A 57,671-nucleotide genomic window follows, 5' to 3' on the forward strand; every position below is an offset into this window, starting at 1 on the left:
TACCGGGAAGGAGGGAGTGACCATCTCATTAAATATTATGTCTGAAAACTCCACCTTTTCTCCGGCGCTGACGCGTCGGGAGCGTACCGCTGTACCCGCTAAATCGTTGAGCTTTGTTGAGGGCGTGTCGATGATCGTCGGCACCAACATCGGCGCAGGGGTATTATCCATCGCTTACGCCTCCAGCAAAGCGGGTTTCCTGCCGCTGTTGTTCTGGCTGGTGCTGGTTGGCAGCCTGACCACCATCACCATGTTGTACGTTGCAGAATCCACCCTTCGCACCCGCAAGCATCTACAGCTCAGCGGTTTGTCGCACCGTTACGTCGGACGGTTTGGGGCGCTGATGATGTTTATGTCCGTCTGCGTCAACAGCGTCGGCGCGCTCATTGCCTACATGACCGGTAGCGGCAAACTGTTGCACTCGTTATTAGGGATTTCGCCCGCGCTCGGCAGCGCGCTGTTTTTTATTCCGGCGGCCGGCGTGCTTTATCTTGGCCTGAAGGCAATTGGTCGCGGGGAGAAATTTATCAGCATCGGGATGGTCGTCATGATCGCTGTGCTGATCGTCGCCACGATGCTGAAAGAAACTACCCAGGTACGCTATCTGCTGGACGGCAACTGGCTGTACATGGTGCCGGTGTTTAACGTGGTAGCATTTTGCTTCTCCGCGCAGTACATCGTGCCGGAAATGGCGCGCGGCTTTGTCGATAAGCCGGAAAAACTGCCAAAAGCGATTATGGTCGGAATGGCGATTACTTTCAGCCTGCTGGCGCTGGTGCCGATGTCGGTCATCATGTTAAACGGCCTCGATAACATTACCGATGTGGCGACCATCTCATGGGGACGCGCGTTGGGAGAGTGGGCTTTCTTCTCGGCGAACCTGTTTGCGCTGTGCGCCATGTTGACTTCGTACTGGGGGCTGGGCGGCAGCTTTCTGACCAATATTTTCGATCAGTTTCGCCTGGGCGATGATGCGCAGCCGTTGAAGCGCTTTCTGGTGCTGGTGGTGGTGGCCGTGCCGCCGTTTATCCTTGCCTACAGCGGTATGGTGTCGTTTGTAAATGCGCTCTATTTCGCCGGGGTGTTCAGCGGCGTGATTCTGTCGATTATGCCCATTCTCATGTTGAAAGGCGCGCGTCAGCGCGGCGATGTAACGCCTGGCTGGACCTGCCCGGCATGGATTACTCATCCTGTTATTCAGGGATTCATCGTATTGCTTTACCTGTGCAGCGCCGTGTATGCCATTGCTTCTGCGCTGGGTTACCTTCCGGCTGGCTGGTGATCCGGTATTTTACTCCCCCGCGTCTTCCGGAAGGACGCGGTTTTTTTTGTCACTCATTTGTTACATTCGCCGCAATTTAGTCTTTTCAAACGCCAGTAAATAACGGTATGTTTAGCATAGTGTGCTGCAAAAGCGCGAAAGGCAGCCCTTGAGATAGCTATCATATGCTTTTCTTATTTCATATAACAGAATAATGCGCTGACAAACAACATCATAACAAATGCAAAAACCACAATAATGGGGAGCTTCAGGATGAATATGAAGGGTAAAACGTTACTGGCAGGATGTATTGCCTTAATGATGAGCAGCCCGGCGCTGGCGGAAGATATCAAAGTCGCCGTTGTCGGCGCGATGTCAGGTCCGGTCGCGCAGTACGGCGACCAGGAATTTACCGGTGCGGAGCAGGCCATCGCCGATATCAATGCCAAGGGCGGCATCAAGGGAAATAAGCTGGTTGCGGTAAAGTATGACGACGCCTGTGACCCGAAACAGGCTGTCGCGGTGGCGAACAAGGTTATCAATGACGGCATTAAATATGTCATCGGTCACCTGTGCTCCTCATCGACTCAACCCGCGTCTGATATCTACGAAGATGAAGGCATCCTGATGATCACCCCGGCTGCCACCGCGCCGGAGCTGACCGCGCGTGGCTATCAGTTGGTGCTGCGCACCACCGGTCTGGATTCCGATCAGGGACCGACCGCCGCGAAATACATTCTGGAAAAAGTGAAGCCGCAGCGCATCGCCATCGTCCACGACAAACAGCAGTACGGTGAAGGGCTGGCGCGCGCGGTGCAGGATGGCCTGAAAAAAGGCAACGCGAACGTGGTGTTCTTTGACGGCATTACCGCCGGAGAGAAAGACTTCTCCACGCTGGTGGCGCGTCTGAAGAAAGAGAATATCGATTTTGTGTATTACGGGGGCTATCACCCGGAAATGGGCCAGATCCTACGCCAGGCGCGTGCCGCCGGTCTGAAAACCCAGTTTATGGGGCCGGAAGGGGTGGCGAACGTCTCGCTGTCTAACATCGCCGGTGAGTCTGCGGAAGGTCTGCTGGTGACCAAGCCGAAGAACTACGATCAGGTTCCGGCGAACAAACCCATCGTGGACGCGATCAAAGCGAAGAAACAGGATCCAAGCGGCGCGTTTGTGTGGACCACCTACGCCGCGTTGCAGTCTCTGCAGGCGGGCCTGAACCAGTCCGATGATCCGGCGGAAATCGCGAAATACCTGAAAGGGAATACCGTCGAAACCGTTATGGGGCCGCTGTCATGGGATGAGAAGGGCGATCTGAAGGGTTTCGAGTTCGGGGTCTTTAACTGGCACGCTAACGGTACGGCGACCGACGCCAAATAATTTTCCCGTCGTTTTTCTACAGTATGGAACGTCCGGGAAAACGCCGAAAACCTCAATGCCGGATGACGCTTACGCTTAACCGGCCTTAGTGAACAGCGATATGCAGGCCGGGTATGGCGACGCCACCCGGCTTTTTAACGTTTCTCCCAGCCATCCTGCTGCGCGGTAAAACCCGACGCCTGCATAAACGCCGCCATCACGCCGCGGTCTTCCACGCCGACGTCAGCCATCCACCAGGAGGAGACGTTAGGGTTATCGCGTATGACCTCTTCCACAAGATACTGCCCTACGCCGCGACGACGCGTGATCTCACGCACCCGCAGTGAATCCAGCGCGCCCTGCGCTCCGCTTAGCGTCACGCGTACCGCGCCCAGCAGACGCTCATTGAAACGCGCGGCGTAAATCCGGTGCGTTTCATCTACGCTTAACGAGGCGGCGGAATATTCCGGCCAGATTTTGCCCAGATCTATCAGATCCTGATCGCTAAAGTGTTCTATTCGAATGATGGTCAGCTTCATCGACAGCATGTCCAAATCACAAAAGAGAGCGTCAGTGTACCGAAAATTTTTAGCTGGATGCTTTCACTTTTTTAATTCATTTGGCAGGTGATTAGTTTTTTGTCAGTCGCAACCTTAGCGCGAAACGTCAGAGAATGAAAAACAGGCAGGATATTCCCCTGGAAGGTAGTGATTTATTCGGCTCTTTGTCCCGTTATTTTATGCTGACATACGCGCTTTTTTTTGTTTATCTATGATGAAAAGCAGAATATTATTTGTTCTTAATAGACTGAAAAATAGGGGTTTTACTCTATTTTTGTCAAAAACACTGCGCTAAACCATTAATCAGACTGGTAAAAAACAGTGTAGTACAAAAAAAACACAGTCTTCTTTTTACGCATACAAATAAAAAATAAGTACACTTCGTCACGAATGGGGATTCAGTATGAAACGGAATGCGAAAACAGTTATCGCAGGCGTCATTGCATTAGCGATGTCGCAGACGGCAATGGCAGATGAGATCAAGGTTGCCGTTGTGGGCGCGATGTCCGGGCCGGTCGCCCAGTGGGGCGATATGGAATTTAACGGCGCGCGTCAGGCCATTAAAGACATCAACGCCAAAGGCGGTATCAAGGGCGACAAACTGGTGGGCGTAGAGTACGACGACGCCTGCGATCCGAAACAGGCCGTTGCGGTCGCCAACAAAATTGTCAATGACGGCATTCAGTACGTGATTGGCCATCTGTGTTCTTCTTCTACCCAACCTGCATCGGATATTTACGAGGATGAAGGCATCCTGATGATCTCCCCGGGGGCGACGAATCCGGAACTGACCCAGCGCGGTTATGCGCACATCATGCGTACCGCCGGGCTGGACTCCTCTCAAGGGCCGACCGCGGCAAAATACATTCTGGAGAAGGTGAAGCCGCAGCGCATCGCCATCATTCACGACAAACAGCAGTACGGTGAAGGGCTGGCGCGCTCCGTACAAGACGGCCTGAAAGCGGCGAACGCCAATATTGTCTTCTTCGACGGTATTACCGCCGGTGAAAAAGATTTCTCCGCGCTGCTTGCCCGTCTGCAAAAAGAGAACATCGACTTTGTTTATTACGGCGGGTACTACCCGGAAATGGGACAAATGCTGCGACAGGCGCGTTCGGTTGGCCTGAAAACCCAGTTTATGGGGCCGGAAGGGGTCGGTAATGCGTCGCTGTCGAACATCGCCGGTGATGCCGCAGAAGGCATGCTGGTGACGATGCCGAAACGTTATGACCAGGATCCAGCCAACAAAGCGATTGTCGATGCGTTGAAAGCAGACAAAAAAGATCCAAGCGGTCCTTATGTGTGGATCACCTATGCGGCGGTGCAGTCGCTGGCAACCGCAATGGACCGTTCCGGCAGCAAAGCGCCGCTGGATCTGGTGAAAGATTTAAAAGCGAACGGTGCTGACACCGTGATTGGGCCGCTGAAATGGGATGAAAAAGGCGATCTGAAGGGATTTGAATTTGGTGTCTTTCAGTGGCACGCCGACGGTTCGTCTACCGCCGCGAAGTAATTCCTGAAGACAAGTTATCCCACCGCCCGCGCAAAACGGGCGGGTTGAGAAAGGTTACCTTATGTCCGAGCAGTTCCTCTATTTTCTGCAGCAGATGTTTAACGGCGTCACGCTGGGAAGTACCTACGCGCTGATCGCTATTGGTTACACCATGGTGTACGGCATTATTGGCATGATCAACTTCGCCCACGGCGAGGTTTACATGATCGGCAGCTATGTCTCATTCATGATCATCGCCGCGCTAATGATGATGGGTATTGATACCAGTTGGCTGCTGGTGGCGGCCGGGTTTGTCGGGGCGATCGTCATCGCCAGCGCCTACGGCTGGAGTATTGAGCGGGTGGCCTACCGGCCGGTGCGCAACTCCAAGCGCCTGATTGCGCTGATTTCCGCGATTGGGATGTCCATCTTTCTGCAAAACTACGTCAGCCTGACCCAGGGCTCGCGTGATGTCGCGCTGCCAAGCCTGTTTAACGGCCAGTGGATTGTGGGGGCCAGCGAACACTTTTCGGCCAGCATTACCACCATGCAACTGGTGATCTGGATCGTCACCTTCCTCGCCATGCTGGCATTGACCCTTTTCATCCGTTATTCCCGCATGGGACGTGCCTGCCGCGCCTGCGCCGAAGATCTGAAAATGGCCAGCCTGCTGGGGATCAACACCGACCGCGTGATTGCGCTGACCTTCGTGATCGGCGCGGCGATGGCGGCGGTGGCGGGTGTTCTGCTCGGTCAGTTCTACGGGGTGATCAACCCCTACATCGGTTTTATGGCCGGGATGAAAGCCTTCACCGCCGCAGTGCTTGGCGGGATCGGCAGTATTCCGGGGGCGATGATTGGCGGCCTGATTCTCGGCGTCGCCGAAGCGCTTTCTTCTGCTTATCTCAGTACGGAATATAAAGACGTGGTGTCGTTCGCGCTGCTGATTCTGGTGCTGCTGGTGATGCCGACCGGTATTCTGGGTCGTCCGGAGGTAGAGAAAGTATGAAACCGATGCATTTTGCAATGGCGCTGCTCTCTGCCGCCATGTTCTTTGTGCTGGCTGGCGTCTTTATGGGCGTTCAGCTGGAGCTTGACGGCACGAAGCTGGTGGTGGATATCGCTGCCGACATCCGCTGGCAGTGGGTGTTTATTGGCACCGCAGTGGTTTTTTTCTTCCAGCTTCTGCGTCCGGCGTTCCAGAAAGGGCTGAAAAGCATTTCCGGGCCTAAGTTCATTCTGCCGGCCATTGATGGCTCAACGGTTAAACAGAAGCTGTTTCTGATTGCGCTGTTGGTGGTGGCCGTCGCGTGGCCGTTTATGGTGTCGCGCGGTACGGTGGATATCGCCACCCTGACGATGATTTACATCATCCTCGGTCTGGGACTGAACGTGGTGGTGGGATTGTCCGGGCTTTTGGTGCTGGGCTACGGCGGTTTCTACGCAATTGGCGCTTACACCTTTGCGTTGCTGAACCACTATTACGGCCTCGGTTTCTGGACCTGCCTGCCGCTGGCGGGGCTGGTGGCCGCTGCCGCCGGCTTCCTGCTCGGCTTTCCGGTGCTGCGCCTGCGCGGCGACTATCTGGCGATTGTGACCTTAGGGTTTGGCGAAATCGTCCGCATCCTGTTACTCAATAATACCGAAGTGACCGGCGGGCCGAACGGCATCAGCCAGATCCCGAAACCGACGCTGTTTGGTCTCGAGTTCAGCCGTAGCGCCCGTGAAGGCGGCTGGGATACCTTCAGCAATTTCTTCGGTGTGAAGTATGACCCGTCCGATCGCGTTATCTTCCTGTATCTGGTGGCGTTACTGCTGGTGGTGCTGAGCCTGTTTGTTATCAATCGTCTGCTGCGTATGCCGCTGGGTCGCGCGTGGGAAGCTTTGCGTGAAGATGAGATCGCCTGCCGCTCGCTGGGTCTGAGCCCGACGCGTATTAAACTGACCGCATTTACCATCAGCGCCGCGTTCGCCGGTTTCGCCGGGACGCTTTTCGCCGCGCGCCAGGGCTTTGTCAGCCCGGAATCATTCACTTTTGCCGAATCGGCGTTTGTGCTGGCAATTGTGGTATTGGGGGGGATGGGCTCGCAGTTTGCGGTGATCCTTGCGGCGGTATTGTTGGTGGTTTCGCGCGAGCTGATGCGTGATTTCAATGAATACAGCATGTTGATGCTGGGTGGTTTGATGGTGCTGATGATGATCTGGCGTCCGCAGGGCTTGCTGCCGATGACCCGTCCACAGTTGAAGCTGAAAAACGGGGAAGCGAAAGGAGAGCAGGCATGAGTCAGCCATTATTATCGGTTAACGGCCTGATGATGCGCTTCGGTGGCCTCTTGGCGGTCAACAACGTTGATCTGGAACTGCATCCCCAGGAGATTGTTTCGCTGATTGGGCCGAACGGCGCCGGGAAAACCACGGTCTTTAACTGCCTGACCGGGTTTTACAAACCGACCGGCGGTACGATCATGCTGCGCGATCAGCACCTTGAAGGGCTGCCGGGCCAGCAGATTGCCCGTATGGGCGTAGTTCGCACTTTCCAGCACGTACGTCTGTTTCGTGAAATGACGGTGATCGAGAATCTGCTGGTGGCGCAGCACCAACAGCTGAAAACCGGCGTGTTTTCCGGTCTGCTGAAGACACCCTCGTTTCGCCGGGCCCAGAGTGAAGCGCTGGACCGCGCCGCCACCTGGCTTGAGCGTATCGGTTTGTTAGAGCACGCCAACCGACAGGCCAGCAACCTGGCTTACGGCGATCAGCGTCGTCTGGAAATCGCGCGTTGCATGGTGACCCAACCGGACATTCTGATGCTCGACGAACCGGCTGCGGGGTTGAACCCGAAAGAGACGAAAGAGCTGGACGAACTGATCGCTGAGCTGCGCAATCATCACAACACCACCATCTTGCTGATTGAGCACGATATGAAGTTGGTGATGGGGATTTCTGACCGGATTTACGTGGTGAATCAGGGCACGCCGCTGGCGAACGGGACGCCGGAGCAGATTCGTAATAACCCGGACGTGATCCGCGCATACCTTGGTGAGGCCTAAGATGGAAAAAGTCATGTTGTCCTTTGACAAAGTCAGTGCCCACTACGGAAAAATCCAGGCGCTGCATGAGGTGAGCTTGCATATCAATCAGGGGGAGATCGTGACTCTGATTGGCGCTAACGGCGCAGGGAAAACCACGCTGCTCGGTACGCTGTGCGGCGACCCGCGCGCAACCAGCGGTCGGATTGTTTTTGATGACAAAGACATTACCGACTGGCAAACCGCCAAAATCATGCGTGAAGCGGTGGCGATTGTCCCGGAAGGGCGCCGCGTTTTTTCCCGTATGACGGTAGAAGAGAACCTGGCGATGGGCGGTTTTTTTGCCGAGCGCGACCAATTCCAGGAGCGCATCAAATGGGTCTATGAACTGTTTCCGCGTCTGCACGAACGCCGTATTCAGCGAGCGGGAACCATGTCTGGCGGCGAGCAGCAAATGCTGGCGATTGGTCGCGCGCTGATGAGCCAGCCGCGCCTGCTGCTGCTGGACGAACCGTCGCTGGGACTTGCGCCTATTATCATCCAGCAGATTTTCGACACCATCGAGCAACTGCGCGAGCAGGGAATGACCATCTTCCTCGTCGAACAGAACGCCAACCAGGCGCTAAAGCTCGCTGACCGTGGATACGTGTTGGAAAACGGTCACGTCGTGCTCTCCGATACGGGCGACGCCCTGTTGGCGAATGAGGCGGTGCGCAGCGCTTACCTCGGCGGGTAACCGCCTGTCGTGCCCGTATGCGTGCAGCATCCGGGCAGACAACACCGTGCTCCCCAGGTCGGGTAAGGCGAAGCCGCCCCCCGGCCTTTTTGTTTCTTGTACGTTTTAGTTGTACAATTATTTTGTACTTAAAAGGGGGGATTATGCGTACGATGAATTATAGCGAAGCACGGCAGAATCTGGCCTCAGCGCTGGATTCCGCAGCGACCGGAACGCCAGTAACTATCACGCGTCGGGGGCATAAGCCCGCGGTTATCATCAGCGCTGAAGAATTTGAGCGCTATCAGGCAGCGAAGCTGGATGCCGAATTTGATGCCATCATGGGGATTCACGGCAGTGAAATAAGGGAACTGGCTGATAAATGACTCTGCAATTTATCTCAGCGGAAGAGATCGTTTTGTTTCATGACAAACTGCTGAGCATCACACCCGGCGTGGCGGGAATGGCGGATCCCGGTCGGGCGGAAGCCCTTCTGTACCGGGTGTTGAATAAATATGAGTACGAAGGCGTAACCGATATCTGGATCCTTGCGGCAATGCATTTGTTGGCAATCTCACGCGGTCATATCTTCAATGATGGTAATAAGCGTACGGCGCTCTTTATTACGCTACTGTTTCTCAAACGTAACGGCATATCGTTGAAGGCTAATCCAGATTTTGTGGCGATGACGGTGGAGGCGGCAGCAGGCCGTTTGTCGCTTGAACAGATTGTTCAGCGTCTCCGTTGTTAACATATAGCCCGTATGCGTGCAGCATCCGGGCTGACAACACCGTGCTCCCCAGGCAGGGTAAGGCGAAGCCGCCCCCCGGTTTTTATTCATAACACTTTTCATATTTCCATCATCCCATTGACGCCTGGCTGTCATCTTTTTGTAAATAAACGGTTATTTTTCTGTCATTCGCGCATGGCATGTTAACTCGCGAACAAAAAACGCGTGATATCGCGCATCCGGCACAACAAGAGAGATAACCGAATGACATCGTTACGACATACAGCGTTAGGCGTGGCGTTAAGCCTGGCATTCGTGGGAAATGCTATGGCCGTGACCACCATTCCGTTCTGGCATTCTATGGAAGGCGAGCTGGGGAAAGAGGTGGATTCTCTGGCGCAACGTTTTAATGCCGCCAATCCAGATTACAAAATTGTGCCGGTGTACAAAGGCAACTACGAACAGAGTCTGAGCGCGGGCATCGCCGCCTTCCGTACCGGCAACGCGCCGGCGTTGCTTCAGGTGTACGAAGTAGGCACGGCGACGATGATGGCGTCGAAGGCTATCAAGCCCGTTTATGAGGTGTTCAAAGACGCGGGTATTCATTTTGATGAGTCACAGTTCGTGCCGACCGTCTCTGGTTACTACACCGATTCCAAAACCGGTCACCTGTTGTCTCAGCCGTTTAACAGCTCCACTCCGGTGTTGTATTACAACAAAGACGCCTTCAAAAAAGCCGGGTTAGACCCCGAACAACCACCAAAAACCTGGCAGGATCTGGCCGACTACACCGCGAAGCTGAAAGCGGCAGGGATGAAGTGCGGCTACGCCAGCGGCTGGCAGGGCTGGATCCAGATCGAAAACTTCAGCGCCTGGCATGGTCTGCCGGTGGCGACCAAAAACAACGGCTTTGACGGTACTGACGCGGTGCTGGAATTTAACAAGCCGGAGCAGGTGAAACACATCACCCTGTTGCAGGAACTCAATAAGAAGGGCGATTTCAGCTACTTCGGACGTAAAGACGAATCCACCGAGAAGTTCTACAACGGTGACTGCGCCATTACCACCGCTTCCTCTGGTTCGCTGGCAGACATTCGTCACTACGCCAAATTTAACTACGGCGTGGGCATGATGCCGTACGATGCCGACGTAAAAGGCGCGCCGCAGAACGCCATTATCGGCGGGGCGAGCCTGTGGGTGATGCAGGGGAAAGACAAAGAGACCTACAAAGGCGTGGCGACGTTCCTCGACTTCCTGGCGAAACCGGAAAACGCTGCTGAATGGCATCAGAAAACCGGCTATCTGCCGATCACCAAAGCTGCCTACGATCTGACCCGCGAACAGGGTTTTTATGACAAAAATCCGGGCGCGGATATCGCTACGCGTCAGATGCTGAACAAACCGCCGTTACCGTTCACCAAAGGCCTGCGTCTGGGCAATATGCCGCAAATCCGTACCATTGTGGACGAAGAGCTGGAAAGCGTATGGACCGGCAAGAAAACCCCGCAACAGGCACTGGATTCTGCGGTAGAGCGCGGAAATCAACTGCTACGCCGCTTCGAGCAGTCGACCAAATCGTAATGTGACTTGCCCGGTGGCTTCAGCTTACCGGGCCGACAAGAGTGTAAGCCGGGTAAGCCGAAGCCGCCGCCCGGCGCTGTTCAGGAAAGCCAATTTTCATGTCATCTTCTCGTCCGGTATTCCGCTCGCGCTGGCTGCCTTATCTTCTGGTCGCGCCGCAGCTGGCAATTACCCTTATTTTCTTTATCTGGCCTGCGGGCGAGGCGCTGTGGTACTCGCTGCAAAGCGTCGATCCGTTTGGGCTGTCCAGCCAGTTTGTCGGGCTGGATAACTTCGTCGCACTGTTCCATGACCGCTACTACCTCGATTCCTTCTGGACGACGGTGAAATTCAGCGCGCTGGTGACCGTCAGCGGCCTTTTGGCCTCGCTGTTTTTCGCCGCGCTGGTCGACTACGTGGTGCGCGGCAGTCGCCTGTACCAGACGCTGATGCTGCTACCTTACGCCGTCGCCCCCGCCGTCGCCGCCGTGCTGTGGATCTTCCTCTTTAACCCGGGGCGCGGGCTGATTACGCATTTTTTGGCCGAATTCGGTTATGACTGGAACCACGCCCAGAATAGCGGTCAGGCCATGTTCCTGGTGGTGTTTGCGTCGGTCTGGAAGCAAATTAGTTACAACTTCCTGTTCTTCTTCGCCGCGCTGCAGTCGATTCCCCGTTCGCTGGTGGAAGCCGCCGCCATTGACGGCGCGGGGCCGGTGCGCCGCTTCTTCAGGCTGTCGTTGCCGCTGATTGCCCCGGTGAGCTTCTTTCTGCTGGTGGTTAACCTGGTGTACGCCTTCTTCGACACCTTCCCGGTGATCGACGCCGCCACCGCCGGTGGGCCTGTGCAGGCGACCACCACGCTAATTTATAAAATTTACCGCGAAGGTTTCGCCGGGCTGGATCTGTCAGCTTCCGCCGCGCAGTCGGTGGTGCTGATGTTCCTCGTCATCATCCTCACGGTGGTGCAGTTTCGCTATGTGGAAAGTAAGGTGCGTTATCAATGATTGAGAACCGTCGCGGGCTGACGATTTTCAGCCATACCATGCTGGTTCTGGGGATTGCCGTCATCCTGTTTCCACTGTACGTGGCGTTTGTCGCGGCGACGCTGGATAACCGGGCGGTATTCGACACGCCGATGACGCTGATCCCAGGATCACACCTGATTGAAAACATGAAAAATATCTGGGTCAACGGCGTGGGCGCCAACAGCGCGCCGTTCTGGCTGATGATGCTCAACAGCTTCATCATGGCATTCGGTATTACGGTGGGCAAAATCACCGTGTCGATGCTTTCGGCCTTCGCCATTGTCTGGTTCCGCTTTCCGCTGCGTAACCTGTTCTTCTGGATGATTTTTATCACCCTGATGCTGCCGGTGGAGGTACGTATCTTTCCCACGGTAGAGGTAATCGCCAACCTGAAGATGCTCGACAGTTACGCAGGTCTGACGTTGCCGCTGATGGCCTCGGCGACGGCCACTTTCCTGTTCCGCCAGTTCTTTATGACCCTGCCGGACGAATTAATTGAAGCCGCGCGTATCGACGGCGCGTCGCCGATGCGTTTTTTCCGCGACATCGTGTTGCCGCTGTCGAAAACCAACCTCGCGGCGCTGTTTGTCATCACCTTTATCTACGGCTGGAACCAGTACCTGTGGCCGCTGCTGATTATCACCGACATTAATCTTGGCACTACCGTGGCGGGTATTAAAGGCATGATCGCCACCGGCGAAGGCTCCACCCTCTGGAATCAGGTGATGGCGGCGATGCTGCTCACCCTTATCCCCCCGGTCGTTATCGTTTTAGCCATGCAGCGTGCGTTTGTGCGTGGTTTAGTGGACAGTGAGAAATAAGATGGCAGGTTTAAAATTACAGGCAGTAACCAAAAGCTGGGATGGCAAAACCCAGGTCATTCAGCCGCTCACGCTCGACGTGGCGGACGGGGAGTTTATCGTGATGGTCGGGCCGTCCGGCTGCGGAAAATCGACGCTGCTGCGCATGGTGGCGGGGCTTGAACGCGTTACCTCTGGCGATATCTGGATCGACCGCCAGCGCGTCACCGAGATGGAGCCCAAAGATCGCGGTATCGCGATGGTGTTCCAGAACTACGCTCTCTATCCGCACATGAGCGTGGAGGAGAACATGGCCTGGGGGCTGAAAATTCGCGGGATGGGCAAAGGCCATATTGAGGCTCGCGTGAAAGAGGCGGCGCGCATTCTGGAACTGGATGGCCTGCTTAAGCGCCGCCCGCGCGAACTCTCCGGCGGCCAGCGCCAGCGCGTGGCGATGGGGCGTGCCATCGTGCGCGATCCGGCGGTGTTTCTGTTTGATGAGCCGCTCTCCAACCTCGACGCCAAACTGCGCGTGCAGATGCGCCTCGAGCTGCAACATCTGCATCGTCGCCTGAACACGACATCCCTGTATGTGACCCACGATCAGGTTGAGGCGATGACGCTTGCCCAGCGGGTGATGGTGATGAACAAAGGCATCGCCGAACAGATTGGCACGCCGGTAGAGGTGTATGAAAAACCCGCCAGCCGCTTTGTGGCGAGCTTTATCGGCAGTCCGGCAATGAACCTGCTGGACGGGCGCATCACCAGATCGGGCACGCATATTGAGCTGGAAAGTGGCATGGCGTTGCCGATTGGGGGAGACTACCGTGGTTACGCCGGGCGTAAGATGACGCTGGGTATTCGTCCGGAGCATATTGCGCTAAGCTCGCAGACGGAAGGCGGCGTGCCGCTGGTGATGGACACCCTCGAGATGCTGGGGGCTGACAATCTGGCCCACGGACGCTGGGGCGAGCAAAAGCTGGTGGTGCGTCTTACCCATCAGCAACGCCCGAAAGCAGGCAGCACGCTGTGGCTGCATCTACCGGGAAATCATTTGCATCTTTTTGACGGTGAAACAGGACAACGTGTATGAGTAACTGGCCGTATCCCCGCATCGTCGCCCACCGTGGCGGCGGTAAACTGGCACCGGAAAACACCCTCGCAGCAATCGACGTGGGCGCCCGTTTCGGACACACCATGATTGAGTTCGACGCTAAGCTGTCAAAAGACGGCGAAATCTTTCTGCTGCACGACGATAATCTCGAGCGAACCAGCAACGGCTGGGGCGTGGCGGGTGAGCTGAACTGGCAGGATTTATTGCGTGTCGATGCGGGAAGTTGGTTCAGCGGGGAGTTTAAAGGCGAACCGCTGCCGCTGCTGGCGGATGTGGCGGACCGCTGTCGTCAACACGGTATGATGGCCAATATCGAAATCAAACCGACCACCGGCACCGGGGCGCTGACGGGAAAAGTGATTGCCCTTGCCGCACGTGAGCTGTGGGCGGGGATGACCGCGCCATTGCTTTCATCGTTTGACATTGATGCGCTGGAGGCTGCGCAGGTTGCGGCACCGGAACTGCCCCGCGGACTGTTGCTGGACGAATGGCGCCAGGACTGGCGCGAGTTAACCACCCGCTTAGGCTGCGTGTCGATCCATCTCAATCATAAATTGCTTGATGAAGCGCGCGTGAGCAGTCTAAAAGACGCCGGGCTGCGCATCCTGGTGTACACCGTCAATAAACCCCAGCGCGCCGCTGAGTTGCTGCGCTGGGGCGTGGACTGCATCTGTACGGATGCCATTGATATCATCGGTCCGGACGTTAATTCTGCTGGTTAAGCATATCGCCGTTCTGCCGCTGGGGCAGCATCTTCTGACTGCTGCTCTGGCCGCCGCTTAGCATCCCGCCGCTGTTGGGGAGCGGCTGTTCACGCATTTGGCCCTGCTGGATCCGTTGCTGATTGCTGTTTATCTGCGTTTGCAGATGCTGCTGTTGTTGTTGAGTCTGGGTTTTGAGCTGTTGGTTCAGCATCCCTTTCTGCTGGATCTGCTGCGACTGCATTTGCGTCTGCATCCGCTGCTGGCTGGGGATCTGATAACCCGGTTGGTTCGGGTTGTTCATGGTATTGATCGGCTGTGCGAAACAGGCAAACGGCAGTAGCGTTGTCAAAATGAAGAGTCGTTTCATCGTCATTCCTCCTGTGTGAGGTATCTCTTAAGTTTACGCCTTTCCCGGCGAAACGATGGTTATTTCAGAGTTATGCACCAGGCTTAGTGGGGCGTTGCCCGTTCAATTCTGGAGAATAACGATGATGAAACCGACGTTTTTGCGCCGGGTAGCCATTGCTGCTCTGCTCTCAGGAAGTTGTTTTAGTGTGGTAGCCGCGCCGCCAGCGCCGCCTCCGGTCTCGTACGGCGTGGAAGAGGATGTATTCCATCCCGTTCGCGCAAAGCAGGGCATGGTGGCCTCGGTGGATGCGATGGCGACAAAGGTGGGGGTGGATATCCTCAGGCAGGGCGGTAATGCCGTCGATGCAGCTGTCGCCGTAGGCTACGCGCTGGCGGTGACCCATCCGCAGGCGGGGAACCTGGGCGGCGGCGGCTTTATGCTGCTGCGCACGAAAGAGGGCACAACCACCGCCATCGATTTTCGCGAAATGGCGCCCGCTAACGCCACCCGCGACATGTTCCTCGACGATCAGGGGAATCCCGACAGTAAAAAATCGCTGACTTCGCATCTCGCGTCCGGGACGCCAGGCACCGTGGCGGGGTTTTCACTGGCGCTGGAAAAATACGGCACGATGCCGCTGAACAAAGTGGTGCGTCCGGCTATTTCATTGGCGCAGGACGGCTTTGTGGTTAACGACGCGCTGGCGGAGGATCTGAAAACGTACGGCAGTGAAGTCATTCCCCATCATGAAAACAGCAAAGCGATTTTCTGGAAGGACGGCGAGCCGCTGAAGAAAGGCGACACGCTGGTTCAGAAGAATCTGGCGAAAAGCCTGGAGATGATCGCCGAAAGCGGTCCGGATGCGTTCTATAAAGGCGCCATTGCCGATCAAATTGCCCAGGAGATGCAGAAGAACGGCGGGCTTATCACCAAAGAGGATTTAGCCAACTACAAAGCGGTGGAGCGTACGCCGATTAGCGGTGATTATCGCGGGTATCAGGTCTTCTCCATGCCGCCGCCTTCATCCGGCGGGATTCATATCGTCCAAATCCTCAACATCCTGGAAAACGTCGATATGAAAAAATATGGCTTTGGCAGCGCAGACGCCATGCAAATTATGGCGGAAGCGGAAAAATACGCTTATGCCGATCGTTCGGAGTATCTGGGTGACCCGGACTTCGTGAAAGTGCCGTGGCAGGCGCTGACCAACAAAGCCTATGCCAAAACGATCGCCGACAAGATCGATATCAACAAAGCGAAACCGTCCAGCGAAATTCGCCCCGGCAAACTCGCGCCTTATGAAAGCAATCAGACCACGCATTTCTCGGTGGTGGATAAAGACGGCAACGCAGTGGCGGTGACCTATACCCTGAATACCACCTTCGGTACCGGCATCGTGGCGGGCAATACCGGCATTCTGATGAACAACGAAATGGATGACTTCTCAGCGAAACCGGGCGTGCCAAACGTCTACGGACTGGTGGGCGGCGATGCCAACGCCGTCGGGCCGAAGAAGCGCCCGTTGTCGTCGATGTCGCCAACCATCGTGGTGAAGGACGGGAAAACCTGGCTGGTGACGGGCAGCCCGGGCGGCAGCCGTATTATCACCACGGTGTTGCAGATGGTGGTCAACAGCATTGATTTTGGGATGAACGTTGCAGAGGCAACCAACGCGCCGCGCTTCCATCACCAGTGGCTACCAGATGAGCTGCGCGTGGAGAAAGGCTTTAGCCCGGATACGTTGAAGCTGCTGGAGCAAAAAGGACAAAAAGTCGTGCTGAAAGAGGCGATGGGCAGCACCCAGAGCATCATGGTTGGGCCTGATGGCGAGCTGTATGGGGCTTCCGACCCACGTTCGGTGGATGATTTAACGGCGGGGTATTAACGTGTTGCCGGGTGGCGGCTTCGCCTTACCCGGCCTGCGTTTCAGTCTTATCAGTCCCGGTAGGCGTAGCGCCACTGGGCGATGTGTCACTTTATTCTTGCCATATAATACGCGTCCACATACTCGCCGTCGCGCAGGGCGTAGCGCTTGCCGGTGCCTTCAATGTCAAAGCCATGCTTTTTATAGACCGCCACCGCTGGCGCATTATCGACAAACACCGTCAGTTCGATGCGATCTACCCGCAGCCAGTTATCGCACATATCGATCATCGTGCGAATCAACGCGCTGGCAACGCCGCGGTTTTGCCAGCGGGCGTCAACGCAGATGCCAAAATCGGCGACATGGCTGCGGCGCGGGCGCTGCGTAACCTCAATGTACAAATGCCCGACAACCTGCTCGTCAATGCAGGCGACAAGCTGTTTAATGCCCGGCTGGTCGGCCAGTCGCGCCTGCCACATTTCCATCGAGGGATGCGGAACCTGTAGCGTGTTGCGATACACCTCAGGCTGGGCGTGGATCTGACGAATCGCGTCATAATCTCTGGTTTCAGCGTGGCGTATCACTATTTCGCTCATTCTTGTCTCTCCGGCGGAGGTAAAGTCCCTTTTAACATCTTTGACTTTCACACCGCAGTCAAATGCATTTATTTGCAAAAAGTGTTGGACAACTGCGAATGAGAATGATTATTATTGCTTTGCGTTCAGGGAGACCCTTGCGGAGAACCTGAAAGCACGACATTGCTCACATTGCTTCCAGTATTACTTTAGCCAGCCTCTGCTGGCTTTTTTTTTGGGGTCTGTTTCAGCCTGGCTTACTTGTCATTTTGTCCCCGGGAAGTGCTCGTGCTCCTCACGTACATTAAGTACGCTCCGGGCCCTGCGCGCTTGCCGTGAACAAACTGACGGCGACGGCGGTGGCTGATTTTTTGGTTTTGCTTTTGTAGGCCGGATAAGCGTCAGCGCCATCCGGCAACGGTTTCTGGCTCTGACGTGTCGTCTTTCCCTGGTTTGCGCTAAGGTGTAGTCAATCACCTTAAAAAGGACACCTTCATGACGTTACATTGCGCATTTATTGGCTTTGGGAAAAGCACGACCCGTTATCATCTTCCTTATGTACTCAACCGTAAAGACACCTGGCACGTCGCCCATATTTACCGCCGCCGCGCGAAGCCGGAAGAACAGGCGCCGATCTATTCTCATATCCATTTCACCAGCGATCTTGATGAAGTGTTAAACGACCCACAGGTAAAACTGGTGATTGTCTGTACCCATGCCGACAGCCATTTTGAATACGCGAAGCGTGCGCTGGAAGCAGGGAAAAACGTGCTGGTCGAAAAGCCCTTCACCCCAACCCTGGCAGAGGCCAGGGTGCTGTTTGAACTGGCGAAAAGCAAAGGACTGACGGTATCGCCGTATCAGAACCGCCGCTTTGACGCCTGCTTCCTGACCGCCAAAAAAGTCATCGAAAGCGGCAAGCTGGGGGAGATTGTCGAAATCGAAAGTCATTTCGACTACTACCGACCGGTGGCGGAAACCAAACCGGGTTTGCCGCAGGACGGCTCGTTCTACGGTCTCGGCGTGCATACCATGGACCAGATTATCTCGCTGTTTGGACGTCCGGATCATGCCGCGTATGACATCCGTAGTCTGCGCAACAAAGCGAACCCGGACGATACCTTTGAGGCGCAGCTGTTTTACGGCGACCTGAAAGCGATCGTTAAAACCAGCCATCTGGTGAAAATCGATTACCCGAAATTTATCGTTCATGGCACCAAAGGCTCGTTTATTAAATACGGCATCGACCAGCAGGAAACCAGCCTGAAGGCCAACATCATGCCGGGTGAACCGGGGTTTGCAGCCGATGAGTCGCTGGGCGTGCTGGAGTACGTCAATGATGACGGTGTGACGGTGCGCGAAGAGATCACGCCGGAGGTGGGGGACTATGGTCGCGTTTATGATGCGCTGTTCAAAACGATTACCCAGGGGGCGCCAAATTACGTCAAGGAATCTGAGGTTTTGACGAATCTCGAACTCCTGGAACGGGCGTTTGAGCAGGCGTCTCCGGCCACCATTACCCTTGCCAGATAAGGTTTACGGCTCCTCTATGCTTGTTCATCTTTTTTGAACAGAGGAGTCAATTTTCACCCTCTATGATCGCAGCGCGTTTGGGTCCACACTGACTCCATCGAAAACATCTGGGGGGTGAACACAATGATCTACTTACGCAAAGCAAATGACCGCGGCCACGCCAATCATGGCTGGCTGGATTCCTGGCACACCTTTTCGTTTGCCGACTATTATGACCCGAACTTTATGGGCTTTTCGGCGCTGCGGGTGATTAACGATGACGTGATTGATGCGGGACAAGGGTTCGGTACCCATCCGCATAAAGACATGGAGATCCTGACCTATGTGCTGGAAGGCGCAGTAGAACACCAGGACAGCATGGGAAACAAAGAGCAGGTGCCAGCCGGTGAATTCCAGATCATGAGCGCGGGAACAGGGGTACGTCACTCTGAGTACAACCCGAGCAAAACGGATCGTCTGCGTCTTTACCAGATCTGGATCATCCCGGAAACAACCGGCATAACGCCGCGTTACGAACAGCGTCGTTTCGATGCCACACAGGGTAAGCAACTGGTGCTGTCGCCGGATGCCCGCGACGGTTCGCTGAAAGTGTATCAGGATATGGAACTGTACCGCTGGGCGCTGGTAAAAGACGAGCAGTCGGTGCATCAGATTGCCGCAGAACGCCGCGTCTGGATCCAGGTGGTGAAAGGCGAGGTGACGATAAACGGCACCAAAGCGACCACCAGCGACGGTCTGGCGATTTGGGATGAACAAGCGATCTCAATTCATGCCGACAGCGATAGTGAAGTGCTGCTGTTTGACTTACCGCCAGTATAAATCGACATCACCCTGCCCGACGAGGGCTTACAGGCCGGATGCGACGTGAAAACGTCGCTATCCGGCTTTTTTCGTGTGTCATTAATTCTTCACGTCCGTGGTAAACTGGGAAAATCTATCCCTTTTATATCTTTCAGGACGATGAAAAAGAAAAGACCCGTACTTCAGGATGTCGCCGACCGCGTAGGCGTGACCAAAATGACGGTCAGCCGCTTTTTGCGTAACCCGGAGCAGGTCTCCGTCGCGCTACGCGGCAAGATCGCCGCTGCACTTGATGAACTGGGTTACATTCCCAATCGCGCCCCTGATATTCTTTCAAACGCCACCAGCCGGGCGATCGGCGTGTTGCTGCCTTCATTAACCAACCAGGTCTTCGCTGAAGTGCTGCGCGGGATTGAGGCGGTAACGGATGCCCACGGCTACCAGACTATGCTCGCGCACTACGGCTATAAGCCGGAAATGGAACAGGAGCGCCTGGAGTCGATGCTTTCCTGGAATATCGACGGTCTGATTCTGACCGAACGTACCCATACTCCGCGCACCCTGAAAATGATAGAAGTGGCAGGCATCCCGGTGGTTGAACTGATGGACAGCCAGTCGCCGTGTCTGGACATCGCCGTCGGCTTTGACAACTTTGAAGCTGCCCGTCAGATGACTGCCGCGATTATTGCCCGCGGGCATCGTCATATCGCCTATCTTGGCGCGCGTCTCGACGAACGTACTATCATCAAACAGAAGGGGTATGAGCAGGCGATGCGGGATGCAGGCCTGGTGCCTTACAGTGTGATGGTTGAGCAGTCTTCATCTTACTCGTCGGGGATCGAACTGATCCGCCAGGCGCGCCGCGAATATCCGCAGCTTGACGGGATCTTCTGTACCAACGATGACCTGGCGGTCGGGGCGGCGTTTGAATGCCAGCGCCTGGGGCTTTCAATCCCGCGTGATATGGCGATTGCCGGGTTCCACGGTCATGATATCGGACAGGTGATGGAACCGCGTCTGGCCAGTGTCCTGACGCCGCGTGAACGGATGGGCAGCATTGGCGCAGAGCGCCTGCTGGCTCGCATCCGTGGTGAAAGCGTGACGCCGAAAATGTTAGATTTAGGTTTCACCTTGTCACCGGGCGGATCTATTTAAGCCGACAAATTTGAAGTAGCTCACACTTATTCACTTCTGGCACGTTTGGACATTGCGTCCAGGTTTGTCCGGTCGGACAATGTTACCGATAACAGTTACCCGTAACAATTCCTGAACTTTGTACTGTGAGGGCACCACTTTGAGCACGACTAACCATGATCACCACGTTTACGTTCTGATGGGCGTATCGGGCAGCGGCAAATCCGCTGTCGCAAGCGAAGTGGCGCATCAACTTCATGCCGCGTTCCTTGACGGCGATTTTCTCCATCCGCGTAGCAACATTGAGAAAATGGCCTCTGGCGAACCCTTAAATGACGACGACCGTAAACCGTGGCTGCAGGCGCTGAACGACGCCGCGTTTGCCATGCAGCGTACCAACAAAGTGTCGCTGATCGTCTGTTCCGCGCTGAAAAAACACTACCGCGACATCCTGCGCGACGGTAATCCAAACCTTTCTTTTATCTACCTGAAAGGCGATTTCGACGTCATTGAAAGCCGTCTGAAGGCGCGTAAAGGCCATTTCTTCAAAACGCAGATGCTGGTGACACAATTCGACACGCTGCAGGAACCGGACGCTGACGAGAAAGACGTGCTGGTGGTGGATATCGATCAGCCGCTGGACGGTGTTGTTGCAAGCACCATCGAGGTCATTACTAAAAGGCAGTAAGTTTTGAGTACATTAACGCTTGTTTTAACAGCAGTAGGCTCCGTTTTACTGCTGTTGTTTTTAGTGATGAAGGCGCGAATGCATGCCTTCGTTGCTTTGATGGTGGTGTCTATTGGCGCAGGGCTCTTTTCCGGTATGCCGCTCGATAAAATTGCAGCGACGATGGAAAAGGGAATGGGCGGTACGCTTGGCTTCCTGGCCATTGTGGTCGCGCTGGGCGCTATGTTCGGTAAGATCCTGCATGAAACGGGCGCGGTCGATCAGATCGCCGTCAAGATGCTGAAATCCTTTGGTCACAGCCGCGCGCACTATGCGATTGGCCTGGCCGGTCTGATCTGCGCGCTGCCGTTGTTCTTTGAAGTGGCGATCGTGTTGCTGATTAGCGTTGCGTTTTCGATGGCGCGTCATACCGGCACCAATCTGGTGAAGCTGGTGATCCCGCTGTTTGCTGGGGTTGCGGCGGCTGCGGCCTTCCTCCTGCCCGGGCCTGCGCCGATGCTGCTGGCTTCACAAATGCACGCCGACTTTGGCTGGATGATCCTGATTGGCCTGTGCGCCGCGATTCCGGGAATGATTATCGCCGGGCCGCTGTGGGGCAACTTCATCAGCCGTTTTGTGGAGCTGCGCATACCCGACGATATTACCGAGCCACACCTCGGCGAAGGCAAGATGCCATCCTTTGGCTTCAGCCTGTCGTTGATCCTGCTGCCGCTGGTGCTGGTGGGGCTGAAAACCATCGCCGCGCGCTTTGTACCGGAAGGGTCAACGGCTTACGAATGGTTTGAATTTATCGGCCATCCGTTCACCGCGATTCTGGTTGCTTGTCTGGTGGCGATCTATGGCCTGGCGATGCGTCAGGGAATGCCAAAAGATAAAGTAATGGAAATTTGCGGTCACGCGCTGCAGCCGGCGGGGATTATTCTGCTGGTGATTGGCGCAGGCGGCGTGTTTAAGCAGGTGCTGGTGGATTCCGGCGTGGGCCCGGCGCTGGGGGAAGCGTTGACCGGCATGGGCTTGCCGATTGCCATTACCTGCTTCGTACTGGCCGCGGCAGTGCGCATCATTCAGGGGTCCGCGACGGTGGCCTGTCTGACGGCGGTGGGGCTGGTAATGCCAGTGATTGAACAACTGAACTTCTCCGGTGCGCAGATGGCGGCATTGTCTATCTGTATCGCGGGCGGTTCGATTGTTGTCAGCCACGTTAACGACGCCGGTTTCTGGCTGTTCGGTAAATTCACCGGCGCGACCGAAGCGCAAACGCTGAAGACCTGGACGATGATGGAAACCATCCTCGGTACTGTCGGCGCGATCGTCGGGATGATTGCCTTTCAGCTATTGAGCTGATTACTGTGCCCGGTGGCGCTTGCGCTTCCCGGGCCTGAGTACTGCACAGGTTGAAACCGTAGCACCCCCGCCGTTTTATCACCCCTTCATCCACATCCGGATACCGTCGAGGAACATCTGGGTCGCCATCATCACCAGAATCAACCCCATCAGGCGCTCCAGCGCGTTTACGCCTTTTTCGCCAAGCAGGCGCAGGAACAGCGATGACTGCATCAGAATGGCAAACGTGCCGCCCCAGGCAAGCAGCAGAGCAATAACCAGATGTCCCATCTGGTTTGGATATTGATGTGACAGCAGCATTAACGTCGCCAGAATGGTCGGACCGGCCACCAGCGGGATGGCCAGCGGCACGATAAAGGGCTCTTCACCCGCCGGTAACCCCGCGCTGTTGCCCGACGCGCTGGGGAAAATCATTTTAATGGCGATCAGGAACAGGATAATCCCTCCGGAGATGGACACTGTTTCGGCGCGTAAATTGAGAAAAGCGAGAATTTTCTCGCCCGCGAAAAGAAAAATCAGCATCAGCAGCAGCGCGATAAACAGCTCGCGAACCATAATCGCGCGACGCCGTTTTGGCTCGGTATGTTTCAGTACGGACATGAAGATAGGCAGATTACCGAGCGGATCCATAATCAGGATCAATAAAACTGCTGCTGAAATGATTTCATTCATAACTCAAATTCCCTGATAATTGCCGCGGACTTTCTGCTTGCTAACGCAGCGGGATAAGTCGCATTACTGATGGCATCGCTATCATTGATTAATTTCACTTGCGACTTTGGCTGCTTTTTGTATGGTGAAGGATAAGCCAGTAGGACACTGGTTAGCATACACAGCACACATCTCTGCAGGAAAAAACGCTATGAAAAATGTTGGTTTTATCGGCTGGCGCGGTATGGTCGGCTCTGTTCTCATGCAACGCATGGTTGAAGAGCGCGACTTCGACGCCATTCGCCCTGTTTTCTTTTCGACTTCTCAGCTGGGGCTGGCTGCGCCGACGTTTGGCGGCACCACCGGCACACTTCAGGACGCATTCGATCTCGAGGCGCTGAAGGCGCTCGACATTATTGTGACCTGCCAGGGCGGCGATTATACCAACGAAATTTATCCAAAGCTGCGTGAAAGCGGGTGGCAGGGCTACTGGATTGACGCCGCCTCCTCGCTGCGTATGAAAGATGACGCCATCATCATTCTCGACCCGGTTAACCAGGATGTCATCAACGACGGCCTGAATAAAGGCATCAAAACGTTTGTCGGCGGTAACTGTACCGTCAGCCTGATGCTGATGTCGCTGGGCGGCCTGTTTGCTAACGACCTGGTGGACTGGGTGTCTGTTGCCACTTACCAGGCGGCTTCCGGCGGCGGCGCGCGGCATATGCGTGAGTTGCTCAACCAGATGGGCCAACTGCATAACCACGTGGCGGATGAACTGGCGACCCCTTCTTCAGCGATTCTCGATATCGAACGTAAAGTCACCCATCTTACCCGCAGCGGCGATCTGCCGGTGGATAACTTTGGCGTACCGCTGGCAGGCAGCCTGATCCCGTGGATCGACAAACAGCTCGATAACGGCCAGAGCCGCGAAGAGTGGAAGGGCCAGGCGGAAACCAACAAAATTCTCAATACCGCTTCCGTGATCCCGGTGGATGGCCTTTGTGTGCGCGTGGGCGCGCTGCGCTGCCATAGCCAGGCTTTCACCATTAAATTGAAAAAAGATGTGTCTATTCCGACCGTGGAAGCACTGCTGGCGGCGCACAATCCGTGGGCCAAAGTCGTGCCAAACGATCGGGATATAACCCTGCGCGAACTGACCCCGGCGGCCGTTACCGGTACGCTGACCACGCCAGTGGGCCGTCTGCGTAAGCTGAATATGGGACCGGAGTTCCTGTCAGCCTTTACCGTGGGCGACCAGCTGCTGTGGGGCGCGGCGGAACCGCTGCGCCGGATGCTGCGCCAACTGGCGTAACCGTGAATTGCCCGATCGCGCTTTGCGTATCGGGCCTGCGGGTAATCCGCAAAAATTTGTCAAAGTGTTATCCAGGGTGCTGAGTCACCCTTTTTTATGCGTTATACAGGAGTAATCGCAGATGTTTCATTTTTTCACAGGAGTTAATTAAAGCGTTGGCTATTCTTTAAAGGTGCCCTGATACCTCCACGGTATTACGGTTTTGCCTGAAGCCAGGACGGCGCAGAGAGGATGCACAATTGTGCTGCGCTGTTAAAGTTAAAAAAGCGTCTCCGCCCGATGCCACAAGCAGCGGGAAAGGGAGGCTGTAAAACAGGATGACAACCATGTCCGTTCGTATCGATAGAGACGTGATTAACGCGCTAATTGCAGGCCATTTTGCGGATCCTTTTTCCGTACTCGGAATGCACCAGACCCCCGCCGGACTTGAAGTCCGCGCTCTGTTACCTGACGCCACCGAAGTGTGGGTCATTGAACCGAAAACCGGACGTAAAGTCGGCAAACTCGAATGCCTTGACTCGCGCGGTTTCTTCAGCGGCGTATTACCGCGTCGTAAAAATCCTTTTCGCTATCAGCTTGCGGTTGTCTGGCACGGCCAGCAGAACCTGATTGACGATCCCTACCGTTTTGGTCCATTGATTCAGGAGATGGATGCCTGGCTGCTGTCGGAAGGCACCCATCTTCGTCCGTATGAAACCCTCGGCGCCCATGCGGATACGATGGATGGCGTGACCGGAACCCGCTTCTCGGTGTGGGCGCCGAACGCCCGACGCGTCTCGGTTGTGGGGCAATTTAACTACTGGGATGGACGTCGTCATCCGATGCGCCTGCGCAAAGAGAGCGGCATTTGGGAGCTGTTTATTCCCGGCGCGCAGAACGGTCAGCTGTATAAATACGAAATGATCGACGCCAACGGCAATCTGCGCGTGAAAGCCGATCCTTACGCGTTTGAAGCGCAGATGCGCCCGGATACCGCCTCGCTGATTTGCGGCCTGCCGGAAAAGGTTGAGCAAACCGAAGAGCGCAAAAAAGCCAATCAATTCGATGCGCCTATTTCCATTTATGAAGTGCACCTTGGGTCGTGGCGTCGTCATACCGACAACAATTTCTGGCTGAGCTACCGTGAGCTGGCGGACCAGCTTGTCCCGTACGTGAAGTGGATGGGCTTTACCCATATTGAGCTGTTGCCCGTTAACGAGCATCCGTTCGACGGCAGTTGGGGCTATCAGCCCACCGGTTTGTATGCGCCGACCCGTCGCTTCGGTACCCGCGATGATTTCCGCTATTTCATCAACGCCGCGCATAACGCCGGGCTGAACGTTATTCTCGACTGGGTGCCGGGTCATTTCCCCTCCGACGACTTTGGCCTGGCGGAATTTGACGGCACGAAGCTGTACGAACACAGCGACCCGCGGGAAGGCTATCACCAGGACTGGAACACGCTGATCTACAACTACGGACGCCGTGAAGTCAGCAACTATCTGGTCGGCAACGCCCTGTACTGGATTGAACGCTTCGGCATTGACGCCCTGCGCGTGGATGCGGTGGCGTCGATGATCTACCGCGACTACAGCCGGAAAGAGGGAGAGTGGATCCCGAACGAGTTCGGCGGACGGGAGAACCTGGAAGCGATCGAATTTTTACGCAATACCAACCGGATCCTTGGCGAACAAGTGCCGGGCGCGGTGAGCATGGCGGAAGAATCCACCGACTTCGCCGGTGTGTCCCGTCCGCAGGACATGGGCGGGTTGGGATTCTGGTACAAATGGAATCTTGGCTGGATGCACGACACCCTCGACTACATGAAGCTGGACCCGGTCTATCGTCAGTATCACCACGATAAACTGACGTTTGGCATGCTCTACAACTACACCGAAAACTTTGTGTTGCCGCTGTCGCATGACGAAGTGGTTCACGGCAAGAAATCGATTCTCGACCGTATGCCGGGCGATGCATGGCAGAAGTTCGCCAACCTGCGCGCCTACTACGGCTGGATGTGGGCCTTCCCTGGCAAAAAACTGCTGTTTATGGGCAACGAATTCGCCCAGGGCCGCGAATGGAACCACGACGCCAGTCTCGACTGGCATCTGCTGGAAGGGGGCGACAACTGGCATCATGGCGTCCAGCGGCTGGTACGCGACCTCAACCACACTTACCGACACCATAAAGCGCTGCACGAACTCGATTTTGACAGCTATGGTTTTGAATGGCTGGTGGTGGATGACAACGCGCGCTCGGTGCTGATTTTTGTGCGCCGCGATAAGGTCGGCAACGAAATTATTGTTGCCAGTAACTTCACCCCGGTGCCGCGCCACGATTATCGCTTTGGCGTAAATCAGCCGGGCAAATGGCGTGAAATCCTCAACACCGACTCGATGCATTACCACGGCAGCAACGCGGGTAACGGCGGTGTCGTGCAAACCGACAACATCGGCAGCCACGGACGTCCGCAGTCATTGAGCCTCACCCTGCCGCCGCTGGCGACCATCTGGCTGGTTCGGGAGGGGGAATGAGCCAACTGGAGACGGGCAATGCGACGCCTCACGGCGCGACGTATGACGGGCACGGCGTGAACTTCACGCTGTTCTCCGCCCATGCCGAGCGCGTCGAGCTGTGCGTGTTTGACCCGCAGGGTAACGAGCAGCGCTACGATCTGCCTGCGCGTACTGGCGATATCTGGCACGGCTATTTGCCCGACGCGCGCCCCGGTCTGCGCTATGGTTATCGCGTGCATGGCCCATGGGCGCCTGCTCAGGGGCACCGCTTTAATCCGGCAAAGTTGCTGATTGACCCCTGCGCGCGGCGCGTTGAAGGAGATTTTAAAGACAACCCGCTGTTTCATGCGGGTTATGACGCACCGGATCATCGCGATAACGTCGCCATCGCAGCGAAGTGTGTGGTAACCGCCGATAACTATGACTGGGAAGGCGATACGCCACCCCGCACGCCGTGGGGCAAGAGCGTGATCTACGAAGCCCATGTCAAAGGCTTAACGTATCTGCATCCACAGATCCCGGCGGCGCTCCGCGGTACTTATCGGGCGCTCGGCCATCCGGTGATGATCGCGCATTTTAAGCGTCTCGGGATCACCGCGCTGGAACTGTTGCCGGTGGCGCATTTCGCCAGCGAGCCGCGCCTGCAACGGTTGGGGCTTTCGAATTACTGGGGCTACAACCCGGTAGCGCTGTTTGCGCTGCATCCGGCTTATGCCTGTTCGCCCGAAACGGCGCTCGACGAGTTTCGCGATGCGGTCAAAGCGCTGCACAACGCCGGTATTGAAGTCATTCTCGACATCGTGCTGAACCACAGCGCCGAGCTGGATCTGGACGGACCTCTCTTCTCCCTGCGCGGAATCGACAACCGTAGCTATTATTGGATAAGGGACGATGGTGATTACCACAACTGGACCGGCTGCGGCAACACGTTGAATCTCAGTCAGCCCAGCGTGGTGGCATATGCTTGCGAATGCCTGCGCTATTGGGTAGAGACCTGCCATGTAGACGGTTTCCGTTTTGATCTGGCGTCGGTCATGGGTCGCACGCCGGCGTTTCGTCAGGATGCGCCATTGTTTACGGCCATCAAAAATTGTCCGGTGCTTTCCCGCGTGAAGCTGATAGCAGAACCGTGGGACATTGGCGAAGGCGGGTATCAGGTGGGCAACTTCCCGCCGCCGTTTGCGGAGTGGAACGACCATTTTCGCGACGCCACGCGCCGCTTTTGGCTACGGCAAAACCTGACGCTCGGCGAATTCGCCGGACGCGTTGCCGCCTCCAGCGACGTGTTTAAACGTGACGGACGTCTGCCCAGCGCGTCGGTCAATCTGGTGACGGCCCATGACGGTTTCACGCTCAGGGACTGCGTTTGTTTCAACCAGAAACACAATGAGGCGAACGGAGAGGAAAATCGGGACGGAACCGACAACAACCAGAGTAATAATCATGGTAAAGAAGGGTTAGGCGGGACGCTGGATGTGGTTGAGCGTCGGCGCGACAGCATTCACGCGCTGTTGACGACGCTGCTGCTGTCACAGGGAACGCCGATGCTGCTGGCGGGCGATGAACAGGGTCACAGCCAGCACGGCAACAATAACGCCTATTGCCAGGACAATGCGCTGACCTGGCTGGACTGGTCGCAGGCAAGCGACGGTTTGATCGACTTTACCGCCGCGTTGATACATCTGCGCCAGCAAATCCCCGCGCTGGTGGACGACCGCTGGTGGGAAGAGGGCGATGGCAATGTGCGCTGGCTTAACCGCTTCGCGCAGCCTTTAAGCGCAAACGAGTGGCAGAACGGCGCCAGACAGATGCAAATCCTGCTGTCGGGCCGTTTTCTCATCACGATCAATGCCACCACTGAAGTGGCTGAAATTGTATTACCTGACGGGGAGTGGCGCGCTGTTCCCCCATTTGCCGGTGAGGATAATCCGGTGATTACGGCTGTCTGGCCGGGACCTGCGCACGGATTGTGTGTGTTCCAGAGAGGATAAAAAGGAGTTAGTCATGGTGAGTTTAGAGAAGAACGACCGTTTAATGTTGGCGCGCCAGTTGCCGTTGAAATCCGTTGCCCTGATTCTGGCGGGCGGGCGGGGCACCCGTCTGAAAGATTTAACGAACAAGCGCGCAAAGCCGGCCGTTCATTTTGGCGGTAAGTTCCGCATTATCGATTTTGCTTTATCCAACTGTATTAACTCCGGGATCCGCCGTATCGGCGTGATCACGCAATATCAGTCTCACACTCTGGTTCAGCATATTCAGCGCGGTTGGTCGTTCTTTAGCGAAGAGATGAACGAGTTTGTCGACCTGTTGCCCGCGCAGCAAAGAATGCAGGGTGAAAACTGGTATCGCGGCACTGCCGATGCCGTGACGCAGAACCTTGATATTATTCGTCGCTACAAAGCGGAATACGTGGTGATCCTTGCCGGAGACCACATCTACAAGCAGGACTACTCGCGTATGCTCATCGACCATGTCGAGAAGGGCGCGCGCTGTACCGTGGCCTGTATGCCGGTACCTATTGAAGAAGCCAGCGCCTTTGGCGTGATGGCAGTGGACGAAAACGACAAGATTATCGATTTCGTTGAAAAACCGGCGAATCCGCCCGCCATGCCAGGGGATGCCACGAAGTCCCTTGCCAGCATGGGGATCTATATTTTCGACGCTGATTACCTTTACGAGCTGCTGGAACAGGACGACGCTAACGACGCCTCCAGCCATGACTTCGGTAAGGACATTATCCCGTCCATCACGAAAGCTGGCATGGCCTATGCCCATCCTTTCCCGTTGTCCTGTGTGCAGTCGGACCCGGAATCGGAACCTTACTGGCGCGATGTCGGAACGCTTGAAGCGTACTGGAAAGCCAATCTTGACTTAGCCTCGGTGACGCCAGAACTGGATATGTACGATCAGAACTGGCCGATTCGCACTCATATGGAATCCCTGCCGCCGGCGAAGTTCGTTCAGGACCGTTCCGGCAGCCACGGCATGACCCTGAACTCGCTGGTGTCCGGCGGCTGTATTATCTCGGGTTCGGTGGTGGTGCAGTCTGTCCTGTTCCCGCGGGTACGGGTGAACTCATTCTGTAATATTGATTCGGCGGTGTTACTGCCGGAAGTCTGGGTAGGGCGCTCGTGTCGCCTGCGTCGGTGCATTATCGATCGCGCGTGCGTTATCCCGGAAGGGATGGTTATTGGCGAAAACGCGGAAGAAGATGCCCGTCGCTTCTACCGATCCGAAGAAGGCATTGTTTTAGTTACGCGCGAAATGCTGCGCAAACTGCACGTCAAACAGGAGCGATAATGCAGGTTTTACATGTATGTTCGGAGATGTTCCCCCTGCTCAAAACAGGTGGTCTGGCAGATGTGTTAGGTGCGTTACCTGCGGCGCAAATTGCGGACGGCGTGGATGCCCGCGTACTGTTACCCGCGTTCCCGGATATTCGGCGCGGTATTACGGATGCGCAGGTGGTATCGCGTCGTGATACCTTCGCAGGCAAGATCAGCCTGCTGTTCGGCCATTACAACGGGGTGGGGATTTACCTGATCGATGCGCCGCATCTTTACGATCGTCCGGGGAGCCCGTATCACGATACGAACCTGTACGCCTATACCGATAACGTGCTGCGTTTCGCGCTGCTCGGGTGGGTGGGCTGTGAGATGGCCTGCGGACTTGACCCGTTCTGGCGCCCGGATGTGGTGCATGCGCACGACTGGCACGCGGGCCTGACGCCCGCCTATCTGGCGGCGCGCGGGCGCCCGGCGAAGTCGGTCTTTACCGTACACAATCTGGCGTATCAGGGCATGTTTTATGCACAGCATATGAATGACATCGAACTGCCATGGTCGTTCTTTAATATGCATGGTCTGGAGTTTAACGGACAGATCTCCTTCCTGAAGGCCGGTCTGTACTACGCCGACCATATTACGGCGGTCAGCCCAACCTATGCGCGGGAAATCACTGAACCGCAGTTCGCCTACGGTATGGAGGGGCTGTTGCAGCAGCGCCACCGTGAAGGCCGACTGTCCGGAGTGCTGAACGGGGTGGATGAAAAAATCTGGAACCCGGAGACGGATCTGCTGCTGGCCTCGCGCTACACCCGGGATTCACTGGAAGAAAAGGCCGAGAACAAACGTCAGTTACAGATTGCGATGGGGCTGAAGGTCAACGACAAAGTACCGCTGTTTGCCGTCGTGAGCCGCCTGACCAGTCAGAAAGGGCTGGACCTGGTGCTGGAAGCGCTGCCGGGTTTACTGGAACAGGGCGGTCAACTGGCGCTGCTTGGCGCGGGCGACCCCGTATTGCAGGAAGGGTTTCTTGCCGCGGCGGCGGAACATCCCGGTCAGGTGGGCGTGCAGATCGGCTACCATGAGGCTTTTTCGCACCGCATCATGGGCGGCGCGGACGTTATCCTTGTACCGAGCCGTTTTGAGCCGTGCGGCTTAACGCAGCTTTATGGTTTGAAATACGGCACGCTGCCGCTGGTGCGGCGTACCGGTGGTCTGGCGGACACGGTGTCCGACAGTTCGCTGGAAAATCTGGCGGACGGCATCGCCAGCGGCTTTGTGTTTGAGGACAGCAACGCCTGGTCTCTGCTACGGGCGATCCGGCGTGCGTTTGTGTTGTGGTCACGACCTTCGCTCTGGCGGTTTGTGCAACGGCAAGCGATGGCGATGGATTTTAGCTGGCAAGTCGCGGCGAAGTCATACCGCGAGCTTTACTATCGCTTGAAATAGTTATTCAGGAATCACCATTATGAATGCTCCATTTACCTATGCATCGCCGACCCTGAGCGTAGAAGCGCTTAAGCACTCTATCGCTTATAAGCTGATGTTCACGATTGGTAAAGATCCGGTCATTGCCAATAAGCATGAATGGTTGAACGCCACGCTGTTTGCGGTGCGCGATCGTCTTGTGGAGCGCTGGCTGCGTTCTAACCGGGCCCAGCTGTCGCAGGAAACTCGCCAGGTTTACTATCTGTCGATGGAGTTTCTGATTGGCCGCACGCTGTCCAACGCGCTGTTATCGCTAGGCATTTATGACGATGTGAAAGGCGCGCTGGAGGCGATGGGGCTCGATCTCGAAGAACTGATCGACGAAGAAAACGACCCGGGGCTGGGTAACGGCGGTCTTGGGCGTCTGGCGGCCTGTTTCCTTGATTCGCTGGCGACGTTAGGGCTGCCGGGACGCGGCTACGGTATTCGTTATGACTACGGCATGTTCAAGCAGAACATCGTCGACGGACGGCAGAAAGAATCCCCCGACTACTGGCTGGAATACGGCAACCCGTGGGAATTTAAACGTCACAACACACGCTATAAGGTGCGTTTCGGCGGGCGTATCCAGCAGGAAGGCAAGAAAACGCGCTGGATTGAAACCGAGGAGATCCTGGCGGTCGCTTACGACCAGATCATCCCCGGCTATGACACCGACGCCACCAACACCCTGCGTCTGTGGAACGCCCAGGCCAGCAGCGAAATTAACCTGGGTAAATTCAACCAGGGCGACTACTTCGCGGCGGTGGAAGATAAAAATCACTCTGAAAACGTCTCGCGCGTGCTGTATCCGGATGACTCTACCTATTCCGGGCGTGAACTGCGTTTGCGGCAGGAATATTTCCTTGTTTCCGCCACGGTGCAGGATATTCTCAGCCGTCATTACCAACTGCATAAAACCTACAAAAACCTGGCGGATAAAATCGCCATCCACCTCAACGACACCCATCCGGTGCTGTCGATCCCGGAGCTGATGCGCCTGTTGATCGACGAGCATAAGTTTAGCTGGGACGACGCGTTTGAAGTCTGCTGTCAGGTCTTCTCTTACACCAACCACACGCTGATGAGTGAAGCGCTGGAAACCTGGCCGGTGGATATGCTTGGTAAAATCCTGCCGCGCCATTTGCAGATTATCTTTGAAATAAACGACTACTTCCTGAAAACCCTGCAGGAGCAGTATCCGAACGATACCGGTCTGCTGGGACGCGCCTCGATTATTGATGAGTCCAACGGTCGCCGCGTGCGTATGGCGTGGCTGGCTGTGGTCGTCAGTCATAAGGTGAACGGCGTGTCTGAACTGCACTCCAACCTGATGGTGCAGTCGCTGTTCGCCGATTTCGCCACTATCTTTCCGACCCGCTTCTGTAATGTGACCAACGGCGTGACGCCGCGTCGCTGGCTGGCGCTGGCGAATCCGTCACTTTCTGAGGTGCTGGATGAAAATATTGGCCGCACCTGGCGTACCGATCTCAGCCAGCTCAGCGAACTGGAGCAGCACTGCGATTTTCCGCTGGTGAATCACGCGGTGCGTCATGCGAAACTGGAAAATAAAAAGCGGCTGGCGGTGTATATCGCGCAGCAACTGAACGTGGTGGTGAACCCGAAATCGCTGTTTGATGTGCAAATCAAACGTATTCACGAGTACAAGCGGCAACTGATGAACGTGCTGCATGTGATCACCCGTTACAACCGGATCAAGGCCGATCCGGATGCGCAGTGGGTGCCGCGGGTGAATATTTTTGCCGGTAAAGCCGCGTCGGCGTACTACATGGCGAAGCATATTATTCATCTGATCAACGACGTGGCGAAGGTGATCAACAACGACCCGCTGATTGGCGACAAGCTGAAGGTAGTGTTTATCCCGAACTACAGCGTCAGCCTCGCGCAGTTGATTATTCCGGCGGCGGATCTCTCTGAGCAGATTTCCCTGGCAGGGACGGAGGCATCAGGCACCAGTAACATGAAGTTCGCCCTCAACGGCGCACTGACCATCGGTACGCTGGACGGCGCGAACGTCGAGATGCAGGAGCACGTCGGTGAAGAGAATATCTTTATTTTTGGTAATACCGCGGAAGAGGTGGAGGAACTGCGCAGGCAGGGCTACAAACCGCGCGAGTACTACGAGAAAGATGAAGAACTGCATCAGGTGCTGACGCAGATTGGCAGCGGGATGTTCAGTCCGGACGAGCCAGGACGCTATCGTGATCTGGTGGATTCGCTGATTAACTTTGGCGACCACTATCAGGTACTGGCTGACTATCGCAGCTACGTGGATTGTCAGGACAAGGTCGATGAGCTGTATGGTCGACCAGAAGAGTGGACCGCAAAAGCGATGCTCAATATCGCGAATATGGGGTATTTCTCTTCTGACCGAACCATCAAAGAGTATGCCGATACCATCTGGCATATCGATCCGGTTCGGCTGTAACAGGCATAGCGCCGGGGGCTTCGCTTACCCGGCCTACAACACGCGTTGTAGGCCGGGTAGGGCGCAGCCGTCATCCGCCAATGCTGGTTTTACGATGCCAGCGACAGCGCCTGTTTTTCCGTATACGCCGCCAGCCACTGGGTTATGCGTGACTGTTGCTCAGCGTTGAGCCACATTCCCTCTTTGGTGCGGCGCCAAAGTGCATCGTCCGCGCGGCGCACCCATTCATGATCCACCAGATACTTCAGCTCCGCCTCGTAGAATTCATGACCGAAATCTTCGCCGAGATCCGCCAGCGACGTCGCTTCGCCGAGGATCAGTCTGGTGTTGCTGCCGTAGGTACGGGAATAATGGCGCGCCAGTGATTCGCTCAGGAACGGATAGCGGCGGCGCAATTTAGCGGCATAATCTTCACGGTCGCCGCCCATCTCACCGCCCGGCAGCACGCAGTCTTTGGTCCACGCCGGACCGATACCCTGATAGTACGACGACAGTTTTTCCATTGCGTGTTCGGCGAGTTTACGGTAGGTGGTCAGCTTACCGCCGAACACCGACAGCAGCGGCGCTTTACCATTTTCATCATGAATATCCAGCGTGTAGTCGCGGGTGATGGCCTGCGGAGAATCGGATTCATCGTCGCACAGCGGACGTACGCCGGAATAGGTCCAGACGATATCGTCGCGGCCCAGCTGTTTTTTAAAGTGGGCGTTATATACCTTCAGCAGGTAATTGATTTCGCTTTCATCGATTTTCACCGCTTTCGGATCGCCTTTGTACTCAACGTCGGTGGTGCCGATGATCGAGAACTCATCCATCCACGGGATCACAAACACGATGCGTTTGTCTTCGTTTTGCAGAATGTAGGCCTGTTTCTGGGTATGAACGCGCGGCACCACGATGTGGCTGCCTTTGATCAAGCGAATACCGTACGGTGAAGGCAGATGCATGCCCTCGTCGAAAAACTCTTTTACCCACGGACCGGTAGCGTTGACCAGACCACGCGCCTGCCAGGTGTATTTTTTGCCGGAATCAATGTCTTCTGCTTCGACAATCCACAGACCGTTTTCGCGGCGCGCTGAGGTAGCCCGGGTGCGGGTTAACACCTCGCCGCCTTTTTGCACCACCATCTGCGCATTCGCCAGCACCAGTCGGGCATCGTCCACCCAGCAGTCAGAATATTCGAAACCGCGCACGATTTCCGGTTTAAGAACGGATTCTGCGCCAAAACGCAAACCGGTCGAACCCGGCAGGCTGGTGCGTTTGCCGAGGTGATCGTACATAAACAGACCGATGCGGATCATCCATGCCGGACGTAAATGGGGGCGATGCGGCAGACGAAAACGCATCGGAAAGGCAATATGCGGCGCCATTTTCAGCAGCACTTCTCGCTCGGCCAGCGCTTCGCTAACCAGGCGGAATTCGTAGTGTTCCAGGTAGCGCAGGCCACCATGAATGAGTTTTGAACTGGCGGAAGAGGTGGCGCACGCGAGATCCTGCGCTTCCAGCATCAGCACGGATAAACCGCGTCCAGCGGCATCTGCCGCGATACCGGCACCGTTAATGCCTCCCCCTATCACAATCAGATCTTTGGTTTCCATGCTGCCCTCTTGCACTTTCGTTATAGCTCATAAATGTTCGTTATCGAACATAATAGCAAAGAAACGCGCTATTGGTAACATCGAATAAACAATTTACAGTGATACATATAACATTATGGCGTTTCACTGCCGCCGGGACGTACACTACGCGGTAACATGCCTGAAAAACGTCACCTGCAATAACCTGTACGATAAAGAAGAGAATGTATGGATCAGTTTGAATGTATCAACGTAGAAGAAGCGCACCAGAAGCTGCATCAGGGCGCGGCGGTGCTGGTGGATATCCGCGATCCGCAAAGTTTCGCAATGGGACATACTCCGCAGGCGTTTCATCTGACCAACGACACGCTGGGCGCGTTTATGCGCGAGCATGATTTTGACACGGCGATCATGGTGATGTGCTATCACGGCAACAGCAGCAAAGGCGCGGCGCAATATTTGTTACAGCAAGGGTATGATGCGGTCTACAGCGTAGACGGCGGCTTTGACGCCTGGCACCGCAACTTTCCCGCCGAAGTGGCGTATGGCGGTTAAGCCAACAAAATGCAGCCTGAAGGAAGAAGGGCCTATATACTGTCCTCTTTTGTGTGGAATAAGCGACAGCAACAATGTTGATGATTACTTCTTTTGCTAACCCCCGCGTGGCCCAGGCTTTTGTCGACTATATGGCGACGCAGGGCGTTATCCTGACCATTCAACAACATCAGCAAAGCGATGTCTGGCTGGCGGATGACTCCCAGGCTGAACGGGTACAGGCAGAGCTGGCGCGTTTTCTGGAGAATCCTGCCGATCCGCGCTATCTTGCGGCCAGCTGGCAGTCGGGGCATACCGGCAGCGGCCTGCACTACCGTAGCTTCCCGTTTCTCGCCACCCTGCGCGAGCGCGCCGGACCGGTCACCTGGTTTATCATGGCGCTCTGCGTTGTGGTATTTATCGTGCAAAATATCGTGGGCGATCAGACGGTAATGGTATGGCTGGCCTGGCCGTTCGATCCGTCACTGAAGTTTGATGTCTGGCGCTACTTCACGCATGCCTTTATGCATTTCTCACTGATGCATATCCTCTTTAACCTGCTGTGGTGGTGGTATCTTGGCGGCGCGGTAGAGAAGCGACTTGGCAGCGGGAAGCTGATAGTCATTACCGTGATCAGCGCGCTACTGAGCGGCTACGTACAGCAGAAATTCAGCGGTCCGTGGTTCGGTGGCCTGTCCGGTGTGGTCTACGCGCTGATGGGCTACGTCTGGCTGCGCGGCGAACGCGATCCGCAAAGCGGTATCTTTTTGCAACGCGGACTGATTATTTTCGCGTTAATCTGGATTGTTGCCGGTTGGCTGGATTTCTTCGGCATGTCGATGGCGAATGGCGCACACATTGCCGGGCTGGCGGTCGGACTGGCGATGGCGCTGGCTGACACGCTGAATGCGCGAAAACGAACATGATTCCAGGGAATAACGATGAAACAAACACAACGACATGACGCGATCATTGAGCTGGTAAAAAAACAGGGATACGTCAGTACCGAAGAGCTGGTGGAGCATTTCTCCGTTAGCCCGCAAACCATTCGCCGCGATCTCAACGATCTGGCCGATCAAAACATGATTCTGCGTCATCACGGCGGCGCCGCGCTGCCGTCCAGTTCGGTGAATACCCCGTGGCACGATCGAAAGGCCACTCAGACGGCGGAAAAAGAGCGCATTGCGCGCAAAGTGGCCACGCAAATCCCCAACGGTTCCACTCTGTTTATTGACATCGGCACCACGCCGGAAGCCGTGGCCCACGCGCTACTCGGTCACAGCAATTTGCGTATTGTGACTAACAACCTGAACGTGGCGAACACGTTGATGACGAAAGACGATTTCCGCATTATCCTCGCGGGCGGCGAATTGCGCAGCCGCGACGGTGGAATTATCGGTGAAGCGACGCTCGATTTTATTTCGCAGTTCCGTCTTGATTTCGGCATTCTGGGGATCAGCGGCATCGACAGCGACGGTTCGCTGCTGGAGTTCGACTATCACGAAGTGCGCACTAAGCGTGCGATCATTGAAAATTCCCGCCATGTGATGCTGGTGGTGGATCATTCGAAGTTTGGCCGTAACGCGATGGTGAATATGGGCAGCATCAGTATGGTGGATGCCGTTTATACCGACATCCTGCCGCCCGCAGGCATTATGCAGGTGATTTCGGACAACCATATTCAACTGGAACTGTGTTAGTCACACCGCCGGGTGGCCACGCAATGCGCCCTGGCCGCCCTGACGGGATAATTACACCCCATAACCCATCATTTTCAGCAACTGCTGCGCATGCTGTACCGCGTCCTGACGGTGCGCCACGCCAAGTTTCTGATACAGGTTGCGGATGTGGGTTTTGATGGTGGTCGCGGCGACGGCCAGCTCGCCGGCGATCTGCTCGTTGCTGTACCCGGAGTAAATCAGCCCCAGCACCTGCCATTCACGTTGGGTCAGCGGGCTGGTGCGGATCAGCTCCGGCACTTCCGGATGGTTCAGCAGACGCTCGACAAAGCCTTCGTCGAAGTGGGCAAACTTGTGGCGGTGATGCTGGTTAATTTCGCGCAAGATCCGCTGGGCGCGATGCTGGTCCAGCTCCGGCAAGGTATTCAGTTGGATCAACTGGCGTAACTGCTGCGCCATCGCTTCGCCTTCAATCACAAAATGGCTGATAAAACCGGTGCGGTTGGCAAGCTGTAAGGCGTCGAGCAGCACGCGCTGGGCGTCGTTTTTCCGCCCTGCCTGCCAGTAAAGCTGGTTCAGGAGCAGCAGGTTACGGTTGAGATCGCTCATCAGCCGTAGGCTGCGCGCGTTCTCATTCAGTTCTTCAAGCACGATTTCCGCGGGTTCGAATTCCCCCAGCAGGATCTGCGCGCGGGCAATGTTGCGCCACTGGCCCTGCAGGAAGTGGTTATTGGCAAACTCCGGTTTCGGTGTGTGGCGCAACCAGTTAGCGGCGGACTTTTTATCGCCAGTCATCTGCCAGTAGATTACCCGTACTTTGTCGGCGTTGGAGATCCAGTCGCTATGGTAGTGACCGTTGCCGAGCAGGTTTTCCAGACGGTTAAGATGGCTGCGGGCATTATCCAGATCGCCGCGCGCCAGCGAGCACTGGATCAGCAGGGCCAGACACTGGAGCTGCTGTTGGGGCTGGAAGGTGGAAAGCACTTCAATGCCGCTGCGGGCAGAGGCTTCCGCTTCGTCCAGACGCGCCCACGCCCACAGTAACTGCGCGCGGATGCGTACCAGGAACTCGTGCATCGGCAACTGTTCCAGATGCTGATCTTTGATCAACTGGAACGCTTTTTCCTGTGTTTCCCAGGCGGCCTGTAAAAAGCCCTGGGCAAACAAGATTTCGCTTTGCTGGATCAGACTCCACAGCGCGTAGTGCCAGACGTCATGTTGACGCGCCATCTGCTCGGTCTGCTGCATCAACGCCAACGAGCGGGAGAGGTCGCCTTTACAGTGCAGCACTTCGCCGTGCACCGAGGTGGCGACAATGCGGCTATAGAACCAGGCAATGGGCAGTTCGTCCAGCGCCAGTTTCGCCAGGCGCTCCGCTTCGTCAGGGTTGCCGTCGTTGATCGCCACCTGCGCCCGCAGCGCGTTAAATTCGGCATGCAGGGTGCTGTCCATCACGCCTTTGATCTCTTGTTCGGCGCGCGCCAGCAGAGTATTCACTTCGCTGTAGCGGTGCTGGCTCTGCATCAGCCAGGCCTGGAGCAGCACCAGACGCGGGTTTTCCAGCAAACTTTCCCACGGCAGCGCTTTGAGTGACTCTTCCAGCAGCGCCAGTTCGCTGTGGTTGAACAGACCCCAGGCGTGGTTCAACAAGATATCGCGCAGCATATGCGCGTCACCTGCCGCCAGCGCGTGGTGGATTGCTTCGCTCGGGAAGCCCTGCGCCATCCAGCTTTCGGCGGCGGCGCGGTGAATCTCCGGCAGTTCTGTCGCCAGTTCCCACTGGCAGCGCTGGCGCAGGAAGCTACCAAACAGTGGGTGGTAGCTGAACCATTCGCCGGTGTCATCCATTCGTTGCAGGAATAAACCCTGACGCTCGATCTCCTCCAGGCGCATTTGACCGTTTTCTTCACCGGTCACCCGGACGATCAGCGCATCGTTCATTGATCGCAGAATGGCGCTTTTCAACAGGAAATGACGGGTGCTGACGTCGACGCTGTCGAGCACTTCATCAACCAGATAATCTGAGAGATGGCTGGCGTTGATGCCTGCCAGTCGGCGTGCGGACTGGTGGGCTGAGTTGTTATTTTGCCGTGCAGAGAGGGCGATCAGCTGCAGGGCTGTCGCCCAACCGGCAACGTCGTCGCACATCCGGCTACTTTCAGCCGCTTCAATGGGGGAGGATAAACGGCGATCGAAAAACTGCTTCGCTTCCTGATGATTAAAGGCCAACTGCTGGCTGCCGATCTCCAGAAGCTGATCGCGTACGCGCAGATTGGCAATGCCTAACTGCGGTAAATTACGCGACAGCACCACCAGGGTAAGATTTTCCGGCTGATGGCGCAGGAAGAAGCGCATAGATTCGTGAATCACCGGATTGGTGATCAGGTGGTAGTCGTCGATAACCAGGTACAGCGGGCGATGCCATTCGGCCAGTTCAATAAACAGCTGCGCAAACAGCGAGGTCAGACTGACGTACTGGCGTTTTTGCACCATCACTTCACTGGTGGCGCAGTGTCCGTTGGTGGCCTGTTGAATTGCCGCAATCAGATAGCTGGCAAACCGTTCCTGCTGGTTGTCACCTTCATCCAGCGAATACCAGCCGAGATCGGTTTTGCCTGCGGCCCATTGTGAAACGAGCGTGGTTTTCCCATATCCCGCAGGACTTGTGATCAGGGCGAGCCTGTAATTGTTCGCGCCGGAAAGTTTAGCCAACAGGCGCTCGCGAACCACCGTATGGTCGAGACGAACCGGACGACTTAGTTTAGACGGAATCAACATAGTTAACACTTCACTGTGGAAAATGGGGGAACTGCGATTTTTTTTGCGCTTCGTAATTAATGGTTATAAGGTCGGCCAGATTAGAAACTTTTGCAAGTTATGTCCGGTAATGGACTGCCTTAATTTGCACTGCATCACAAATTTTTCTGAAGCCTAATCCGCGTCGGGTCTGGTTTGCCCGGCATGACGTTGGTTTTTTTACTCTTGCTGAAGAATAATTACAGTTTGCAAGGGCTTGCATTCATGAAAGTGACCGCGTTAATTGTAACTTACGGTGATAAATTATTATTAAAAATGCCCTGCGGCGAAGCAGCAGAAAACGGTTTGAAATAGCAGCAGTATTTTCCTGGCAACAGACGTTGTTTAAGGATCATCACCAGAAACTACGATTATCGACGAGCGTTTTGCAGAGCGCGATATCGGTTACATGATAATCGCGAAGCGTGTCCTGAGGGCAGGAATGGTAAGACAACGCCATGAATAAAAAAGGGATAATGCAATCAGCAATGAGACCAAGGATAAAAGAAAAGGTAATGGTAAGAAGTACCCATTTTTCATAAGGGTCGGGAAGCGCTTTGTACTTCACGTCTTGACTAAATAAAATACGAATCATAGCTAATGCAACATATATGACTAAAGGAGTCGCGCCAATAAGTATACATGTTTTGTTGTAAGATATAACATCCCCTGCTTTAATTAAAGATAAAAAATCTGTCATTACTAAACCAAATAATAAAAAATCTATAAAAATAATGCAGAAAATCATAAAAATAATGACCATGATTCGTAACCATAAATTATGCATAAGCATCCTCAATATAAGTGGGAGTCAGGGGAGGGGAATTCGTAATTACAACTTTTTATATGATGAAGCGTATAATCCCGAACCTTTCCCTTTAACTCGTTTGATAGCCCTAACTTGTCATCAAGTATGTTTAATCCAATATTGAGACCTATGCCTATGGCAATTATAAAGCCGGTTGTAACAATTATAGGTAAACTCATCAAAGCCAAAACGCCTGCGACTAACCCAATCAAAACTCCCGACACCACAGCTTTTGCCATATCCATTGTGATATCGACCAGAAAATCAGTCAGGTTATAGTCAGACTTAAAAATGAGTTCGATAGCTCGCCAGGCCAGCGAAAAATAGATGCAATATCTGACTCCGTTGCGGATGTTGTGGTAAAGCCCCTGTTTACCGATGGCCATTTCCAGTATTTGCGGGTGATTAGCGCCGTAGCGAGTACCGGTAAGTATGCGCCGTAAGCCGGGGTATCCGGTAATTTTTATATAGGTTTTACCGCCCACTTTGTATTCAATGGCTTTGATTTTCAAAACATCAAAGTTAAACATCAACTCCTTAGCAGGGTTGTACCAGGTGGTGAGCTTTGTCAGACTGCGAAAGGCATCCAGCCCATCCTTTATATTGCCAGGCCCTGCCCGATATGAAAAAAAACGATCGACGCCACCCATCAAATCGTCGATAACTTGCTGCGCTTCTTCCAGGGTCAGCAGGAGAATGTGATGATGTTGGGTAATAAATGAACCATCCATAAAAGCCATATCACGCAGCGCAGGATTCATTGAATGCCAGCGGAAGTCTGATGAATCGCGTAGTGGATCTTCCCTGTAATGATCGGTGTTGTATAACGAAGAGGGTCGGTGACGCATACTATTCCCTTATATAAGCTGTCCAGATTCAGAAAAGACGGTCGTTCCAGAAACTGAAAGCGCTGGTGCTCGCTATACAGTGTTCCCAACTGATGGATTCATACGTAAAACAAACGCGTTCCTGTGCTTCGTTGCCATTTTCAATAATATTATGTGGTACTATCATTTTGATGTTAGAAATATGCGCTTTGAATAATTTTATTTTATAATAAATCTCTTGATGCCCTTTCGGATTAACCCGATAGAGATGGATCTCACACTCAAGCGTTTCGTTATCATTTATAGCTTTGTTGAGCAACGGCGACGAACGGTCAACGGGCTTGATGATTTGCAATTCATGATGGCAAACATTTTGCTGGCGGGATGTTTCATGCTCAAGTGCGTAAATCATTATCTGATCAATATGACTGGCCTGAGATTTATTACCAATCGAATTCCGTGAGCCGCACCGGGCCGAGATATCACCCTGTAACTCTCCCTTTAGCGTAAGCCAGGATAAATGAGCCATATTATTTCCTTATAAAATATTTGCGTAAATAATATATTGAAATAAAGCTATTTAAGTGTGCGCGTGTTATATCGGTAATTCAACTATTTTTATTATGGCATTCCAGTAATAATAAAAGACGTCGTAACACATTCTCATATATACCGGACAGGCGATTCATCCCCATTCACGGAAGTTGGTCTGGCCAGACCAAAATTTGGGTTAAAATAAGCAAGTGACGGTAAGCTGAACCGCAGGGAAGGATGCGCGAAAGTGGCCTCGATCACATTTTTGCGCTCATCCCCACTACTCCTCCCTGTCTAATCCCGGGTGGGATGAGGAAGGTCAACAATGAGCCAGGCAAACTAGCGATAACGTTGTTTTATTACCAAAGGACCCGGAATTCCTATGTCACAGCCTACCTTCAATCAAGAGCAATTTCAGGCTGCCCTGACGCGTCAGTGGCAGCGTTTCGGTTTACTGTCAGCTCACGAGATGACGTCCCGCCAGTGGTGGCAGGCGGTCAGCGGCGCGCTGGCGGAATTACTCAGCGCCCAACCTGTGGCGAAGCCGGTGAAAAACCAGCGCCATGTGAACTACATTTCAATGGAGTTTCTGATTGGACGCCTGACCGGTAATAACCTGTTGAATTTGGGCTGGTATGAAGGGGTGAGCGAGACGCTGAAAGCACACGGTGTTCACCTCACTGACCTGCTAGAAGAAGAGATTGACCCGGCGCTGGGCAACGGGGGGCTGGGCCGTCTGGCGGCCTGCTTCCTTGATTCCATGGCGACCGTCGGACAGTCTGCGACCGGCTATGGCCTCAACTACCAGTACGGGCTGTTCCGCCAGTCGTTTGCCGACGGTAAGCAAATGGAAGCGCCGGACGACTGGCATCGCGGTAGCTACCCGTGGTTCCGCCATAATGAAGCGCTTGACGTGCAGGTGGGGATCGGCGGGAAAGTAACGAAGGAAGGGCGCTGGGAGCCTGGCTTTACGATCACCGGGCAGGCGTGGGATCTGCCGGTACTGGGTTACCGTAACGGCGTAGCGCAACCGCTGCGTCTGTGGCAAGCCACCCATGCGCATCCGTTTAACCTGACCAAATTTAACGACGGCGATTTCCTGCGTGCCGAGCAACAGGGCATCGATGCTGACAAACTGACCAAAGTGCTCTACCCGAACGACAACCATACCGCAGGCAAAAAGCTGCGCCTGATGCAGCAATATTTCCAGTGCGCCTGCTCGGTGGCCGACATTCTGCGTCGCCATCATCTGGCGGGGCGTAAGCTGCACGAGCTGGCGGATTACGAAGTCATTCAATTGAACGACACCCATCCGACCATTGCGATCCCGGAACTGCTGCGTGTGCTGATTGACGAACATCAGATGAGCTGGGATGACGCCTGGGCGATCACCAGCCGCACATTCGCCTACACCAACCACACCCTGATGCCGGAAGCGCTGGAGTGTTGGGATGAGAAGCTGGTAAAAGCGCTGCTGCCGCGTCATATGCAGATTATTAAAGAGATTAACACCCGCTTTAAAACGCTGGTCGATAAAACCTGGCCTGGCGACAAGCAGGTCTGGGCGAAGCTGGCGGTGGTGCATGACAAACAGGTGCGCATGGCGAACCTGTGCGTGGTCAGCGGCTTTGCGGTTAACGGCGTGGCGGCACTGCACTCCGATCTGGTGGTGAAAGATCTGTTCCCCGAATACCACCAGCTGTGGCCGAACAAATTCCACAATGTCACCAACGGCATTACCCCGCGCCGCTGGATCAAACAGTGCAACCCGCAGTTGGCGGCGCTGTTGGATAAGACGCTGAAAAAAGAGTGGGCCAACGATCTCGATCAGTTGATCAACCTTGAGAAGTACGCTGACGACGCGAAATTCCGTCAGACCTGGCGCGACATCAAACAGGCTAACAAAGTACGTCTGGCCGAGTTTGTAAAAGCGCGTACCGGTATTGCGATTAACCCGCAGGCGATTTTTGACATTCAGATTAAGCGCCTGCATGAGTACAAACGCCAGCATCTGAACCTGCTGCATATTGTGGCGCTGTATAAAGAGATCCGCGAAAACCCCCAGACTGACCGTGTGCCGCGCGTATTCCTGTTTGGCGCGAAGGCGGCGCCGGGCTACTACCTGGCGAAAAATATCATCTTCGCTATTAATAAAGTGGCGGACACCATCAACAACGATCCGAAGGTCGGCGATAAGCTGAAAGTGGTGTTCCTGCCGGACTACTGCGTGTCGGCGGCGGAAATGCTGATCCCAGCGGCGGATATCTCGGAGCAAATCTCCACGGCGGGTAAAGAAGCCTCCGGAACCGGCAATATGAAGCTGGCGCTGAACGGCGCGCTGACGGTCGGTACGCTGGACGGGGCGAATGTCGAAATCGCCGAGAAGGTTGGTGATGAAAACATCTTTATTTTCGGCCATACCGTGGAACAAGTGAAAGCCCTGAAGGCGAAAGGCTACGACCCGGTGAAGTGGCGTAAGAAAGATAAGCTGCTGGATGCGGTGCTGAAAGAGCTGGAAAGCGGTAAGTACAGCGACGGCGACAAGCACGCTTTCGACCCGATGCTGCACAGCATCGGCAAGCAGGGCGGCGACCCGTATCTGGTGATGGCCGATTTCGCCGCTTACGTAGAGGCGCAGAAGCAGGTGGATGTGCTGTACCGTGACCCGGAGGGCTGGACTCGCGCGGCGATCCTGAACTCTGCGCGCTGCGGCATGTTCAGCTCGGATCGTTCTATCCGTGATTATCAGACCCGTATCTGGCAGGCCAAACGCTAAGGGAGCGCGATGGAGAGCAAACGTCTTGATAATGCCGCGCTGGCGGCGGGGATCAGCCCCCATTACATCAATGCCCACGGCAAACCGCAGTCAATTGGCGCCGAAACCAAGCGGCGTTTGCTGGACGCAATGCACCGTATCCCCGACGCCGGGAAGGCGACGACGCCTGTGCCGGGCGTCAGGGTGTTTACCGCGGGCAAAAAAATGTCGCTCACCGTCGAAGGCAAAGGCGAGTTTAGCTGGCTGTTGACGACCGAACAGGGCGAGCCGTTTAAAGGCCATGCGACAGGCGGCAAAGCGTTCAACCTGCCGGCGAAGCTGCCGCCCGGTTATCACTCGCTGATGCTGACGCAAGGGGAGCAGCGCAGCCATTGCCGGATCATCGTCGCGCCGAAGCGCTGCTATGAACCGCAGGCATTACTGGACGGTAAAAAATTGTGGGGCGCGTGCGTGCAGCTTTATACGCTGCGCTCAGACAACAACTGGGGAATTGGCGATTTCGGCGATCTGAAAGCCATGCTGGTTGACGTCGCCAAACGCGGCGGGGCGTTTATTGGATTAAATCCGATCCACGCGCTTTATCCTGCCAACCCTGAAAGCGCCAGCCCTTATAGCCCATCGTCACGCCGTTGGCTGAACGTGATTTATATTGACGTGAATGCGGTCGACGATTTCCGTCTGAGTGAAGAGGCGCAGGCATGGTGGCAAATGCCAACCACGCAGCAAACATTGAAGCAGGCGCGGGAGGCCGAATGGGTCGATTATTCGACCGTCACCGCGCTTAAATTGGCGGCTCTGCGCATGGCGTGGAAACGCTTTGCCGTGCGTGATGATGAGCAGATGGCGGCGTTCCGCCATTTTGTGGCGCAGGAAGGTGAAAGCCTCTACTGGCAGGCGGCGTTTGATGCGTTGCATGCCGCACAGGTGAAAGAAGACGAACTGCGCTGGGGGTGGCCGGTCTGGCCGCAGGCGTATCAGTCGGTGGACTCACCGGCGGTCAAAGCCTTTTGTGACGAACACCGTGACGAAGTGGATTTTTATCTCTGGCTACAGTGGCTGGCGTACACCCAGTTTGCGGCGTGCTGGGAAACCAGCCAGGGCTATAGCATGCCGGTCGGCCTGTACCGTGATCTGGCGGTAGGCGTGGCGGAAGGCGGGGCGGAAACCTGGTGCGACCGCGAGCTGTATTGCCTGAAAGCGTCGGTTGGCGCGCCGCCGGATATTCTCGGTCCGCTTGGGCAAAACTGGGGGCTGCCGCCAATGGATCCGCATATTATGGCGGCGCGCGCTTACGAACCATTTATTGAGCTGCTGCGCGCCAATATGCAGAACTGTGGCGCGCTGCGTATCGACCACGTGATGTCGATGCTGCGTCTGTGGTGGATCCCATATGGTGAAACCGCCGACCACGGCGCGTATGTTCATTATCCGGTCGACGATCTGCTGTCGATTCTGGCGCTTGAAAGCCACCGGCATCAGTGCATGGTGATTGGGGAAGATCTGGGTACGGTGCCGGTGGAGATTGTCGGCAAGCTGCGTGACAGTGGCGTGTACTCGTACAAAGTCCTCTACTTCGAGAACGATCATGAGAAGACCTACCGTGCGCCGAAAGCGTATCCGGAACAATCAATGGCTGTCGCGACGACGCATGACCTTCCTACGCTGCGAGGCTACTGGGAGAGCGGAGACCTGACGCTTGGTAAAACGCTGGGGCTGTATCCTGACGACGTCGTGCTGCGCGGCCTGTATCAGGATCGCGAGCTGGCGAAGCAGGGGCTGCTGGACGCTCTGCACAAGTATGGCTGTCTGCCTAAACGCGCCGGGCATAAGGCTTCGCTGATGGCGATGACGCCAACGCTGAATCGCGGTATGCAGCGATATATCGCCGACAGTAACAGCGCCCTGTTGGGTTTACAGCCGGAAGACTGGCTGGATATGGCGGAACCGGTGAACATTCCGGGCACCAGCTATCAGTACAAAAACTGGCGTCGTAAGCTGTCCGCCACGCTTGAAGCGATGTTTGCGGATGAAAAGGTGAATAAACTGATTAAGGATCTGGACAAGCGGCGACGCGCGGCCACGAAGAAGAGGTAAAACAAAACCCGTCGAAAGACGGGTTTTTACTGTCCTGATGATGTGCCGGATACGACGTTTCGTGTCGCCATCCGGCACAGAAAGCGATCAGACCACCATCCCCAGCAGCAGACAGCCAATCAGGCCGCAGACTGAGATAATGGTTTCCAGCATCGACCAGGACTTAATGGTCTCGCCGATTGTCAGGTTGAAGTATTCTTTAAACAGCCAGAAGCCCGGATCGTTCACGTGAGAGAAAATTACGCTACCGGAGCCAACTGCAATCACCATTAGCTCAGGACTCACGCCGGTTGTGGCAATCAGCGGCGCGACAATCCCACCAGCGGTAATTGCTGCAACGGTTGCAGAACCCAGCGCGATACGCAGAACGGCTGCGATAGACCACGCCATCAGGAGCGGGGAAATGTTGGTTTCATGCATCATTGACGCGATGTATTTGTCCACGCCGCTGTCAACCAGCACCTGTTTGAACGCACCGCCGCCGCCGATGATCAACAGCATCATGGCGATAATTTTGATCGAAGAAGTCAGGGTGTCGTTAATCTGATCCATCGAACGACCACGGTTCAGGCCGAAGGTGAACAGGGCGATCAGCACCGCAATCAGTGTCGCCATTACCGGGTCGCCAAAGAACTCCGCCACCGGCAGGAAGGCGTGGCCTTTCGGCAAGACCATTTCGGCAACGGCGCGCATCGCCATCAGCACAACCGGGACCAGCGAAGTCCAGACGCTGACGCCAAAGCTCGGCATCTCTTCTTCGCTAAAGGTTTTCGCGCTGTACAGACCCTCCGGGATCGGCTTATCGATGCCTTTCAGGCAGCGAGCAAATACCGGACCTGCCAGAATAACGGTCGGGATCGCCAGGATAGTACCGAACAGCAGCGTTTTACCCATATCGGCCTGGAAAATGGTGGCGATAGCGGTCGGGCCCGGGTGCGGCGGCAGAAAGCCGTGGGTGACGGACAGCGCAGCCGCCATGGGTACGCCGACGTACAGCAGCGGAATGTTGGCCGCAGCCGCAATCGTAAAGACCAGCGGCAGCATCAGCACAAAGCCCACTTCGTAGAACAGGGCGAAGCCAACGGTAAAGCCGGTTAATACCACGGCCCACTGGATGTGCTGTTTACCAAATTTGGCAATCAGGGTGGTGGCGATACGCTGTGCGCCGCCGCAGTCCGCCAGCATTTTGCCCAGCATGGCGCCAAAGCCCATGATCAGGGCGAGGCTTCCCAGGGTACCGCCGACGCCCGCTTTGATCGAGCCGATAACTTTATCCAGCGGCATTCCTTGCATCAATCCAACAGCAAGCGCCACCAGGACGAGAGCGATGAAGCCGTTCATTTTGAAGCGGATCATCAGGAGTAATAGCAAGATTACACCGATAGCAACGATGACTAATGGCATGATTTACCTGGCCTTTCATTTTGTTATGGGTAACGTCAGTGTTTAGACGACAATTTCCGGTTGTCCCAACTGGGAACAGAGACGTAACGGCACCGTGACTGATTTCCTTCGAACTACTTAGTTTAGTCGGATGTTATGTGTGTGTTAGGTGCCCATGCGAATGATACGGGTAACATGTTGTGATTGAAAATCACCCCGGTAGGCAAAATTTAAATTATGCGAGGCAGGTCAAATTATTGGGGTAGCAGAAGGGCATTTTATGACGGATGAACAGCCGTATGTGCAAGGCAGATACGCGTGAGCAGGCCCGGTAAGCGGTAGCCCACCGGGCAAAAGGGAGGCCGGACTTAGTAGTATGAGTGTTCGCCGCGCTGGTGTTCAGTCAGGTCGCGAACGCCTTTCAGTTCCGGGAATTCGTTCAGCAGCTGCTTTTCGATCCCTTCTTTCAGGGTGACGTCAACCATGGAGCACCCGTTACAGCCGCCGCCAAACTGCAGGATGGCGTAGCCTTCGTCGGTGATCTCCATCAGTGAAACGCGACCGCCGTGACCGGCAAGCTGCGGGTTAATCTGCGATTGCAGCATGTATTCAACGCGTTCCATCAGCGGCGCATCGTCAGCCACTTTACGCATTTTGGCATTCGGCGCTTTCAGGGTTAACTGAGAACCTAACTGGTCGGTGACGAAATCGATTTCCGCATCTTCCAGAAACGGTGCGCTCAGTTCATCAACATACGCAGTCAGCAGATCAAATTTCAGGGCGGTGTCGGTTGCTTCCACGGCGTCCGGCGGACAATAAGAAACGCCACATTCAGCGTTAGGCGTACCGGGATTGATCACAAATACGCGGATTTGTGTCCCTTCTTCCTGATTTGCCAGCAGTTTGGCAAAGTGCGCTTGTGCAGCATCGGAAATACGGATCATAGTAATGGCCTAATAGTTGACTATTTTAGTTGGTTATAATACGCCCATCATCGAGGCTCTACAAGGTTCGACACAGGCACCATACCTGGACCGTCGCCGCGCCGTTGCGCAAAAGCAGCTTCGCGAGCTCCCCGACGGTACTGCCGGTAGTGACGACATCATCCACAACAACCATATGGAGTCCCTTTACCGGCAATTCAAGGCGAAAGGCGTTTTTCAGGTTGCGTTTACGCAGTCGGGCGCTGAGATGATGCTGGGGCGCGGTAGGACGTATGCGCGTGACGCAGCGATCGTCCCAGGGACAATTTAGCCAACGCGCCAGCGGTCGGCACAGCAGTTCGCTTTGATTAAATCCTCTGCGCCAGTGGCGACGCGACCAGAGCGGAACGCTAATCAGCCTGTCTGGGCGGATGAATCCGCTCTGACGACGTGCCTGTAACACTGACAGCAACAGCAAACGCGCCAGCGCGGGGGCGATCTCCCCGCGTCGGGAAAACTTAAGCTGGTGAATAAGCGTACTTAACGGCGGCGTATAGTCATTTACCATAATCAGCCGCTGCCACGGCGGCGGTTTTTGCAGACAGCGGCCGCAGGGCAGGGTTGGATGCGCGCAAGGCAGCCCACAGCGCGGACAAAGCAAGACGCGATGGCCCGTCGCCCGCTGGCAGACGGAGCAAAGACCCCAACGGCTTAGCGCCAGCGGCATCCGACATAGCCAGCATAATCCCGGTACTGTTAGCATAGGTTCATCCTTGTAAGTGAAAAGAGAACAGTAACTGATGAATGACATTTGGTGGCAGACCCGCGGCGAGGGAAAGTGTCATCTTGTGCTGCTGCACGGATGGGGACTGAATGCGGAGGTGTGGCATTGCATTAGCGAGGAACTTAGCTCGCATTTCACGCTGCATCTGGTCGATCTCCCCGGTTTTGGGCGCAGTCAGGGGTTCGGTGCGATGTCGCTTGAGGAGATGGCGGTTCACGTACTGAAACAGGCGCCAGAGAACGCGATCTGGCTGGGCTGGAGTCTGGGAGGGCTGGTGGCAAGCCAGGTGGCGCTAACGCGTCCTGAACGTGTGCAGGCGCTGGTAACGGTAGCGTCCTCTCCCTGCTTTAGCGCTCGTGACGGCTGGCCGGGGATCAAGCCTGAAGTACTGGCGGGTTTCCAGCAGCAGCTAAGTGAGGATTTTCAGCGGACGGTTGAGCGTTTTCTGGCGCTGCAAACCATGGGCACGGCGTCGGCGCGCCAGGATGCCCGCGCGCTGAAGAAAACGGTGCTGGCGTTGCCCATGCCGCCGGTAGACGTGCTCAACGGCGGACTGGAGATCCTTAAAACGGTTGATCTGCGCGAACCGCTGAAAGCCGTGCAGGTGCCTTTCCTGCGCCTGTACGGTTACCTGGACGGTCTGGTGCCGCGTAAGATTGTGCCAGTGCTGGATGCGCTGTGGCCGCAGAGTGAATCGCAGATGTTTACGAAGGCGGCACATGCCCCGTTTATTTCTCATCCAGCGGCGTTTTGTGAAGCGCTGATTGCGTTGAAACAGTCACTGTAATGCCTGTTGCCAGGCCCGGCACTCGCGCACTCGCCGGGCAGGGTATCAGTGGCTTAATCGCATTACTTCAGCGGCTGACAGGCCGGTGATTCTTGACACCGTACGCCGATCGATTCCATCCGCCAGCATGGTGCGCGCAATGCGTTGCGCTTCTTCGCGTTTACCTAACCGTAAGCCTTTTTTTATGCCCTTTTTCAATCCATTTTCAAGGCCGCGTTGATGGCCTTCCTGGCGTAATCTTTCGGCAATCGTCATCATCCTCTCCTTGTGCTGGGGTAAACGTTCGGTCACCGCGTGAATAAACTCATCAAAGCGATCGCTGTCGCCGGAACGCAAGAGATAATTAAATAGCGCTTTAAGCTGTTTGTCATTAGCGTGTCCTTTAACAAGCAGCGTCGCCAGCTTTTCCACCAGCCCAAGCAGGTCACGGGTGCGAATATGCTTTTGTATCAGCTCAAGCAACGCCATTCGTCGATGCTGCATGATCTCGTCATCCGGTATGACGGTGATATCCACAAGGGGAAATGCGGTGGCATAAAGCTCTCTTGCCAGTGCGGGGTTATCAAATTCATCAAGCCAGCAAAGGGAAAATGGGTAGGGGCTTTCCGTGCCGTGATAAAACAGCATCGGCACCACCAGTGGCAATTTTTTATGCCCCGCGTCCAGGTGCTGCTGCATCGCCGCGATGGCGTAACGCATCAGCCGAAACGCCATGTGAGCATCCGGCGTGCTTTGATGCTCAATAACAATGTAGATATAGGCGTCTCCTTCGCGGGTTTTAAGCGACCACAAGATATCGGAATAATAAGCCCGCAGTTGTTCCTCGATAAAGCTGCCCGATTCCAGCTTCAGCGTTTTCAAATCGCAGAGGTGTCGCACCGCTGCGGGCAGATGGAGTTTAAGGAAGTCCCGCGCGGTAGGGGGATGGCGGAGAAAGGTTTTGAAAATCGCATCATGCGGCGTTGAGGTCATTATGGTGTTCCGTCACGTAAATAGTCAGAGGACGGAAGCGTAAACGTCGGGGCTGTTGGCCGCACCCAGTAAAAGTTCATCCTGTGAAAGAGGACGAAGGAATCATCACGCGTGGTGAAAGCGGTTCATTTTCGCGGAACGGAGCGCGCAAAAAACGACACGGGGCAGAAGGTATCGTTTTTAGCGCCGGGGGAGGGTTTAGCGCAATGTCCACCATTCGCGCAGGCAGGCTTTGCCTTCCGGACAGCTTTTACAGCTTCCCGAAAGGCAGCCGTCGGGTTCTTCCTGAATCCGCGCGGCTTTTCCCATCGTTTCCAGTTGATTCAGCATCGCGTCGATCATTGCTTGTGGCGTATGCAGCGTCTGGCTGATTTGCGCCGCCTCCATGCGCCCGCGCAGCGCCAGTAAATCGCGAACCTGAATCAGTGAAGCCATCGTTCAACCCTTAGTGACAGTCGCCGGTGGTGGTCGACGCGGCGCAGCAGGCGCTGGCGCTTTTACGCGTCGCCAGCAGATTAACATCCACCCGGCTCCGCGCCCGACGCAGCAGGCCAATCACCACGACGTTAAACAGAATCACCGCCAGAATGCACACCAGGCTATAGGTTGGATGTTCGCCGTAGCTGGCGACCTGATAGAACAGGGTCGACAGCGAGTATGCGATGTTCAGCCCCCACAGAATGGAGAAGCCCATCCAGCCGCGGCTGGACTCGCGAGCGATTGCGCCCATCACTGAGATGCACGGAACGTACAGCAGGACGAAAATCAGGTAGCTGTAAGCCGCCGCCGCGCTGCCAAATTTCGCATCCATGACGCCCATCGCGCCGGTCGCCATTTCGCCATCACCCTTGCTGGCTTCGATCGGGTTCGCCAGAACGCTCAGGCTGAGCGTATCTTTCAGGCTCTGCCAGGTTTCTTCCAGCGCGTCGAGCAGTTCGCCGCCAAGGCTGAACTCAGCTGGGTTAAATGCCTCTTCCTGAATGTTTTCCGCGGTGTAAAGGGTGTTGAGCGTACCGACCACCACTTCTTTCGCCATCGCACCGGTGAACAGACCTACTGTGGCCTGCCAGTTATCCTCGTGTACGCCGATCGGCTTGAAGACAGGCGTAATTACGCGGCTAACGGAAGCCAGGGCAGAGTCGTTGATGTTGTCGACGATTTTACCGTCCAGCGAGAAGCTGTTAAACGCGCTCAGGAAGATGCTGACGATGACGATCACTTTACCGGCGCGCAGTACAAAGCCTTTCAGACGCTGCCAGGTCTGGATCGCCAGGCTCTTAATGTGGGGGATATGATAAACCGGCAGTTCCATCACAAACGGCGAGGCTTCGCCGCGCATAATGGTGTGTTTGAGCATCAGGCCGGTCAGCACTGCCATCACAATGCCCAGCACGTACAGGGAGAACACCGCCAGCGCGCCGTTTTGCCCGAAGAAGGCGGCCGCAAAGACGGCGAAAATCGCCAGGCGCGCGCCGCAGGACATAAACGGCGCCATCATGATGGTCATCAGGCGTTCACGCGGCGCGTCCAGCGTACGGGCGCCCATCACCGACGGGACGTTGCAGCCAAAGCCGACGATCAGCGGAACAAACGATTTTCCTGGTAGCCCCAGCGCCTGCATCAGGCGGTCCATGACAAACGCGGCGCGCGCCATGTAACCGGAGTCTTCGAGGAAAGAAAGGAACAGGTACATCATGCCGATTTGCGGTACCAGCGGCAGAACAGTATTGATACCGCCGCCAATCCCCTGGGCGAGGAAAATGGTCAGCCAGTCCGGGAAGTGGAGGGTGTAGCCAATCCACTGGATGCCGTGAATAAAGACGGCGACAGAACCGGCGTCGAAGATGGGCGCCAACGCGCCGCCGATGTTAATGGCGAGCAGGAACATCAGGTACATCACAAACAGGAAGACTGGCAGCCCCAGGAAGCGGTTGAGGACGATTTTGTCCACCGCCGTGGTGAAGCGGCTGGGCTCCGCCGTCAGGGTGTTGCTCACCACGTCGCAGATGGCGGCGATGCACTGGTAGCGGGCGTCGGCGATGTGTAGCGCCGGATCGTCCATCTCTTCGCTCAGGCGAGCGAACGAGGCGTCCAGTTGCTGCGCGGCATCCCCGGCGTAAGCGCGGCTGTAAATGTCGCCCTCCAGCATCTGTAAACCGAGCCAGCGACGCTGGTGCGAAGGCATGGTCTGCGCCATCAGGTTTGCCAGATTATCCGCTTCACGTAGCAACGGCTGGGCATAATGTACCAATTCGACGTTTTCATTTTTGCTGTGGCGATCGATCGCCAGCTTCAGTGCTTCGATACCGCGTCCACGGGTGGACACCAGCGGAACTACCGGGCAGCCGAGACGCGCGGACAGCGCATCAATGTCGATCCGGATCTGCTGTTTTTCGGCAATATCCAGCATGTTAAGCGCGACAATGCAGGGGATCCCCAGCTCCAGCAATTGCAGCGTCAGGTACAGATTACGCTCGAGGTTGGAGGCATCCACGACGTTGATTAACAGATCTGCGTCGCCGCTCAGAATGTAATGGCAGGCAATCTGCTCATCAAGAGAGGTTTGTGACGAAATGGTGGTCAGAGAATAAGTGCCGGGCAGGTCGACCAGCGTCACCTGGTGGTCAGTGGTAGAAAACAGGCCTTCTTTGCGTTCGACCGTCACGCCAGCCCAGTTGCCCACGCGCTGGCGCGCGCCGGTAAGCTGGTTAAATAATGTTGTCTTGCCGGAATTTGGATTACCAATTAAACCAATGGTTAATTTTTTCATTGTTATAGACTCACTGTATTAGCAGGAAACCGCTTCCACTTCTAATAACGCCAGGTCTTTTTTCCGTAATACCAGGCTGACGCGGCGGGTTTCGATATGCACCGGGTCACCCAAGGGCGCGACGCGCACCACGTTAAATGAGGAACCCGGCAGCATGCCGAGGGAAAGCAGTTTCTGACGGTATGCAGGACTTATTTCACGGGCAAAGCCGGTAATTTTCCACGCAGTATCTGGAGTAAATTGCATAAGAGCCTACTTGTATCTTGCTTACTGGTTATTACCTCATGGGGCTGAGGAACGCGGCATGAGACCAGCTGATTAGCCAACGAAGGAAAGATTAAATAATCAACAATGCGATGATAATGAGAATGGTTTCTATCATCAATAGAATAAATGTGACGGAATGTTGGTTTGAATAATAATTTGCGTCAACTTTGATATGGCTCAACATTTATTGTCGACAGGTGAAATGATTCGAGGAATTAATAAATTAACAGTATTAATGTTTAATTATCGTTTCATCTGTTAACGATGTGATAAATATTAGTACGGGGGTAAAAGAAGAAATGAATGTTGCCGGATGGCGGGTTAACCGCCTTTCCGGCAGACAGCGCGACATTGTCCTCCAGGCCGGACAAGACGCATTCGCGTCGTTATCCGGCACAGGTTTCTGGGTTAGCGTTTTTTACCCATTGCCGCCGCCAGCGCATCCATCATCGCGCTATTGCCTGTCGGCTGCGCGTCGCGACCGCGCGGTCTGGCGGCTTTCGCGGCGGGACGTTCGTTCCCGTTTGCCCCCCCACGGCGCGCCTGAGTCTCTCCTGGCTGTTCATCGAGACGCATGGTCAGGGCAATGCGCTTACGTTGCAGATCCACCTCCAGCACTTTCACCTTCACGATGTCGCCTGCTTTCACTACAGTATGGGGATCTTCCACAAACTTGTTCGACAGGGAAGAGATGTGAACCAGGCCATCCTGATGGACGCCGATATCGACAAACGCGCCAAAGTTGGTGACGTTGGTGACGGCGCCTTCCAGAATCATCCCCGGCTGCAGGTCGTTCATGGTTTCGACGCCGTCGGCAAACTGCGCGGTTTTGAACTCCGGACGCGGGTCACGCCCCGGTTTTTCCAGCTCTTTGATGATGTCAGTCACGGTCGGCACGCCGAATTTGTCGTCGGTGAAGTCAACGGCTTTCAGGTTGCGCAGTTCGCTGCTGTTACCCATCAGATCTTTCAGTGCCTGCTGGGTTGCCGCCAGAATACGTTCTACCACCGGATACGCTTCCGGGTGGACGGTTGAGGCGTCAAGCGGGTTATCGCCGTGGTTGATGCGCAGGAAGCCCGCGCACTGCTCAAAGGCTTTTGGCCCGAGACGGCTTACCTTCAGTAACTGCTGACGATTCTGGAATTGTCCGTTTTCATCGCGCCAGGCGACGATATTTTGCGCCATCATACGGGTTAAGCCCGCCACGCGGGTCAGCAGGGGGACGGAGGCGGTGTTCAGGTCCACGCCGACGGCGTTTACGCAGTCTTCCACCACCGCGTCCAGCTTACGCGCCAGCTGTGTCTGGCTGACGTCATGCTGATACTGGCCGACGCCGATGGATTTCGGGTCGATCTTCACCAGCTCCGCCAGCGGGTCCTGTAGACGGCGGGCGATAGAGACCGCGCCGCGCAGGGAAACGTCAAGATCCGGAAATTCCTGCGCCGCCAGCTCAGAGGCGGAATAAACCGACGCGCCCGCTTCGCTGACAATCACTTTTTGCGCGGTGACTTTCGGGAACTGCTTCTGCACGTCGAGGAAGAAACGCTCGGTTTCACGCGAGGCCGTACCGTTACCAATCGCCACCAGTTCAACGTGATATTTTTCACACAGCGCGGCGACGACCATCGCGGCTTTAGCGGCCTGGCCGGTATGGGGATAAATGGTGTCAGTGGCGACCAGCTTACCGGTACCATCCACCACCGCCACTTTCACCCCGGTACGCAGACCCGGATCGAGGCCCATGGTTGCGCGCAGGCCCGCCGGCGCGGCCATCAGCAAGTCATGCAGATTACGGGCAAACACGTTGATCGCCTCGTCTTCCGCGCGTTCACGCACGGTGCCCATCAGTTCGGTTTCGAGGTGCA

At 55.4% G+C, this 57,671-nt stretch carries 49 protein-coding genes (1 of these 49 running past the window's edge); 32 read left to right on the plus strand and 17 right to left on the minus strand.

The window, feature by feature from the left end; all coding sequences use genetic code 11:
- Nucleotides 1–37: 37 nt before the first annotated feature.
- Nucleotides 38–1,282 (plus strand): aromatic amino acid transport family protein, encoded by a 1,245-nt coding sequence (locus APU02_RS21215; protein ID WP_042286519.1) that lies wholly within the window; start codon nucleotides 38–40, stop codon nucleotides 1,280–1,282.
- A 252-nt stretch (nucleotides 1,283–1,534) separates the two neighbouring features.
- Entirely contained in the window at nucleotides 1,535–2,638 is a 1,104-nt protein-coding gene (livJ, locus tag APU02_RS21220) for a branched chain amino acid ABC transporter substrate-binding protein LivJ (RefSeq protein WP_120714933.1), read from the plus strand.
- A gap of 134 nt (nucleotides 2,639–2,772) precedes the next feature.
- Here the strand turns inward: livJ and panM are convergent, their stop codons facing one another.
- On the minus strand, nucleotides 2,773–3,156 hold the full coding sequence (gene panM / locus APU02_RS21225) for an aspartate 1-decarboxylase autocleavage activator PanM (protein WP_060571208.1): 384 nt from the start codon (nucleotides 3,154–3,156) through the stop codon (nucleotides 2,773–2,775).
- A gap of 424 nt (nucleotides 3,157–3,580) precedes the next feature.
- Between panM and livK the strand changes: the two genes are divergently transcribed.
- The 12 genes from livK to ugpQ all read left to right on the plus strand — a co-directional run bounded on the left by livK (nucleotide 3,581) and on the right by ugpQ (nucleotide 14,364).
- Nucleotides 3,581–4,690 (plus strand): high-affinity branched-chain amino acid ABC transporter substrate-binding protein LivK, encoded by a 1,110-nt coding sequence (livK, locus tag APU02_RS21230; RefSeq protein WP_060571153.1) that lies wholly within the window; start codon nucleotides 3,581–3,583, stop codon nucleotides 4,688–4,690.
- 61 nt (nucleotides 4,691–4,751) lie between these two features.
- A complete protein-coding gene (gene livH, locus APU02_RS21235; RefSeq protein WP_042286511.1) occupies nucleotides 4,752–5,678 on the plus strand; it encodes a high-affinity branched-chain amino acid ABC transporter permease LivH in 927 nt (308 codons plus the stop codon).
- Nucleotides 5,675–6,952, plus strand: a complete 1,278-nt coding sequence (gene livM, locus APU02_RS21240; protein WP_060571154.1) for a branched chain amino acid ABC transporter permease LivM — start codon at nucleotides 5,675–5,677, stop codon at nucleotides 6,950–6,952. Before livH ends, livM begins: the two co-directional genes overlap by 4 nt.
- Nucleotides 6,949–7,716 carry a high-affinity branched-chain amino acid ABC transporter ATP-binding protein LivG gene (gene livG, locus APU02_RS21245; RefSeq protein WP_042286506.1) on the plus strand — a complete coding sequence of 256 codons (768 nt, stop codon included), beginning with the start codon at nucleotides 6,949–6,951 and terminating at the stop codon, nucleotides 7,714–7,716. Before livM ends, livG begins: the two co-directional genes overlap by 4 nt.
- Before the next feature lies 1 nt (nucleotide 7,717).
- Nucleotides 7,718–8,431, plus strand: coding sequence for a high-affinity branched-chain amino acid ABC transporter ATP-binding protein LivF (livF, locus tag APU02_RS21250; RefSeq protein WP_042286504.1), 714 nt, complete (start codon nucleotides 7,718–7,720; stop codon nucleotides 8,429–8,431).
- Between the two features lie 143 nt (nucleotides 8,432–8,574).
- Complete coding sequence (locus APU02_RS21255) at nucleotides 8,575–8,796, plus strand: type II toxin-antitoxin system Phd/YefM family antitoxin (RefSeq protein ID WP_060571155.1); 222 nt, start codon at nucleotides 8,575–8,577, stop codon at nucleotides 8,794–8,796.
- On the plus strand, nucleotides 8,793–9,161 hold the full coding sequence (locus APU02_RS21260) for a type II toxin-antitoxin system death-on-curing family toxin (protein ID WP_060571156.1): 369 nt from the start codon (nucleotides 8,793–8,795) through the stop codon (nucleotides 9,159–9,161). The genes APU02_RS21255 and APU02_RS21260 overlap by 4 nt, the downstream gene beginning before the upstream one ends.
- Before the next feature lie 243 nt (nucleotides 9,162–9,404).
- Complete coding sequence (gene ugpB / locus APU02_RS21265; protein WP_060571157.1) at nucleotides 9,405–10,721, plus strand: sn-glycerol-3-phosphate ABC transporter substrate-binding protein UgpB; 1,317 nt, start codon at nucleotides 9,405–9,407, stop codon at nucleotides 10,719–10,721.
- 98 nt (nucleotides 10,722–10,819) lie between these two features.
- On the plus strand, nucleotides 10,820–11,707 hold the full coding sequence (gene ugpA, locus APU02_RS21270; RefSeq protein WP_042286499.1) for a sn-glycerol-3-phosphate ABC transporter permease UgpA: 888 nt from the start codon (nucleotides 10,820–10,822) through the stop codon (nucleotides 11,705–11,707).
- Nucleotides 11,704–12,549, plus strand: coding sequence for a sn-glycerol-3-phosphate ABC transporter permease UgpE (gene ugpE / locus APU02_RS21275; protein ID WP_060571158.1), 846 nt, complete (start codon nucleotides 11,704–11,706; stop codon nucleotides 12,547–12,549). Before ugpA ends, ugpE begins: the two co-directional genes overlap by 4 nt.
- A 1-nt stretch (nucleotide 12,550) precedes the next feature.
- Entirely contained in the window at nucleotides 12,551–13,621 is a 1,071-nt protein-coding gene (locus APU02_RS21280; RefSeq protein ID WP_042286493.1) for a sn-glycerol-3-phosphate import ATP-binding protein UgpC, read from the plus strand.
- Nucleotides 13,618–14,364 carry a glycerophosphodiester phosphodiesterase gene (gene ugpQ, locus APU02_RS21285; protein ID WP_060571159.1) on the plus strand — a complete coding sequence of 249 codons (747 nt, stop codon included), beginning with the start codon at nucleotides 13,618–13,620 and terminating at the stop codon, nucleotides 14,362–14,364. The genes APU02_RS21280 and ugpQ overlap by 4 nt, the downstream gene beginning before the upstream one ends.
- Here the strand turns inward: ugpQ and APU02_RS21290 are convergent.
- Nucleotides 14,348–14,713 (minus strand): DUF2756 family protein, encoded by a 366-nt coding sequence (locus APU02_RS21290; RefSeq protein ID WP_060571160.1) that lies wholly within the window; start codon nucleotides 14,711–14,713, stop codon nucleotides 14,348–14,350. The two genes, ugpQ and APU02_RS21290, sit on opposite strands and share 17 nt — an antisense overlap.
- Nucleotides 14,714–14,834: 121 nt before the next feature.
- On the opposite strand from APU02_RS21290, the gene ggt reads away from it, so the two are divergent.
- The gene (ggt, locus tag APU02_RS21295; protein WP_060571161.1) at nucleotides 14,835–16,580 is read left to right on the plus strand and encodes a gamma-glutamyltransferase; all 1,746 of its coding nucleotides are present in this window, start codon (nucleotides 14,835–14,837) and stop codon (nucleotides 16,578–16,580) included.
- A gap of 86 nt (nucleotides 16,581–16,666) precedes the next feature.
- Here the strand turns inward: ggt and yhhY are convergent, their stop codons facing one another.
- Nucleotides 16,667–17,155, minus strand: a complete 489-nt coding sequence (gene yhhY, locus APU02_RS21300; protein ID WP_060571162.1) for an N-acetyltransferase — start codon at nucleotides 17,153–17,155, stop codon at nucleotides 16,667–16,669.
- 474 nt (nucleotides 17,156–17,629) lie between these two features.
- Here yhhY and APU02_RS21305 point away from each other — a divergent pair, with 474 nt between their 5' ends.
- The 5 genes from APU02_RS21305 to gntU all read left to right on the plus strand — a co-directional run bounded on the left by APU02_RS21305 (nucleotide 17,630) and on the right by gntU (nucleotide 22,634).
- A complete protein-coding gene (locus APU02_RS21305; protein WP_060571163.1) occupies nucleotides 17,630–18,667 on the plus strand; it encodes an oxidoreductase in 1,038 nt (345 codons plus the stop codon).
- A gap of 123 nt (nucleotides 18,668–18,790) precedes the next feature.
- Nucleotides 18,791–19,486 (plus strand): pirin family protein, encoded by a 696-nt coding sequence (locus tag APU02_RS21310; RefSeq protein WP_042286476.1) that lies wholly within the window; start codon nucleotides 18,791–18,793, stop codon nucleotides 19,484–19,486.
- Between the two features lie 141 nt (nucleotides 19,487–19,627).
- Entirely contained in the window at nucleotides 19,628–20,623 is a 996-nt protein-coding gene (gntR, locus tag APU02_RS21315; RefSeq protein ID WP_042286472.1) for a gluconate operon transcriptional repressor GntR, read from the plus strand.
- Between the two features lie 139 nt (nucleotides 20,624–20,762).
- Nucleotides 20,763–21,290 (plus strand): gluconokinase, encoded by a 528-nt coding sequence (gene gntK, locus APU02_RS21320; protein ID WP_042286469.1) that lies wholly within the window; start codon nucleotides 20,763–20,765, stop codon nucleotides 21,288–21,290.
- A 3-nt stretch (nucleotides 21,291–21,293) separates the two neighbouring features.
- On the plus strand, nucleotides 21,294–22,634 hold the full coding sequence (gene gntU, locus APU02_RS21325; protein WP_042286465.1) for a gluconate transporter: 1,341 nt from the start codon (nucleotides 21,294–21,296) through the stop codon (nucleotides 22,632–22,634).
- Nucleotides 22,635–22,712: 78 nt separating this feature from the next.
- Here gntU and yhgN read toward each other — a convergent pair whose 3' ends face one another.
- The gene (gene yhgN / locus APU02_RS21330; RefSeq protein WP_012908322.1) at nucleotides 22,713–23,306 is read right to left on the minus strand and encodes an NAAT family transporter YhgN; all 594 of its coding nucleotides are present in this window, start codon (nucleotides 23,304–23,306) and stop codon (nucleotides 22,713–22,715) included.
- Nucleotides 23,307–23,496: 190 nt separating this feature from the next.
- Between yhgN and asd the strand changes: the two genes are divergently transcribed.
- From asd to glgP, 6 genes are all read left to right on the plus strand, one after another.
- The gene (gene asd / locus APU02_RS21335) at nucleotides 23,497–24,600 is read left to right on the plus strand and encodes an aspartate-semialdehyde dehydrogenase (RefSeq protein ID WP_042286462.1); all 1,104 of its coding nucleotides are present in this window, start codon (nucleotides 23,497–23,499) and stop codon (nucleotides 24,598–24,600) included.
- Between the two features lie 326 nt (nucleotides 24,601–24,926).
- Nucleotides 24,927–27,113, plus strand: coding sequence for a 1,4-alpha-glucan branching enzyme (glgB, locus tag APU02_RS21340; RefSeq protein WP_042286460.1), 2,187 nt, complete (start codon nucleotides 24,927–24,929; stop codon nucleotides 27,111–27,113).
- Complete coding sequence (glgX, locus tag APU02_RS21345; RefSeq protein WP_060571164.1) at nucleotides 27,110–29,086, plus strand: glycogen debranching protein GlgX; 1,977 nt, start codon at nucleotides 27,110–27,112, stop codon at nucleotides 29,084–29,086. The genes glgB and glgX overlap by 4 nt, the downstream gene beginning before the upstream one ends.
- Nucleotides 29,087–29,099: 13 nt before the next feature.
- On the plus strand, nucleotides 29,100–30,395 hold the full coding sequence (gene glgC / locus APU02_RS21350) for a glucose-1-phosphate adenylyltransferase (RefSeq protein ID WP_042286454.1): 1,296 nt from the start codon (nucleotides 29,100–29,102) through the stop codon (nucleotides 30,393–30,395).
- Nucleotides 30,395–31,828 (plus strand): glycogen synthase GlgA, encoded by a 1,434-nt coding sequence (gene glgA, locus APU02_RS21355; RefSeq protein WP_042286452.1) that lies wholly within the window; start codon nucleotides 30,395–30,397, stop codon nucleotides 31,826–31,828. Before glgC ends, glgA begins: the two co-directional genes overlap by 1 nt.
- Before the next feature lie 19 nt (nucleotides 31,829–31,847).
- Entirely contained in the window at nucleotides 31,848–34,295 is a 2,448-nt protein-coding gene (gene glgP / locus APU02_RS21360; RefSeq protein ID WP_060571165.1) for a glycogen phosphorylase, read from the plus strand.
- 89 nt (nucleotides 34,296–34,384) lie between these two features.
- Here the strand turns inward: glgP and glpD are convergent, their stop codons facing one another.
- Complete coding sequence (glpD, locus tag APU02_RS21365; RefSeq protein ID WP_060571166.1) at nucleotides 34,385–35,893, minus strand: glycerol-3-phosphate dehydrogenase; 1,509 nt, start codon at nucleotides 35,891–35,893, stop codon at nucleotides 34,385–34,387.
- 207 nt (nucleotides 35,894–36,100) lie between these two features.
- Between glpD and glpE the strand changes: the two genes are divergently transcribed.
- The 3 genes from glpE (at nucleotide 36,101) to APU02_RS21380 (ending at nucleotide 38,106) form a co-directional block, all read left to right on the plus strand.
- Complete coding sequence (gene glpE / locus APU02_RS21370) at nucleotides 36,101–36,427, plus strand: thiosulfate sulfurtransferase GlpE (RefSeq protein WP_060571167.1); 327 nt, start codon at nucleotides 36,101–36,103, stop codon at nucleotides 36,425–36,427.
- Between the two features lie 74 nt (nucleotides 36,428–36,501).
- A complete protein-coding gene (gene glpG / locus APU02_RS21375) occupies nucleotides 36,502–37,332 on the plus strand; it encodes a rhomboid family intramembrane serine protease GlpG (protein ID WP_060571168.1) in 831 nt (276 codons plus the stop codon).
- A gap of 15 nt (nucleotides 37,333–37,347) precedes the next feature.
- Entirely contained in the window at nucleotides 37,348–38,106 is a 759-nt protein-coding gene (locus APU02_RS21380; protein ID WP_060571169.1) for a DeoR/GlpR family transcriptional regulator, read from the plus strand.
- A 51-nt stretch (nucleotides 38,107–38,157) separates the two neighbouring features.
- On the opposite strand, the gene malT is transcribed toward APU02_RS21380, so the two are convergent.
- From malT to APU02_RS21400, 4 genes are all read right to left on the minus strand, one after another.
- Nucleotides 38,158–40,863 carry an HTH-type transcriptional regulator MalT gene (malT, locus tag APU02_RS21385; protein WP_060571170.1) on the minus strand — a complete coding sequence of 902 codons (2,706 nt, stop codon included), beginning with the start codon at nucleotides 40,861–40,863 and terminating at the stop codon, nucleotides 38,158–38,160.
- A gap of 373 nt (nucleotides 40,864–41,236) precedes the next feature.
- Nucleotides 41,237–41,668 carry a hypothetical protein gene (locus tag APU02_RS21390; protein ID WP_060571171.1) on the minus strand — a complete coding sequence of 144 codons (432 nt, stop codon included), beginning with the start codon at nucleotides 41,666–41,668 and terminating at the stop codon, nucleotides 41,237–41,239.
- 8 nt (nucleotides 41,669–41,676) lie between these two features.
- Nucleotides 41,677–42,537: a hypothetical protein gene (locus APU02_RS21395; protein ID WP_060571172.1), complete on the minus strand. Its 861-nt coding sequence runs from the start codon at nucleotides 42,535–42,537 to the stop codon at nucleotides 41,677–41,679.
- 28 nt (nucleotides 42,538–42,565) lie between these two features.
- The gene (locus APU02_RS21400; RefSeq protein WP_060571173.1) at nucleotides 42,566–43,045 is read right to left on the minus strand and encodes an Hcp family type VI secretion system effector; all 480 of its coding nucleotides are present in this window, start codon (nucleotides 43,043–43,045) and stop codon (nucleotides 42,566–42,568) included.
- A gap of 387 nt (nucleotides 43,046–43,432) precedes the next feature.
- Here APU02_RS21400 and malP point away from each other — a divergent pair, with 387 nt between their 5' ends.
- On the plus strand, nucleotides 43,433–45,826 hold the full coding sequence (gene malP, locus APU02_RS21405; protein ID WP_060571174.1) for a maltodextrin phosphorylase: 2,394 nt from the start codon (nucleotides 43,433–43,435) through the stop codon (nucleotides 45,824–45,826).
- 9 nt (nucleotides 45,827–45,835) lie between these two features.
- Nucleotides 45,836–47,920 carry a 4-alpha-glucanotransferase gene (gene malQ, locus APU02_RS21410; RefSeq protein ID WP_060571175.1) on the plus strand — a complete coding sequence of 695 codons (2,085 nt, stop codon included), beginning with the start codon at nucleotides 45,836–45,838 and terminating at the stop codon, nucleotides 47,918–47,920.
- A gap of 87 nt (nucleotides 47,921–48,007) precedes the next feature.
- Here the strand turns inward: malQ and gntT are convergent, their stop codons facing one another.
- The 3 genes from gntT to gntX form a co-directional block, all read right to left on the minus strand.
- Nucleotides 48,008–49,324 carry a gluconate transporter gene (gntT, locus tag APU02_RS21415; RefSeq protein ID WP_042286414.1) on the minus strand — a complete coding sequence of 439 codons (1,317 nt, stop codon included), beginning with the start codon at nucleotides 49,322–49,324 and terminating at the stop codon, nucleotides 48,008–48,010.
- A 347-nt stretch (nucleotides 49,325–49,671) separates the two neighbouring features.
- Complete coding sequence (gene nfuA / locus APU02_RS21420) at nucleotides 49,672–50,247, minus strand: Fe-S biogenesis protein NfuA (protein WP_012908340.1); 576 nt, start codon at nucleotides 50,245–50,247, stop codon at nucleotides 49,672–49,674.
- 58 nt (nucleotides 50,248–50,305) lie between these two features.
- Complete coding sequence (gntX, locus tag APU02_RS21425; protein WP_060571176.1) at nucleotides 50,306–50,989, minus strand: DNA utilization protein GntX; 684 nt, start codon at nucleotides 50,987–50,989, stop codon at nucleotides 50,306–50,308.
- A 37-nt stretch (nucleotides 50,990–51,026) separates the two neighbouring features.
- Between gntX and bioH the strand changes: the two genes are divergently transcribed.
- On the plus strand, nucleotides 51,027–51,797 hold the full coding sequence (bioH, locus tag APU02_RS21430) for a pimeloyl-ACP methyl ester esterase BioH (RefSeq protein WP_060571177.1): 771 nt from the start codon (nucleotides 51,027–51,029) through the stop codon (nucleotides 51,795–51,797).
- Nucleotides 51,798–51,842: 45 nt separating this feature from the next.
- Here the strand turns inward: bioH and APU02_RS21435 are convergent, their stop codons facing one another.
- The 5 genes from APU02_RS21435 to APU02_RS21455 all read right to left on the minus strand — a co-directional run.
- Nucleotides 51,843–52,769, minus strand: a complete 927-nt coding sequence (locus APU02_RS21435) for an Rpn family recombination-promoting nuclease/putative transposase (protein ID WP_060571178.1) — start codon at nucleotides 52,767–52,769, stop codon at nucleotides 51,843–51,845.
- Between the two features lie 198 nt (nucleotides 52,770–52,967).
- Nucleotides 52,968–53,204, minus strand: coding sequence for a [Fe-S]-dependent transcriptional repressor FeoC (feoC, locus tag APU02_RS21440; protein WP_060571179.1), 237 nt, complete (start codon nucleotides 53,202–53,204; stop codon nucleotides 52,968–52,970).
- Nucleotides 53,205–53,214: 10 nt separating this feature from the next.
- A complete protein-coding gene (gene feoB / locus APU02_RS21445) occupies nucleotides 53,215–55,539 on the minus strand; it encodes a Fe(2+) transporter permease subunit FeoB (RefSeq protein WP_060571180.1) in 2,325 nt (774 codons plus the stop codon).
- 18 nt (nucleotides 55,540–55,557) lie between these two features.
- Nucleotides 55,558–55,785, minus strand: coding sequence for a ferrous iron transporter A (gene feoA / locus APU02_RS21450; RefSeq protein ID WP_012908346.1), 228 nt, complete (start codon nucleotides 55,783–55,785; stop codon nucleotides 55,558–55,560).
- Nucleotides 55,786–56,214: 429 nt separating this feature from the next.
- A protein-coding gene (locus tag APU02_RS21455) for a Tex family protein (protein ID WP_060571181.1) crosses the window boundary here: on the minus strand, nucleotides 56,215–57,671 show its 3' portion. It continues 865 nt past the right edge of the window; the window shows 1,457 of its 2,322 coding nt (coding positions 866–2,322); its start codon lies off the right edge, out of view; it ends in the stop codon at nucleotides 56,215–56,217.

The organism is Citrobacter sp. 50677481, assembly GCF_001463265.1.
Classification (GTDB): Bacteria; Pseudomonadota; Gammaproteobacteria; order Enterobacterales; family Enterobacteriaceae; genus Citrobacter_A; species Citrobacter_A sedlakii.

Coding starts and splice junctions, on each gene's coding strand:
- glpG (WP_060571168.1), top strand. CDS start 36,502: ATGTTGATGATTACTTCTTTTGCTAACCCCCGCGTGGCCCAGGCTTTT.
- APU02_RS21435 (WP_060571178.1), bottom strand. CDS start 52,769: ATGACCTCAACGCCGCATGATGCGATTTTCAAAACCTTTCTCCGCCAT.
- glgA (WP_042286452.1), top strand. CDS start 30,395: ATGCAGGTTTTACATGTATGTTCGGAGATGTTCCCCCTGCTCAAAACA.
- glpE (WP_060571167.1), top strand. CDS start 36,101: ATGGATCAGTTTGAATGTATCAACGTAGAAGAAGCGCACCAGAAGCTG.
- malT (WP_060571170.1), bottom strand. CDS start 40,863: ATGTTGATTCCGTCTAAACTAAGTCGTCCGGTTCGTCTCGACCATACG.
- APU02_RS21215 (WP_042286519.1), top strand. CDS start 38: ATGTCTGAAAACTCCACCTTTTCTCCGGCGCTGACGCGTCGGGAGCGT.
- ugpB (WP_060571157.1), top strand. CDS start 9,405: ATGACATCGTTACGACATACAGCGTTAGGCGTGGCGTTAAGCCTGGCA.
- livM (WP_060571154.1), top strand. CDS start 5,675: ATGAAACCGATGCATTTTGCAATGGCGCTGCTCTCTGCCGCCATGTTC.
- gntX (WP_060571176.1), bottom strand. CDS start 50,989: ATGCTAACAGTACCGGGATTATGCTGGCTATGTCGGATGCCGCTGGCG.
- glgX (WP_060571164.1), top strand. CDS start 27,110: ATGAGCCAACTGGAGACGGGCAATGCGACGCCTCACGGCGCGACGTAT.
- feoA (WP_012908346.1), bottom strand. CDS start 55,785: ATGCAATTTACTCCAGATACTGCGTGGAAAATTACCGGCTTTGCCCGT.
- ugpQ (WP_060571159.1), top strand. CDS start 13,618: ATGAGTAACTGGCCGTATCCCCGCATCGTCGCCCACCGTGGCGGCGGT.
- yhhY (WP_060571162.1), bottom strand. CDS start 17,155: ATGAGCGAAATAGTGATACGCCACGCTGAAACCAGAGATTATGACGCG.
- glpD (WP_060571166.1), bottom strand. CDS start 35,893: ATGGAAACCAAAGATCTGATTGTGATAGGGGGAGGCATTAACGGTGCC.
- ugpA (WP_042286499.1), top strand. CDS start 10,820: ATGTCATCTTCTCGTCCGGTATTCCGCTCGCGCTGGCTGCCTTATCTT.
- gntR (WP_042286472.1), top strand. CDS start 19,628: ATGAAAAAGAAAAGACCCGTACTTCAGGATGTCGCCGACCGCGTAGGC.
- malP (WP_060571174.1), top strand. CDS start 43,433: ATGTCACAGCCTACCTTCAATCAAGAGCAATTTCAGGCTGCCCTGACG.
- feoC (WP_060571179.1), bottom strand. CDS start 53,204: ATGGCTTCACTGATTCAGGTTCGCGATTTACTGGCGCTGCGCGGGCGC.
- glgC (WP_042286454.1), top strand. CDS start 29,100: ATGGTGAGTTTAGAGAAGAACGACCGTTTAATGTTGGCGCGCCAGTTG.
- glgB (WP_042286460.1), top strand. CDS start 24,927: ATGTCCGTTCGTATCGATAGAGACGTGATTAACGCGCTAATTGCAGGC.
- livF (WP_042286504.1), top strand. CDS start 7,718: ATGGAAAAAGTCATGTTGTCCTTTGACAAAGTCAGTGCCCACTACGGA.
- APU02_RS21390 (WP_060571171.1), bottom strand. CDS start 41,668: ATGCATAATTTATGGTTACGAATCATGGTCATTATTTTTATGATTTTC.
- APU02_RS21305 (WP_060571163.1), top strand. CDS start 17,630: ATGACGTTACATTGCGCATTTATTGGCTTTGGGAAAAGCACGACCCGT.
- livJ (WP_120714933.1), top strand. CDS start 1,535: ATGAATATGAAGGGTAAAACGTTACTGGCAGGATGTATTGCCTTAATG.
- livK (WP_060571153.1), top strand. CDS start 3,581: ATGAAACGGAATGCGAAAACAGTTATCGCAGGCGTCATTGCATTAGCG.
- livH (WP_042286511.1), top strand. CDS start 4,752: ATGTCCGAGCAGTTCCTCTATTTTCTGCAGCAGATGTTTAACGGCGTC.
- gntT (WP_042286414.1), bottom strand. CDS start 49,324: ATGCCATTAGTCATCGTTGCTATCGGTGTAATCTTGCTATTACTCCTG.
- APU02_RS21400 (WP_060571173.1), bottom strand. CDS start 43,045: ATGGCTCATTTATCCTGGCTTACGCTAAAGGGAGAGTTACAGGGTGAT.
- livG (WP_042286506.1), top strand. CDS start 6,949: ATGAGTCAGCCATTATTATCGGTTAACGGCCTGATGATGCGCTTCGGT.
- panM (WP_060571208.1), bottom strand. CDS start 3,156: ATGAAGCTGACCATCATTCGAATAGAACACTTTAGCGATCAGGATCTG.
- bioH (WP_060571177.1), top strand. CDS start 51,027: ATGAATGACATTTGGTGGCAGACCCGCGGCGAGGGAAAGTGTCATCTT.
- APU02_RS21280 (WP_042286493.1), top strand. CDS start 12,551: ATGGCAGGTTTAAAATTACAGGCAGTAACCAAAAGCTGGGATGGCAAA.
- ggt (WP_060571161.1), top strand. CDS start 14,835: ATGATGAAACCGACGTTTTTGCGCCGGGTAGCCATTGCTGCTCTGCTC.
- yhgN (WP_012908322.1), bottom strand. CDS start 23,306: ATGAATGAAATCATTTCAGCAGCAGTTTTATTGATCCTGATTATGGAT.
- APU02_RS21380 (WP_060571169.1), top strand. CDS start 37,348: ATGAAACAAACACAACGACATGACGCGATCATTGAGCTGGTAAAAAAA.
- ugpE (WP_060571158.1), top strand. CDS start 11,704: ATGATTGAGAACCGTCGCGGGCTGACGATTTTCAGCCATACCATGCTG.
- APU02_RS21395 (WP_060571172.1), bottom strand. CDS start 42,537: ATGCGTCACCGACCCTCTTCGTTATACAACACCGATCATTACAGGGAA.
- APU02_RS21310 (WP_042286476.1), top strand. CDS start 18,791: ATGATCTACTTACGCAAAGCAAATGACCGCGGCCACGCCAATCATGGC.
- feoB (WP_060571180.1), bottom strand. CDS start 55,539: ATGAAAAAATTAACCATTGGTTTAATTGGTAATCCAAATTCCGGCAAG.
- APU02_RS21290 (WP_060571160.1), bottom strand. CDS start 14,713: ATGAAACGACTCTTCATTTTGACAACGCTACTGCCGTTTGCCTGTTTC.
- malQ (WP_060571175.1), top strand. CDS start 45,836: ATGGAGAGCAAACGTCTTGATAATGCCGCGCTGGCGGCGGGGATCAGC.
- asd (WP_042286462.1), top strand. CDS start 23,497: ATGAAAAATGTTGGTTTTATCGGCTGGCGCGGTATGGTCGGCTCTGTT.
- glgP (WP_060571165.1), top strand. CDS start 31,848: ATGAATGCTCCATTTACCTATGCATCGCCGACCCTGAGCGTAGAAGCG.
- APU02_RS21255 (WP_060571155.1), top strand. CDS start 8,575: ATGCGTACGATGAATTATAGCGAAGCACGGCAGAATCTGGCCTCAGCG.
- nfuA (WP_012908340.1), bottom strand. CDS start 50,247: ATGATCCGTATTTCCGATGCTGCACAAGCGCACTTTGCCAAACTGCTG.
- APU02_RS21260 (WP_060571156.1), top strand. CDS start 8,793: ATGACTCTGCAATTTATCTCAGCGGAAGAGATCGTTTTGTTTCATGAC.